The sequence below is a fragment of the Pseudomonas sp. PI1 genome (genome assembly GCF_000812405.1).
Lineage (GTDB): Bacteria > Pseudomonadota > Gammaproteobacteria > Pseudomonadales > Pseudomonadaceae > Pseudomonas > Pseudomonas citronellolis.
On record NZ_JWMC01000004.1, the window covers coordinates 1 to 54,412 of the forward strand.

The 54,412-nt window shown below is 68.1% G+C and carries 49 protein-coding genes; 18 read left to right on the forward strand and 31 right to left on the reverse strand.

Translation table 11 applies throughout. The annotated features are described in order from the left end of the window. Window positions 1–414 precede the first annotated feature (414 nt). The 5 genes from RN02_RS01070 to folM all read right to left on the reverse strand — a co-directional run bounded on the left by RN02_RS01070 (window position 415) and on the right by folM (window position 2,882). Window positions 415–753 carry a HopJ type III effector protein gene (locus RN02_RS01070; RefSeq protein ID WP_009616043.1) on the reverse strand — a complete coding sequence of 113 codons (339 nt, stop codon included), beginning with the start codon at window positions 751–753 and terminating at the stop codon, window positions 415–417. A 13-nt stretch (window positions 754–766) separates the two neighbouring features. Further along, on the reverse strand, window positions 767–1,090 hold the full coding sequence (locus tag RN02_RS01075; protein WP_009616044.1) for a DUF1244 domain-containing protein: 324 nt from the start codon (window positions 1,088–1,090) through the stop codon (window positions 767–769). Between the two features lie 117 nt (window positions 1,091–1,207). Further along, window positions 1,208–1,579 (reverse strand): dihydroneopterin triphosphate 2'-epimerase, encoded by a 372-nt coding sequence (gene folX, locus RN02_RS01080; RefSeq protein WP_009616045.1) that lies wholly within the window; start codon window positions 1,577–1,579, stop codon window positions 1,208–1,210. 2 nt (window positions 1,580–1,581) lie between these two features. Beyond that, a complete protein-coding gene (folE, locus tag RN02_RS01085; RefSeq protein ID WP_009616046.1) occupies window positions 1,582–2,142 on the reverse strand; it encodes a GTP cyclohydrolase I FolE in 561 nt (186 codons plus the stop codon). 29 nt (window positions 2,143–2,171) lie between these two features. Then, window positions 2,172–2,882, reverse strand: a complete 711-nt coding sequence (gene folM, locus RN02_RS01090; protein WP_043273149.1) for a dihydromonapterin reductase — start codon at window positions 2,880–2,882, stop codon at window positions 2,172–2,174. Window positions 2,883–3,030: 148 nt separating this feature from the next. On the opposite strand from folM, the gene RN02_RS01095 reads away from it, so the two are divergent. Beyond that, entirely contained in the window at window positions 3,031–3,483 is a 453-nt protein-coding gene (locus RN02_RS01095) for a flavodoxin (RefSeq protein ID WP_043312620.1), read from the forward strand. 255 nt (window positions 3,484–3,738) lie between these two features. Here the strand turns inward: RN02_RS01095 and RN02_RS01100 are convergent, their stop codons facing one another. Beyond that, window positions 3,739–4,629, reverse strand: a complete 891-nt coding sequence (locus tag RN02_RS01100) for a LysR family transcriptional regulator (protein ID WP_043312623.1) — start codon at window positions 4,627–4,629, stop codon at window positions 3,739–3,741. Between the two features lie 98 nt (window positions 4,630–4,727). Here RN02_RS01100 and RN02_RS01105 point away from each other — a divergent pair, with 98 nt between their 5' ends. The 6 genes from RN02_RS01105 (at window position 4,728) to RN02_RS01130 (ending at window position 9,576) form a co-directional block, all read left to right on the forward strand. Continuing rightward, window positions 4,728–5,105 (forward strand): CidA/LrgA family protein, encoded by a 378-nt coding sequence (locus tag RN02_RS01105; protein ID WP_009616050.1) that lies wholly within the window; start codon window positions 4,728–4,730, stop codon window positions 5,103–5,105. After that, complete coding sequence (locus RN02_RS01110) at window positions 5,092–5,778, forward strand: LrgB family protein (protein ID WP_043312625.1); 687 nt, start codon at window positions 5,092–5,094, stop codon at window positions 5,776–5,778. The genes RN02_RS01105 and RN02_RS01110 overlap by 14 nt, the downstream gene beginning before the upstream one ends. A gap of 209 nt (window positions 5,779–5,987) precedes the next feature. After that, complete coding sequence (locus tag RN02_RS01115; protein WP_043312627.1) at window positions 5,988–6,764, forward strand: class II aldolase/adducin family protein; 777 nt, start codon at window positions 5,988–5,990, stop codon at window positions 6,762–6,764. Then, window positions 6,764–7,660: an alpha/beta fold hydrolase gene (locus RN02_RS01120; RefSeq protein WP_043312629.1), complete on the forward strand. Its 897-nt coding sequence runs from the start codon at window positions 6,764–6,766 to the stop codon at window positions 7,658–7,660. Before RN02_RS01115 ends, RN02_RS01120 begins: the two co-directional genes overlap by 1 nt. A 121-nt stretch (window positions 7,661–7,781) precedes the next feature. After that, on the forward strand, window positions 7,782–8,693 hold the full coding sequence (locus RN02_RS01125; RefSeq protein WP_043312630.1) for an SDR family oxidoreductase: 912 nt from the start codon (window positions 7,782–7,784) through the stop codon (window positions 8,691–8,693). 115 nt (window positions 8,694–8,808) lie between these two features. Beyond that, complete coding sequence (locus tag RN02_RS01130; protein ID WP_043312631.1) at window positions 8,809–9,576, forward strand: crotonase/enoyl-CoA hydratase family protein; 768 nt, start codon at window positions 8,809–8,811, stop codon at window positions 9,574–9,576. Between the two features lie 327 nt (window positions 9,577–9,903). Here RN02_RS01130 and RN02_RS01135 read toward each other — a convergent pair whose 3' ends face one another. The 3 genes from RN02_RS01135 to RN02_RS01145 form a co-directional block, all read right to left on the reverse strand. Further along, window positions 9,904–10,248 (reverse strand): cupin domain-containing protein, encoded by a 345-nt coding sequence (locus RN02_RS01135; RefSeq protein ID WP_009616056.1) that lies wholly within the window; start codon window positions 10,246–10,248, stop codon window positions 9,904–9,906. 43 nt (window positions 10,249–10,291) lie between these two features. Then, window positions 10,292–11,713: an NAD(P)/FAD-dependent oxidoreductase gene (locus tag RN02_RS01140; RefSeq protein ID WP_043312633.1), complete on the reverse strand. Its 1,422-nt coding sequence runs from the start codon at window positions 11,711–11,713 to the stop codon at window positions 10,292–10,294. 299 nt (window positions 11,714–12,012) lie between these two features. Then, a complete protein-coding gene (locus RN02_RS01145) occupies window positions 12,013–12,819 on the reverse strand; it encodes an AraC family transcriptional regulator (RefSeq protein ID WP_043273144.1) in 807 nt (268 codons plus the stop codon). Window positions 12,820–13,047: 228 nt separating this feature from the next. On the opposite strand from RN02_RS01145, the gene RN02_RS01150 reads away from it, so the two are divergent. From RN02_RS01150 to RN02_RS01160, 3 genes are all read left to right on the forward strand, one after another. Then, window positions 13,048–14,805 carry a DUF1302 domain-containing protein gene (locus tag RN02_RS01150; protein WP_043312634.1) on the forward strand — a complete coding sequence of 586 codons (1,758 nt, stop codon included), beginning with the start codon at window positions 13,048–13,050 and terminating at the stop codon, window positions 14,803–14,805. Between the two features lie 23 nt (window positions 14,806–14,828). Then, window positions 14,829–16,199, forward strand: coding sequence for a DUF1329 domain-containing protein (locus tag RN02_RS01155; RefSeq protein WP_009616060.1), 1,371 nt, complete (start codon window positions 14,829–14,831; stop codon window positions 16,197–16,199). 155 nt (window positions 16,200–16,354) lie between these two features. Next, the gene (locus RN02_RS01160; protein ID WP_043312635.1) at window positions 16,355–18,874 is read left to right on the forward strand and encodes a LuxR C-terminal-related transcriptional regulator; all 2,520 of its coding nucleotides are present in this window, start codon (window positions 16,355–16,357) and stop codon (window positions 18,872–18,874) included. A 162-nt stretch (window positions 18,875–19,036) separates the two neighbouring features. Here RN02_RS01160 and RN02_RS01165 read toward each other — a convergent pair whose 3' ends face one another. Further along, window positions 19,037–19,846, reverse strand: coding sequence for a SirB1 family protein (locus RN02_RS01165; RefSeq protein ID WP_043312637.1), 810 nt, complete (start codon window positions 19,844–19,846; stop codon window positions 19,037–19,039). Between the two features lie 173 nt (window positions 19,847–20,019). Here RN02_RS01165 and RN02_RS01170 point away from each other — a divergent pair, with 173 nt between their 5' ends. Then, window positions 20,020–21,048: a Glu/Leu/Phe/Val dehydrogenase family protein gene (locus RN02_RS01170; protein ID WP_043273133.1), complete on the forward strand. Its 1,029-nt coding sequence runs from the start codon at window positions 20,020–20,022 to the stop codon at window positions 21,046–21,048. 375 nt (window positions 21,049–21,423) lie between these two features. On the opposite strand, the gene RN02_RS01175 is transcribed toward RN02_RS01170, so the two are convergent. After that, complete coding sequence (locus tag RN02_RS01175; RefSeq protein ID WP_009616064.1) at window positions 21,424–21,681, reverse strand: YebG family protein; 258 nt, start codon at window positions 21,679–21,681, stop codon at window positions 21,424–21,426. A gap of 239 nt (window positions 21,682–21,920) precedes the next feature. Continuing rightward, window positions 21,921–22,199 carry a DUF3509 domain-containing protein gene (locus RN02_RS01180; protein WP_024128466.1) on the reverse strand — a complete coding sequence of 93 codons (279 nt, stop codon included), beginning with the start codon at window positions 22,197–22,199 and terminating at the stop codon, window positions 21,921–21,923. 168 nt (window positions 22,200–22,367) lie between these two features. Here RN02_RS01180 and RN02_RS01185 point away from each other — a divergent pair, with 168 nt between their 5' ends. From RN02_RS01185 to RN02_RS01200, 4 genes are all read left to right on the forward strand, one after another. Next, on the forward strand, window positions 22,368–22,841 hold the full coding sequence (locus RN02_RS01185; RefSeq protein WP_009616066.1) for a phosphate-starvation-inducible protein PsiE: 474 nt from the start codon (window positions 22,368–22,370) through the stop codon (window positions 22,839–22,841). 86 nt (window positions 22,842–22,927) lie between these two features. Then, entirely contained in the window at window positions 22,928–23,899 is a 972-nt protein-coding gene (locus tag RN02_RS01190; RefSeq protein ID WP_043312639.1) for an HlyD family secretion protein, read from the forward strand. Then, entirely contained in the window at window positions 23,881–25,053 is a 1,173-nt protein-coding gene (locus tag RN02_RS01195) for an ABC transporter permease (RefSeq protein WP_043312641.1), read from the forward strand. The genes RN02_RS01190 and RN02_RS01195 overlap by 19 nt, the downstream gene beginning before the upstream one ends. Window positions 25,054–25,062: 9 nt before the next feature. Next, on the forward strand, window positions 25,063–26,196 hold the full coding sequence (locus RN02_RS01200) for an ABC transporter permease (RefSeq protein ID WP_043312643.1): 1,134 nt from the start codon (window positions 25,063–25,065) through the stop codon (window positions 26,194–26,196). Between the two features lie 279 nt (window positions 26,197–26,475). Here the strand turns inward: RN02_RS01200 and RN02_RS01205 are convergent, their stop codons facing one another. From RN02_RS01205 to RN02_RS01230, 6 genes are all read right to left on the reverse strand, one after another. Further along, a complete protein-coding gene (locus RN02_RS01205) occupies window positions 26,476–26,724 on the reverse strand; it encodes a hypothetical protein (RefSeq protein ID WP_009616070.1) in 249 nt (82 codons plus the stop codon). A gap of 31 nt (window positions 26,725–26,755) precedes the next feature. Continuing rightward, complete coding sequence (locus tag RN02_RS01210) at window positions 26,756–27,643, reverse strand: TIGR01459 family HAD-type hydrolase (protein ID WP_052267620.1); 888 nt, start codon at window positions 27,641–27,643, stop codon at window positions 26,756–26,758. A 62-nt stretch (window positions 27,644–27,705) separates the two neighbouring features. Beyond that, window positions 27,706–28,377: a tyrosine-protein phosphatase gene (locus RN02_RS01215; RefSeq protein WP_043312645.1), complete on the reverse strand. Its 672-nt coding sequence runs from the start codon at window positions 28,375–28,377 to the stop codon at window positions 27,706–27,708. Between the two features lie 97 nt (window positions 28,378–28,474). Further along, window positions 28,475–28,852 carry a hypothetical protein gene (locus RN02_RS01220; protein ID WP_009616073.1) on the reverse strand — a complete coding sequence of 126 codons (378 nt, stop codon included), beginning with the start codon at window positions 28,850–28,852 and terminating at the stop codon, window positions 28,475–28,477. A gap of 2 nt (window positions 28,853–28,854) precedes the next feature. After that, window positions 28,855–29,685: an SDR family oxidoreductase gene (locus RN02_RS01225; protein ID WP_043312647.1), complete on the reverse strand. Its 831-nt coding sequence runs from the start codon at window positions 29,683–29,685 to the stop codon at window positions 28,855–28,857. 71 nt (window positions 29,686–29,756) lie between these two features. Further along, on the reverse strand, window positions 29,757–30,221 hold the full coding sequence (locus tag RN02_RS01230) for a hypothetical protein (protein WP_043312648.1): 465 nt from the start codon (window positions 30,219–30,221) through the stop codon (window positions 29,757–29,759). Between the two features lie 315 nt (window positions 30,222–30,536). Between RN02_RS01230 and codB the strand changes: the two genes are divergently transcribed. Both codB and codA read left to right on the forward strand, forming a co-directional pair. After that, window positions 30,537–31,796, forward strand: a complete 1,260-nt coding sequence (gene codB / locus RN02_RS01235; RefSeq protein WP_009616076.1) for a cytosine permease — start codon at window positions 30,537–30,539, stop codon at window positions 31,794–31,796. A 61-nt stretch (window positions 31,797–31,857) separates the two neighbouring features. Then, window positions 31,858–33,099: a cytosine deaminase gene (codA, locus tag RN02_RS01240; RefSeq protein WP_009616077.1), complete on the forward strand. Its 1,242-nt coding sequence runs from the start codon at window positions 31,858–31,860 to the stop codon at window positions 33,097–33,099. Between the two features lie 592 nt (window positions 33,100–33,691). Here codA and RN02_RS01245 read toward each other — a convergent pair. The 13 genes from RN02_RS01245 to yaaA all read right to left on the reverse strand — a co-directional run bounded on the left by RN02_RS01245 (window position 33,692) and on the right by yaaA (window position 52,448). Continuing rightward, window positions 33,692–35,137 carry a mannose-1-phosphate guanylyltransferase/mannose-6-phosphate isomerase gene (locus RN02_RS01245; protein WP_043312650.1) on the reverse strand — a complete coding sequence of 482 codons (1,446 nt, stop codon included), beginning with the start codon at window positions 35,135–35,137 and terminating at the stop codon, window positions 33,692–33,694. Between the two features lie 474 nt (window positions 35,138–35,611). Beyond that, window positions 35,612–36,259, reverse strand: a complete 648-nt coding sequence (gene algF / locus RN02_RS01250) for an alginate O-acetyltransferase AlgF (protein WP_009616079.1) — start codon at window positions 36,257–36,259, stop codon at window positions 35,612–35,614. A 58-nt stretch (window positions 36,260–36,317) separates the two neighbouring features. After that, window positions 36,318–37,493: an alginate O-acetyltransferase gene (locus RN02_RS01255; protein WP_043312651.1), complete on the reverse strand. Its 1,176-nt coding sequence runs from the start codon at window positions 37,491–37,493 to the stop codon at window positions 36,318–36,320. 13 nt (window positions 37,494–37,506) lie between these two features. Next, window positions 37,507–39,069 (reverse strand): MBOAT family O-acyltransferase, encoded by a 1,563-nt coding sequence (locus RN02_RS01260; RefSeq protein WP_043312653.1) that lies wholly within the window; start codon window positions 39,067–39,069, stop codon window positions 37,507–37,509. Window positions 39,070–39,397: 328 nt separating this feature from the next. Next, a complete protein-coding gene (locus tag RN02_RS01265) occupies window positions 39,398–40,471 on the reverse strand; it encodes a mannuronate-specific alginate lyase (protein WP_152623708.1) in 1,074 nt (357 codons plus the stop codon). A gap of 57 nt (window positions 40,472–40,528) precedes the next feature. Beyond that, window positions 40,529–41,962 (reverse strand): alginate O-acetyltransferase, encoded by a 1,434-nt coding sequence (locus RN02_RS01270; protein WP_043312655.1) that lies wholly within the window; start codon window positions 41,960–41,962, stop codon window positions 40,529–40,531. A gap of 11 nt (window positions 41,963–41,973) precedes the next feature. Beyond that, window positions 41,974–43,584 (reverse strand): mannuronan 5-epimerase AlgG, encoded by a 1,611-nt coding sequence (gene algG, locus RN02_RS01275; protein WP_043312656.1) that lies wholly within the window; start codon window positions 43,582–43,584, stop codon window positions 41,974–41,976. A 185-nt stretch (window positions 43,585–43,769) separates the two neighbouring features. Next, window positions 43,770–45,203, reverse strand: a complete 1,434-nt coding sequence (locus tag RN02_RS01280) for an alginate export family protein (RefSeq protein ID WP_043312662.1) — start codon at window positions 45,201–45,203, stop codon at window positions 43,770–43,772. 83 nt (window positions 45,204–45,286) lie between these two features. Then, on the reverse strand, window positions 45,287–46,690 hold the full coding sequence (gene algK, locus RN02_RS01285) for an alginate biosynthesis TPR repeat lipoprotein AlgK (RefSeq protein ID WP_052267621.1): 1,404 nt from the start codon (window positions 46,688–46,690) through the stop codon (window positions 45,287–45,289). A 10-nt stretch (window positions 46,691–46,700) separates the two neighbouring features. Then, a complete protein-coding gene (locus RN02_RS01290) occupies window positions 46,701–47,870 on the reverse strand; it encodes an alginate biosynthesis protein Alg44 (RefSeq protein ID WP_009616087.1) in 1,170 nt (389 codons plus the stop codon). Window positions 47,871–47,928: 58 nt separating this feature from the next. Further along, window positions 47,929–49,410, reverse strand: a complete 1,482-nt coding sequence (gene alg8, locus RN02_RS01295) for a mannuronan synthase (RefSeq protein ID WP_043312657.1) — start codon at window positions 49,408–49,410, stop codon at window positions 47,929–47,931. Window positions 49,411–49,503: 93 nt separating this feature from the next. Next, window positions 49,504–50,814 carry a GDP-mannose 6-dehydrogenase gene (gene algD / locus RN02_RS01300; RefSeq protein ID WP_043312658.1) on the reverse strand — a complete coding sequence of 437 codons (1,311 nt, stop codon included), beginning with the start codon at window positions 50,812–50,814 and terminating at the stop codon, window positions 49,504–49,506. Between the two features lie 854 nt (window positions 50,815–51,668). Then, on the reverse strand, window positions 51,669–52,448 hold the full coding sequence (yaaA, locus tag RN02_RS01305; protein ID WP_043312659.1) for a peroxide stress protein YaaA: 780 nt from the start codon (window positions 52,446–52,448) through the stop codon (window positions 51,669–51,671). A 407-nt stretch (window positions 52,449–52,855) separates the two neighbouring features. On the opposite strand from yaaA, the gene RN02_RS01310 reads away from it, so the two are divergent. Continuing rightward, entirely contained in the window at window positions 52,856–54,247 is a 1,392-nt protein-coding gene (locus tag RN02_RS01310; RefSeq protein WP_009616091.1) for a PhoH family protein, read from the forward strand. The last annotated feature ends 165 nt before the right edge of the window (window positions 54,248–54,412 follow it).

A 54,412-nucleotide genomic window follows, 5' to 3' on the forward strand; every position in this document is an offset into this window, starting at 1 on the left:
CCACGGAGGCCCGCCCCGAGGGTACGTCCCTGTAGCCCATCGGGGCTCTCGCGACATCCATGTCGCATGACCTCCTGAGCGCCGGTTTCGCTCGGCCTGCTGAAGGGGCGTTTCGGAGTGCGCGGATGTTTCTCTGGAAGTCTCAAGAGCAAAAGCCAGAGCGAATGCGCTTTGGCTTTTCGTAGGAGCGAGCTTGCTCGCGAACCCAGGGCTCGCGTTCTCGGGAATGACGAGAAGAGGTAGGCGTTCCGGGATGACGCCGAACTCCCCGCACGCTCCGAATAGCCCCCTCTCCCTTTGGGAGAGGGCTGGGGTGAGGGAGCGAAGCCAGGCTGGCGCACCTTCGTTGAACACCACATATCGCTTAAGTGAACAGCATTACCGCATCAGCGGGGCTTTCTGTATCCGGGGGCCTCAACCGCGCCGCGACAACGGCTGACGCTCGAATCGCACGCCGGCCAGGCCGGTATTCTGCAGCGCCCGGATATTGGCGTGATCAGTACCCTCGGGCGTATCACGCACCGCGCGGTAATGCTCACCGAAGGCCAGCAGGGTTTCCTCCAGGCTCAGGCCCTCGAGGATGGCGAAACCGAGCGTCTTGCAGGACCCCTCGTTCTGCCCGGCCGGGTTTTCCACCGGGCCGTTGCTGAAGGCGCTGGGGCTGTAGCTGTAGTGCTCGGCGATGAACGCCAGGGTATCGGTGAACAGGTGCTGCTCGCTGCGCAGGCGCGCGCGGAAATCGGTGAGGGTCATCAAGGCGGGCTCGTCAGTGTTTCTTGGCAGTGTCGAAGGCGGCCTGCTGCTCGGGCGAGGCCTCCTTCTGGTATTTCGCCTTCCATTCGGCGTAAGGCATGCCGTAGATCTCCTCGCGGGCCTGTTCCGGGCTCAGTTCCAGGCCCATGTCGTCGGCCGCGGCCTTGTACCACTTGGACAGGCAGTTGCGGCAGAAGCCGGCGAGGTTCATCAGGTCGATGTTCTGCACGTCCTTGCGGTTGCGCAGGTGCTGCACCAGGGTGCGGAACGCCGCGGCTTCCAGTTCCGTGCGTTGTTCCTGGCTGAGGTCGAGGATGCTGTGTTCGGGCTTGCTCATGGGTCGGGCTCTCGCTTGGCGCGTCGTCGTGGGACGTCGGGGCTCTTCGGGGCTGGGCAGATGATAAGAGCGGGGGCGGGCGCCAGCAATGGCCGTTGGCCAGGCGGCGCGCGCGGCTCAGCGCTGCGCGGCGAGGGCGATCGACACCGACTCGGCGAAGCGCAGGGCGTGGGGCTTGTCCACTTCCACCTCGGCGTAGCGCACCGCCGGGTGGGCCATGACCAGGTCGAGGATTTCCTGGGTCAGGCGCTCCAGCAGGGCGAAGCGGTTCTCCTCGACGTGGGCGATGATCGCCTTGGTGATGGTGCGGTAGTTCAGCGCGTGCTCGATGTCGTTGACCTGCACCGCCTCCTGCGAGGGGTAGAGGATGGTCAGGTTGATCAGCACGTCCTGCTTGTTGAGGATTTCCTCTTCCTTGATGCCGATGTAGGTGCGCACGCGCAGATCCTTCACGCGGATCCGCGCCATGCCCGGCTGCAGTTGCGTCATTGTCACTTGCTCCGTCCGATCAGTTGCAGGAATTCCTGGCGGGTGTTGCTGGAGTCGCGGAAGGCGCCGAGCATCACCGAGGTGAACATCTGCGAGTTCTGCTTCTCCACCCCGCGCATCATCATGCACATGTGCTGGGCCTCGATCACCACCGCCACGCCTGCAGCGCCGGTGATGCGCTCCACCGCCTCGGCGATCTGCCGCGTCAGGTTCTCCTGGATCTGCAGGCGGCGGGCGAACATGTCGACGATGCGCGCCACCTTCGACAGGCCCAGCACCCGTCCGGTGGGAATGTACGCCACATGGGCCTTGCCGATGAAGGGCAGCAGGTGGTGTTCGCACAGCGAATACAGCTCGATGTCGCGAACGATCACCATCTCGTCGTTATCCGAGGCGAACAGCGCGCCGTTGACCACCTCTTCCAGGCTCAGCTCGTAGCCGTGGCACAGGTAGCGCATGGCCTTGGCGGCGCGCTTGGGGGTGTCGAGCAGGCCCTCGCGCTCGGGGTTCTCGCCCAGGCCCAGGAGTATCTCGCGGTAGTTCGCGGACAGGGAATCGGTCATTGCAGGGTTCCTCGCGCCACGCCGGGCGGTCATTTGAGGTGCCGGCCGCCGTTGACGGTCAAGGTGGTGCCGGTGACGTAGGGGGTGTCCAGCAGGTAGCGGATGGCCTGGTAGACGACGTCCGGCCCGGGCTCGATGCCCAGGGCGGATTTCGCCAGGGTGCGCGCGCGGTAGTCGGCGTCGTCCCCGGCGTTGAACATGACCAGCGCCGGGGCGATGGTGTTGACCTTGATCTTCGGCGCCAGGCGCGCGGCGAAGGACAGCGTCAGGCTGTCCAGCCCGGCCTTGCTGGCGCAGTAGGCGACGTGCTTGGCGCTGCCCTTGCGCACCACGTCGTCGCTGACGTGGATGATGTCGGCCGGCTGCGAGCGTTCCAGCAGCGGCGCGCAGTGCAGGTTGATCAGGTAGGGGGCGAGCATGTGCACGCTGAACAGCGCGCGGAAGGCCTCGGCCTCGTGGCCGGGCGTTTCGGCGAGCCATGCCGAGGCGTTGTGGACGATGGCGCGCAGGCTGTCGGTGTGCGCCTTGAGTTCGTCGATGAAGGCGAGGATGCCGGCCTCGTCGGCGAAGTCGCCGTACAGGCAGGTCGCGCCGCGCTCGCGCAGTTGCTGCAGCCCGGGCTTGTCGCTGCGGTAGCTGACGATCACCGGCTGGCCCGCGTCGAGCAGGCGCAGCGCGCAGTGCAGGCCGACGCGCTGGCTGGCGCCGGTGATCAGGATGGGGGCCGGGGATGCGCTCATGCGAGCCTCGTGGCTGGTGGAAAACCGCCGGCGGAGGCATATCCGAGCGGCGCGGTGGGAAAAAACTATACCAGCCCGGCGGCGCCGGCGAACACCCGTGGCCGGCTTGCGGCATAATGGGCGTTTGTCGCATGAACCGGGAGTTTCCATGAAAGTCGCCATTCTGTCCGGGTCGGTCTACGGCACCGCCGAAGAGGTCGCGCGCCATGCCAGGCGCCTGCTGGAGGCCGCGGGCCTGGAGACCTGGTTCGAGCCGCGCGCCACCCTGGACGCGCTGATCGAAGCCGCGCCCGACGCCTTCCTGACGGTCACCTCGACCACCGGCCTGGGCGAGCTGCCGGACAACATCCAGCCGCTGTACTACGCCCTGCGCGACCGCCTGCCGAACTGGCGCGGCCTGCCCGGCGCGGTGATCGGCCTGGGCGACTCCAGCTACGGCGACACCTACTGCGGCGGCGGCGAGCAGGTGCGCGAGCTGTACGCCGAACTGGGCCTGCGCGAGGTGCTGCCGATGCTGCGCCTGGATGCCAGCGAGACGGTCACCCCGGAGACCGATGCCGAGCCCTGGATCGCCGAGTTCATCGCTGCGTTGAGGGGTTGATGCACGACCTGCAGCGGGCCCCACCTGTAGGAGCGCGCCCTGCGCGCGAATCGCAGGCAGGGCCTGCTCCTGCGAGAAGCTGTGCTCGCCTGCAACGTAGGAGCGACTGTCTTGCGCCGAGGTGCTCTTCGTAGGATGGGTTGAGCTTGCGAAACCCATGCGGTTGCGCTGATGGGTATCGCTTCGCTCAACGCCATCCTACGAAAAGCCGTGCTTCCTGGAACCGTAGGAGCGAACTCCGTCCGCGATGCCCGCTCAGCCCATGGGATGCAGCGGAAACTCCTCCAGCAGCGCCAGCCACGCCTTGGCCGCATGGGACAGGTAGGCGTCGCGGCGCCAGATGAAGCAGATGTCCCAGCGCAGGTCCGGCTCGCTCAGCAGCACCCGCGCCACCCCCGGCCGTTCCACTTCTTGCGCCACCGCCCGCGGCAGCAGCACCACGCCTTGCCCGGCGGCCACCAGCGCGCCGAGGAAGTCGGCCTGGCCGCTGCGCCCGCCCTCGCGGGGTTCGAAGCCGGCCTCGCGGCAGGCGCGCAGCAGGCGGTCGTTGAGGGTGAAGCTCTGCTGGTAGAGCAGGAAGGGCGTGTCGGCCAGTTCGGCCAGGGCGATGCTTTCGCGCCCGGCCAGCGGGTGTTCGGCCGGCAGCAGGGCGTCCAGCGGTTCGTTGCAGAACGGCTGCCAGTCGAAGGCCGGGTCGTTCGGCGTGAGCGCGCCGGCCAGTTCCAGTTCGCCGGCGTGCAGCGCCAACTCCAGGCTCTTGCTGCCGCCTTCCACCAGGTGCACCTGGATGTGCGGGTAGCGTTTGCGGTATTCGGCGAAGCGCCAGGCGAACAGGGCGTCGGCGCCCAGCAGCGGCAGGCCCAGGCGCAGTTCGCCGCGGCGCATCTGGCTGAGGTCGTCCAGTTCGATCAGCAATTCGCGGCGCAGGCGCAGCATGTCCTCGGCGCGGCGCAGCACCACTTCGCCGGCGGCGGTCAGGCGCACGTGGGGGCCGCTGCGTTCCAGTAGCTGCACGTGCAGGCTCTGCTCCAGTTGGGCCACCTGCTTGCTGATCGCCGACTGGCTGGCGTGCAGGCGCTGCGCGGCCTGGGTGAAGCTGCCCTGGCGCACCACTTCGACGAAGCTGCGCAGTTGCTTGAATTCCATTTTGGAATGGCCTCGATTCGAACAATTCGCTTTGGCGATAGTAGCCCCGGGCTTAACCTGAGCGCCATCCACAGCACACCGCCACGCAGGCACCCGAAATGATCCGCCGCATCGCCCGACTGGGCTTCGAACTCGCCGTCCTCATCGCCTTCTGGTGGTTCGGCGGCTGGCTGGCGCAAGCCACCGGCCTGCCGCTGCCCGGCGGGGTGGTGGGGCTCGGCCTGCTGCTGGCGCTGTTCGCCAGCGGGGCGATCCGCCCGGCCCTGCTGCAGGGCGGCGCCGGGCTGCTGCTGGCGGAGATGCTGCTGTTCTTCATCCCCGCGCTGATGAGCCTGCTGGACTATGGCCCGCTGCTGCGCAGCGAGGGCTGGAAGATATTGCTGGTGATCATGTGCAGCACGCTGCTGGTGATGCTGGTCACCGCGCTGTCGGTAGAGGGCATGTACCGCTGGAGGTCGCGCCATGAGTCTCGATAAGCAAGCCCTGTTCTGGCTGGCCCTGACCCTCGGCGGCTACCTGTTCAGCCGCCAGTTGTACAAGCGCGTGCGCTGGTACGGCTTCGCGCCCATCGTGTTCGTCCCGGCGCTGCTGTTCGCCGTGGCCATTCCGCTGCACGCCCATTACGCCGACTACTCGCGCGACACCAACTGGCTGGTGGCGCTGCTCGGTCCGGCCACCGTGGCCTTCGCCGTGCCCATCTGGCAGCAGCGCGCGCTGTTGGCGCGGCACTGGCCGGCGCTGCTGGTGGGCATGGGCGCCGGCTCCGCGGTGGCCATCGGCAGTTCCTGGATGCTGGCCAACGCCCTGGCGCTGGACGGCCAGGTGGCGCTGTCGCTGGTGCCGCGTTCGATCACCACGCCGCTGGCCATGGAGATGTCCCACGACCTGGGCGGCGTGCCGGAGCTGACCGCAGCCTTCGTGATGATCACCGGGGTGTTCGGCGCCCTGGCCGGCGGCCTGCTGATGAAGCTGCTGCCGCTGCGCTCGACCCTCGCCCGCGGCGCGCTGCTAGGCGTCGGCGCCCACGGCGCGGGTACCAGCCGGGCCTACGAGTTCGGCGGCGAGGAGGGCTCCACGGCGGGGCTGCTGATGGTCCTCACCGGGCTGTTCAACCTGATGCTGGCGCCCGCCGTCGCGCTGGTCCTGTAGGAGCGAGCCGCGCCGAGGTGCCTTTCGTAGGATGGGTTGAGCTTGCGAAACCCATGCGGTCGCGGTGATGGGTATCGCTTCGCTCAACCCATCCTACGGGGTGTCGTCATTTGCCGCGTAGGATAGGACTGTCAGACCCCCGACAGTCCCGCGGCCTTCGCCTGACTAGACTGGCCCCATCGAACAACAACAACGATGAGGACCGCCCCATGAACGCCGCCGCTCCCGCACCCTCCGTGAAAGACCAGGTCTCCGAGGCCGAATGGCAGACCCGCGTCGACCTCGCCGCCTGCTACCGGCTGATCGCCCTGTACGGCTGGGACGACCTGATCTTCACCCACATCTCGGCCAAGGTCCCGGGCACCGAGGACTTCCTCATCAACCCCTACGGCATGATGTTCCACGAGATCACCGCCTCCAGCCTGGTGAAGGTGGACCTGGCCGGCAAGAAGCTGATGGACAGCCCCTACGACATCAACCCCGCCGGCTACACCATCCACAGCGCCGTGCACGAGGTGCGCCACGACGTCGGTTGCGTGCTGCACATCCACACCCCCGCCGGCATCGCCGTGTCGGCGCAGAAGAACGGCCTGCTGCCGTTGTCGCAGCAGTCGCTGTTCGTGCTCTCCAGCCTGGCCTACCACGGCTACGAGGGCGTGGCCCTGAACCATGACGAGAAGGCCCGCCTGCAGGCCGACCTGGGCGACAAGCACTTCATGATCCTGCCCAACCACGGCCTGCTCACCGCCTTCGGCACCGTGGCCGACGCCTTCCTCGGCATGTTCACCCTGCAGCGCGCCTGCGAGGCGCAGATCATGGCGCAGAGCGGCGGTGGCGAGTTGATCCGCATCCCGCAGCAGATCCTCGACGGCGCCCGGGCGATGGTCGCCGGGGTGATGAAGACCTCCCAGGGCATGGGCGGGAGCCTGGCCTGGCCGGCGCTGCTGCGCAAGCTCGACCTGCAGAACCCCGGCTACCGCGACTGATGGCCGGCATCGCCATCCCCCTGCGCGACTGGCGCGCGCAGGGGCGCACCTTCGACTTCAACGGCCACGCCATCCGCTACTGGGAGGCCGGCGCGGGCGAGCCGCTGTTGCTGATCCACGGCTTCCCCAGCGCCTCCTGGGACTGGAACAAGCTGTGGCAGCCGCTGGCCGGGCGCTACCGGGTGATCGCCGGCGACATGCTCGGCTTCGGCGACTCGGCCAAGCCGCGCAACCACGCCTATCGCATCCATGAACAGGCCGACCTGCAACAGGCGCTGCTGGCCCATCTGGACGTGCGCGAGCCCGTGCACCTGCTGGTCCACGACTATGGCAACAGCGTCGGCCAGGAACTGCTGGCGCGGCACCTGGAAGGGCGCATCCAACTGGCCTCGCTGGTGTTCCTCAATGGCGGGCTGTTCCCCGAGACGCACCGCCCGGTGCTCTCGCAGAAGCTGCTGCTCAGCCCGCTGGGCGGCTTCTTCGGGCGCCTCTTCGACCGTGGCAAGCTGGCCGCCAACTTCGCCAAGGTGTTCGGCCCGCGCACCCGGCCGAGCGAGGAGGAGCTGGACGCTTTCTGGAGCCTGATCGCCTGCAACGACGGGCCGAAGGTGATGCACCGGCTGATCCACTACATCCTCGACCGCCGCGAACACCGCGAGCGCTGGGTGGGCGCCATGCAGCGCACGTCCGTGCCGCTGCGGCTGATCGACGGGCCCGTGGACCCGATCTCCGGCGCGCACATGGTCGAGCGCTACCGCCAGCTGATCCCGCGGCCGGACACGGTGATGCTCGACGGCATCGGCCACTATCCGCAGACCGAGGCGCCGGAGCAGGTGCTGGCGCACTACCTGGCGTTCCGCACGCGCCTGGCGGGGCAGGTGCAGCCGGCGGCCTGAAGGGGCCGCCGGCATCATCCCCGGACCTTATCGCGGCATATTCAGGCCCGGCGTCTTGGTTGTGACCGTCAAACGTCTGTTTGACACTCCGTAGCCATCAACCTGCCTGGGAGTACCAACCATGAGTGATGCCGTTCGTTTCGACGACAAGGTCGTGATCGTCACCGGCGCCGGCGGCGGCCTTGGCCGTGCCCACGCCCTGCTGTTCGCCAAGCATGGCGCCAAGGTGGTGGTGAATGACCTGGGCGGCAGCACCCATGGCGAAGGCGCCAACGCTTCGGCCGCCGACCGCGTGGTGGCGGAGATCCGCGCCGCCGGCGGCACCGCCATCGCCAACCACGATTCGGTGACCGACGGCGAGAACATCGTGCGCGAGGCCGTGGAAGCCTTCGGCCGCGTCGACGTGGTGGTGAACAACGCCGGCATCCTGCGCGACAAGACCTTCCACAAGATGGAAGACGCCGACTGGGACCTGGTCTACAAGGTCCACGTCGAGGGCGCCTACAAGGTGACCCGCGCCGCCTGGCCGCTGATGCGCGAGCAGGGCTACGGGCGGGTGATCTTCACCGCCTCCACCTCGGGCATCTACGGCAACTTCGGGCAGAGCAACTACGGCATGGCCAAGCTCGGCCTCTACGGCCTGACCCGCACCCTGGCCCTGGAAGGCCGCAAGAGCAATATCCTGGTCAACGCCATCGCCCCCACCGGCGGCACCCGCATGACCGAGGGGCTGATCCCGCCGCAGGTGTTCGAGCAGCTCAAGCCCGAGTTGGTCAGCCCGCTGGTGGTCTACCTGGGCAGCGAGGCCTGCCAGGACACCTCCGGCCTGTATGAAGTGGGCGGCGGCTGGATGGGCAAGGTACGCTGGGAGCGCAGCCTGGGCTTCGGCTTCGACCCGCGCGCGGGCTTCGACGCCGAGGACGTGGCGGCGCACTGGCAGCAGATCAGTAGCTTCGAGAACGCCGTGCACCCGGCGGACAACGTCGAGGCCCTGCGCGAGATGATGGCCAACCTGCAGAAATACGTCGGCTGATCGCGACAGGCAGACGGGCGGAACGGCCAGGGTGCTGCTCCGCGCGCCGTGACGCAGTAAGGTGGAAGGCCGGCGCAAGCCGGCCTTCGTCCTTTCCGTCAGCCTGGAGTCCAGCATGAGCGTGATCGTCGAGCACAACGGCCCGGTAACTACCCTGATCATCGACCGCCCCGCGGCGCGCAACGCGGTCGACCGGCCCACTGCCGACGCCCTGGCCGAGGCCCTGCGCGCCTTCGAGGCCGACGAGCAGGCGAAGGTGGCGGTGCTCACCGGCGCCGGCGGCACCTTCTGCGCCGGCGCGGACCTCGCCGCGGTGGCCGAGGGCAGCGAGCGGCGCAACCGCCTGGAAATGGAAGGCGACGCACCCATGGGGCCCAGCCGCATGCAGCTGAACAAGCCGCTGATCGCCGCCATCGAGGGCTACGCCGTGGCCGGCGGCCTGGAGCTGGCGCTGCTGGCCGACCTGCGGGTGATGGCCGAGGACGCGGTGTGCGGGGTGTTCTGCCGGCGCTTCGGCGTGCCGCTGATCGACGGCGGCACCGTGCGCCTGCCGCGCATCATCGGCCAGGGCCGGGCGCTGGACCTGATCCTCACCGGCCGCCCGGTCGCCGCCCAGGAAGCCCTGGGCATGGGCCTGGCCAACCGCGTGGTGGCCAAGGGCGAGGCCCGCGCCGCCGCCGAGGACCTGGCCCGGCAGATCGCCGACTTCCCCCAGGCCTGCATGCTGGCCGACCGCGACAGCGTCTATGCGCAGTGGAACCAGTCGTTCGACGTGGCCATGGCGAATGAATTCCAGGGTGGGCTGATGGTGATTCTCAGCGGCGAGACCCAGGCCGGGGCGCAACGCTTCGCGCGGGGGGAGGGGCGGCATGGGAAGTTCTGAGGGGCAGGGTTGCTTTTCGTAGGAGCGAGCTTGCTCGCGAATGGAGTTTCCCTGGGGCGCCGTTGCATGAGGGAAGCGCCTTTCCCTCTCCCTAACCCTCTCCCTGAAGGGAGAGGGGACTGTCCTCTGCCTGCTGCGTGTTCGGCGTAATCCTGTGAGCATGGCGTATCAGGAGTAGGCCTGACTTCCAACTAGCTCCGAACGGCTCCCTCTCCCTTCAGGGAGAGGGCTGGGGAGAGGGGGCGGAGTCAACCCGAAACACCGTAGTCACCGGGAGGCGCCATTCGCGAGCAAGCTCGCTCCTACGAAGAGCGGCGGCGCTACGCCTCAGCGCTTGATGATCACGTAAGTCTTGCGCACCGTCTCCTGGATGTCCCACACCCCCAGGCTGTTCTGCGGCAGCAGGAAGGCGTCGCCGGCCTGGAAGGCGATGGGCTCGCCGTCGTCCGGGGTGAAGGTGCCGCGGCCGCTGATGAAGTGGCAGAACTCCTGCTCGACGATCTGCCGGCGCCAGCGGCCCGGGGTGCATTCCCAGATGCCGGTGTCGACCTGGTCGGGGCGTTCCACTTCGGCCACGCGGGTGTGCGAGACCGGCTCGCCCAGCGGCACGCCGACCGGGCTGGCTTCGCCCAGGGGCGCGTTGGGGGTGTCCTTGAGGTGGGTGATCTTCATCGGGGCTCCAGTGGGTTGTCGGTGCAAAGGGGGGCGGCCGGCTTCAGCCGACCTTCCAGGTCATCAGGCCTTCCATGCCGGCGGCGAGTCTTTCCGCCAGTTGCCGGCGCCAGGCCGGGGTGTTGGGGTTGGCCAGCACCTCGTCCTCGTGGACGAAGCTGCGGATGATCGCGTTGTAGCCCAGCCAGCGGCACGGCTCGGGTTCCCAGGCGCGCAGGGCGTCGGTCATGGCGCGGTCGTGGATCACCCAGTTCTGCCGGGTCTCCAGGCTGTCGTTACCGAGGATCAGGTCGGCCAGGGTGCGCCCGCCCAGGTTGGTGGCGCCCACGCCCTCGCCGCCGTAGCCGCCGGACAGGGCGATGCCGTTGCGGCGGTCGATCAGCATGTGCGGGTGGAAGCGCCGCGACATGCCCAGGTTGCCGCCCCAGGTGTGGGTGATCTTCACGTCCTTGAGCTGCGGGAACAGCTCGCCGAACAGGTAGCGGCGCAGGCCGACCTCGTCGTCATCGAGGCTGAAATCGCTGCGCAGCTTGCCGCCGAAGCGGTATCCGCCGCGGGCGCCGAAGGCCAGGCGGTTGTCCCGGGTGCGCTGGCCGTAGGTGACCTGGCGGCTGAATTCGCTGAAGGCCTGGCCGTGCTCCAGGCCGATCTCCGCCCACACCGACTCGGGCAGCGGCTCGGTGGCCACCAGCAGGCTCTGCACCGGCAGCTGGTAGTTGCCCAGGGGCGGCAGGGCGGCGGCGTAGCCTTCCACCGCCGGCACTATCCAGTGGGCCTTCACGCTGCCCTTGTCGGTGCGCAGCAGGCCGGGCTGCCAGTGGCTGACGCGGCTCTTCTCGAACACCTGCACGCCCAGGCGTTCCACCGCTGTGGCCAGGCCGCGGGCCAGCTTGGCCGGGTCGATGGTGGCGCAGTGCGGGGTGTAGAGCGCGCCCAGGGCGCTGGGGATGCGCAACTGGCCGTCCAGTTCGGCCTTCGACAGCCAGCGGTAATCGTCCTCGCCCAGGCCCTCGTGGCGCAGGTCGGCCAGGTACTGGCGCAGGCGGCGTTCCTGTTCCGGGTAGCGCGCCGCGCAATAGAGCACGCCGCCCTTGCGGTAGTCGCAGTCGATGCCTTCGCGTTCCAGCACCCTGGCCACCTCGTCGGGGATGCCGTGCAGCAGGTCCCAGGTCTCGCGGCGGCGCGGCTCGGGCATGCGGCCCACCAGGCGGTCCTCGCCCAGCAGCGCGCCCATCAGCCAGCCGCCGTTGCGCCCGGAGGCGCCGAAGCCGGCGGTCTCGGCCTCGAGGATGGCGACCTTCAATTGCGGCGCGCGGGTCTTCAGGTAATAGGCCGTCCACAGCCCGGTGTAGCCGGCGCCGACGATGGCCACGTCGACCTCCAGGGCGCCTTCCAGGGCCGGGCGGGCGATGAAGTCGTCGTCCAGTTGGTTCATCCACAGGCTGATATGGCGCCATGCCGACATAGGGGCGACTCCGGGCAGAAGGGTGATGGGGAATGTGCGCAAGCCTAGAAGCGCCCGGCATTCCTGTCGTGCGCGCGGGTACGCGGGGAAAAGCCGGCTGACGGCACCGGCTGACGGCAATTGTAGGAGCGGATCTCATCCGCGAAACGCGCCGATATGTTCGGCTATCGCGGACAAGGTCCGCTCCTACGAGGTGCAGCAGAAACGCCGTCGTAGGATGGGTTGAGCGAAGCGATACCCATCACCGCGACCGCATGGGTTTCGCAAGCTCAACCCATCCTACGAAGAGCGCCTCGGCGTTACGGGTTTTCCATCCGCTTGAGGTATTCCCGCGGCGACAGCCCGGTCTGCTGGCGGAAGCAGCGGTAGAAGGCCGACAGCGAGTTGAAGCCGGCGGAGAAGGCCAGCTCGTCGATGCGCGCCGAGGTGGCCGGGCGCAACTGTTCCAGCAGGTGCTGCAGGCGCTTCTGGTTGACGTACTGGTAGAAGCTCAGGCCCATCACCTGGTTGAGCAGGTAGGAAATCTGGTTGCGCGTGTAGCCGGTGGCGCCGGCCACCTGCGACAGGTCCAGGTCCGGCGCCAGGTACGGCTGGGCCTTGTGGAAGTATTCCTCCAGGTCCGCGGCCAACTGGCTGAGCTGGCGCGGCGACAGGCCCAGGCGGCTGGCCGGCGGGCGGCTGTCGCCGGAGGCGCGTGCGGCGCCCGGGGCGTCCTCGCGGACCAGGGTGGCGTATTCGTTGATGCGCCAGATCAGCCCGTCGCGCACGCTGATGGCTTCGCTGGAGTGGAACACCGCCAGGCGCCCGCTGAGGGTGATGGCGGTGCGGTACTGGATGAAGGCCGTGTCGCCGTCGACGCGGATGCGGTCGATGTGGTCGAGGAATTCGTCCGGGCGGCTGGGCATGGTCTGGGTGACGTACTCGCGCAGGTCCGCCAGGCCCATGCGGCGGTTCTGGAAGTAGTCGTTGTATTCCACCTCGGGATGGTAGAGCGCCAGCGCCGCGTCCAGGTCGCGGCGCTTCCAGCTGTCGTGGTAGCGCTGCACCACGTCGCGGGTGCTCGGGGTGAGGTGGCTGTCGGCCGGGGTCGGGTGGGTCGCTTGCATGGCGCACAGGATGCCGCAGAGCGGCGCGCTCGGGTAGGGGGGAGGCCCCGCTATCATCCAGGCACTGCATGATGGGCCATGCCCGGCGTCAATGGTGGCCGCCCGGGGCCGTCGCAGAGGGGGGATTCACTCTTTCGGCTGACAGTGCAAATACCTCCTTGGTGCGCTTGGTCGCGACCGGGCCGGCTGAGTAGCGTGTAGCCGCCTAGACACCGTCAGGAGTGCCGAATGACAACAAAAACAAGGCGCGTATCGTTCCAACCGAAACTGCTGGCCGCTGCTGTAGCCCTGGGTTGCGCCACCCAGGCCGGGGCCGTCTCGTTCAACATCGGGGAAATCGAGGGGCAGCTGGATTCGACGCTGTCCGTGGGGGCCAGCTGGGGGCTGCGCGACGCCGATTCGGAATACGTGGGGGCTCGCAACGGCGGAACGGCATCGTCGCAGACCTCCGACGACGGCCGCCTGAACTTCAAGAAGGGCGAGACCTTCTCGAAGATCTTCAAGGGCATCCACGACCTGGAGCTGAAGTACGGCGACACCGGCGTCTTCGTCCGCGGCAAGTACTGGTACGACTTCGAGCTGAAGGACGAGCACCGCGAGCTGTACGACATCAGCGACCAGGGCCGCAGCATGGGCGCGCGCTCCTCCGGCGCCGAACTGCTGGACGCCTTCATCTACCACAAGTACAGCATCGGCGACCTGCCCGGCACCGTGCGCCTGGGCAAGCAGGTGGTGAGCTGGGGCGAAAGCACCTTCATCCAGAACTCCATCAACAGCATCAACCCGGTCGACGTCGCCGCCTTCCGCCGCCCCGGCGCGGAGATCAAGGAAGGCCTGATCCCGGTGAGCATGTTCTACATGTCCCAGGGCCTGACCGACAGCCTCACCGCCGAGGGCTTCTACCAGCTGAAGTGGGAGAAGACCGTGGTCGACAACTGCGGCACCTTCTTCTCCACCACCGACGTGGCGGCCAACGGCTGCAACCGCCTGGTCTTCGCCGGCAGCGACTTCGACACCGACCCGGCCAGCGGCTACCGCTACCTGGCGCGTTCCGGCGACAACACCGCCCGCGACGGCGGCCAGTGGGGCCTGGCCCTGCGCTGGTACGCGGCGGAGCTGAACGACACCGAGTTCGGCGCCTACGTGATGAACTACCACAGCCGCAACCCGGTCTTCAGCACCATCGCCGGACAAGGCCTGGCCACCGCCAACGCCGCCACCGGCGAGGCCAGCGCGCAGTACCTGATCGAGTACCCGGAGGACATCCGCCTCTACGGCCTGAGCTTCCAGACCAACATCGGCGGCACCTCGGTGGCCGGCGAGGTCAGCTACCGGCCGAACATGCCGCTGCAGCTCAACAGCACCGACCTGACCGTGGCCGCGCTCTACCCGACCACCCTGTTCGGCAACCCCATCTACTCCAGCGGCTTCGCCACGCCCAGCGCCGGCGAGGTGATCCACGGCTACGTACGCAAGCCGGTGACCCAGGCCCAGGTGACGGTGACGCAGTTCTTCGACCAGGTGCTGGCCGCCGAACGCCTGACCGTGGTCGGCGAGGTGGGCTACAACCACATCAGCGGCATCGACGACAGCGAGCTGCGCTTCGGCCGCGACTCCATCTGGGGCATCGGCGAGCTGCCCAACAACTCCCTGTGCCAGGGCCTGCTGAACACCGCCAACCCCGGCGAGTGCAACAATAAGGGCTTCTACACCAGCAGCAGCTGGGGCTACCGCGTGCGCGGCATCCTCGACTACCCCAACGTCATCGCCGGCATCAACTTCAAGCCGAACCTGGCCTGGTCCCACGACGTGCACGGCTACGGCCCGAACTTCAGCGAAGGCGCCAAGGCGGTCAGCGTCGGCCTGGATGCGGACTACCAGAACACCTATACCGCCAGCATCAGCTATACCGATTTCTTCGGTGGCGATTACAACCCGATCAACGATCGCGACTTCATCGCCGTCAGCTTCGGTGTGAACTTCTGATCGGTCAGTCAAGGACAGGAAAGATGAACAAGATACGAATCCTGCAATGCGGCGCCCTGGCCCTGAGCCTGCTCTCCGGCGCCGTGATGGCGGCGGTGTCCGCGGACGAGGCGGCCAAGCTCGGCACCAGCCTCACGCCCATGGGCGCGCAGAAGGAAGGCAACGCCGACGGCAGCATCCCGGCCTGGACCGGCGGCATCGACAAGAGCGCCGGCAGCGAGGACGCCCGCGGCTTCCTCAGCGACCCCTTCGCCGGCGAGAAGCCGCTGTTCACCATCACCGCGCAGAACGTCGACCAGTACCGGGACAAGCTCACCGACGGCCAGGTGGCGCTGTTCAAGCGCTACCCGGACACCTACCGCATCCCGGTGTACAAGACCCACCGCACCTTCTCGCAGCCGGCGGAGATCTACCAGGCGGTCAAGACCAGCGCGGTGAACGTGCAGCCGATCAACGACGGCAACGGCCTGGCCAACTTCGACAAGAGCCGCTACTACGCCTTCCCGCTGCCGAAGAACGGCGTCGAGGTGCTGTGGAACCACATCACCCGCTACCGCGGCGGCAACCTGGCGCGCACCGTGGTCCAGGTCACCCCGCAGACCAACGGCAGCTACACGCCGATCCGCTTCGAGGAGACCGTGGCCTTCCCGCAGAACATGGGCGACGTGGACCTCGCCAAGGTCAGTAACATCCTGCTGTACTTCAAGCAGTCGGTAACGGCGCCGGCGCGCCTGGCCGGTAACGTGCTGCTGGTGCACGAGACCCTCGACCAGGTCAGGGAGCCGCGCCTGGCGTGGATCTACAACGCCGGCCAACGCCGCGTGCGGCGCGCCCCGCAGGTGGCCTACGACGGCCCCGGCACCGCCGCCGACGGCCTGCGCACCTCGGACAACTTCGACATGTTCTCCGGCGCGCCGGACCGTTACGACTGGAAACTGGTGGGCAAGAAGGAGCTGTACATCCCCTACAACAGCTACAAGCTGGGCCTGCCGACCTACAAGTACGACGACATCGTCAAGGCCGGCCACCTCAACCAGGACCTGACGCGCTACGAGCTGCACCGCGTGTGGGAAGTGGTGGGCACCGTGAAGCCGGGCGAGCGGCACATCTACGCCAAGCGCCACATGTACATAGACGAAGACAGCTGGCAGATCGCCGAAGTCGACCACTACGACGGCCGCGGCCAGCTGTGGCGCGTTTCCGAAGGCCACCAGATGTTCAACTACGTGCACCAGGCCGGCGGCTACGTGCCGGAGGTGATCTACGACGTGATCGCCGGCCGCTACCTGGCCCTGGGCCTGTTCAACGAAGAGAAGAGCGGCTACCGCTTCGGCATCAAGGCCAGCATGGCCGACTACACCCCGGCGGCGCTGCGCAACGAAGGCGTGCGCTGAGCCGGGCCATGGCCGGCGGCGGGGGTTGCCGCCGGCCATGTACCTTCCTGTAATGCCAAAGGGTGATATGTCGCTACATACATCCGGCTGATAGCCCTTCCCTGGGGCCCGACTGCTGACTAGTCTCGAACGTCAGAATCGGTCGGACCCCGCCCATGATCGACGCTGTCGCCACCCTCGCTTCGCTGCCTCGCCTGCCACCGCAGCATCTGCCGCGCGCACGCCTGCGCCAGGCCCTGCTGCACGAGGAACACCGCCTGCGCCTGCTGCTCGCGCCCCTGGGGCACGGCAAGACCGTGCTGCTGGGCGAGTGCGCGCGCGCCGCCCCGGCGGGCACCCGCATCGCCTGGCTGGCGCTGGGCGGCGAGGCCCTCTACGCCGCGGCCCTGTGCCGGCGCCTGGGCGAGGCCCTGGGCCTGGGGCCGGTCGGCGAGGTCGAAGTGCTCGGCCGCCTGCGCGACTGCCGCGAGCCGCTGTGGATCATGCTCGACGACTACCCCCGCGAACCCGATGCCGCGCTGGACGCCTGCCTCGATCGCCTGCTGGCCCAGGCTTCGCCCTGGGTGTCCTGGTGGCTGGCCAGCCGGCGGCGCCCGGCGTGCAACCTGGCGCGCCTGCTGCTGGAGGGCGAACTGCTGGAGCTGGGCGCGGCGGAACTGGGCTTCGACGCCGCCGAGTTGGAAGCCTTCCTGCTGCGCAACGGCCGCGACTGGCCGGAGGAACTGCGCCTGGCGCTGCTGGAGCAGACCGACGGCTGGTGCGCCGGCATCCGCCTGCGCCTGCTCGGCTGGCCGGCCGAGGCGGGCACGCCTTCGCCTGGGCAACTGGCCGAGGCCGGCCGGCCGCTGCTGCGCGAATACCTGCAGCGGGAAATCCTCGACGCCCTGCCGGCGCCGCTGGCGGAGGTGCTCTGCGACCTGGCGCGGCTCACCCGCTGCTGCACCTCCCTGGCCGAGTACCTCTTCGAAGAACAGGAGGGCGTCCTCGACGCCCTGCTCGAGCGCGGCGTCGGCCTGCAGCGCGAGGAGGGCGCCGGCGCCTGGTACCGCCTGCCGCCGCTGCTGGCCGACGAACTCGCCGACATGGGCCACGGCTCGCCCTACAGCCTGCACCGCCGGGCCTGCCAGTGGTACAGCCAGCAGGGCGACATCCACGCCGCCTTCGAACACTCGCTGCGCGCCGAGCAGCCCGACGTCGCCGCCAGCCTGCTGCAGCGCCTGACCGAAGAGCAACTGCTGCAAGGCCACAATGTGGCGCGGGTGCTGCGCTTGCGCGAGGAACTGCCGCAAGAGCTGCTGGCGAGCACGCCGCGGCTGTTGATCCTCAATGCCTGGGCACTGCTCTTCGGCGGGCGCCTGGACGAAGTCGAGGCGCAGCTGGCGGCCTTCTCGCGCTTCCTGCCGCTGCCCGGCGAGGCGCGCCAGCGGGCGCTGGTGGCACAGTGGCTGGGCCTGGCCGGCATGCTCGCCCACGCCCGTGGCCGCCGCGAGGCCGCGCCGCTGTTGCAGGCCGCCCTGGACGACCTGCCGGACGAAGCCTGGGCGCAGCGCCTGATCAGCCTGTCCGCGCTCAGCCAACTGGCGCTGATCGACGGCCGCCTGGACGAGGCTCGCCTGCTCAACCGCGACGCCCTGAAGCTGGCCCGCGCCCGCGGCAGCGCCATCTTCGAGGCCTACCTGGAGATCGACCACGCCTACCTGCTGGCCCAGCGCGGCGAGCTGCCGCGCGCCGAAGCCCTGCTGCGGCGCATGCTCGACACCCTGGCCGAACGGCACCAGAGCGGCTGCCCGGTGGCCTGCCGCGCGCAGTTGCGCCTGGGCTGGGCGTGCTACCACCAGGGCCGCCCGGCCGAGGCGCGCCAGCTGATGCAGGACGGCCTGCGCGGCGCGCAGCGCAACCTCGACCCCTGCGCCCTGTACGGCTACATCGGCCTGGCGATGCTGGATGCGCGCCAGGGCCAGTTCGACGTGGCGTTCAACCGCCTGCTCGAAGCCGAGCGGCAGATGCAACTGCAGCACATCCCCGAAGCGGTCTACCGCGGCCCGCTGCTGCTGGCCGGCGGCACCCTCGGCCTGCGCCAGGGGCGGACCGCCCAGGCCCGGGAAATCTTCACCCGGGTGCTCGGCCGCTACCGCGAGGAAGGCCGCAGCGCGCCGGCCTCGGCGGTCGACCTGCTGCTGCGGGTGGAATGCCAGCTGGCCATGGCGGATATCCAGGACGGCCAGGCGCAACGGGCGCTGGAGCGCTTGTCGAACCTGCTGGCGGAAATGCAGCGGCAGGGGCGCATGGCCCTGGTCTGCGAGGTCCTGCTGGGGCTGGCGCTGGCCCATGCCGCCGCCGGCGCCGACGAACAGGCCCGCGACTGTTGGCAGGAAGGCCTGGAACTGGCCCGCCGCCACGGCCTGGAAGCGATACTGGAAGACGCCCGCCAGCGCCTGCCGGAACGCTTGGCCGAACAGGCCGGCGAACGCCCGGCGCCGCTGCTCAGCCTGCGCGAACTGTCGGTGCTGGAACTGATCGCCCGCGGCTGCTCCAACCTGGAGATCGGCGAGCGCCTGTTCATCTCCCTGCACACCGTGAAAACCCATGCCCGGCGTATCAACGGCAAGCTCGGCGTCGAACGCCGCACCCAGGCCGTGGCCCGGGCCAAGGAGCTGGGGCTGCTCAAAGCCTGATGCCCCACGAGCAAACTCCATACCTCACAGCAAATTGTAGGAGCGGGCCCTGCCCGCGATTCGCGCGCAGGGCGCGCTCCTACAGGTGGGTGCCGAAGCGCTTTTCGTAGGATGGCGTTGAGCGAAGCGATACCCATCGCGCTTACACGCCTAAGCCCCCGTTCAGTGCAACGCCTTCTTCTGCACCGCGATCGCCTCGATGCGCTGGCCCAGGCGCAGTTGCTCGGCCGGGTCGTCGCTCAGCAGCAGGGCGCGCTCCAGGTCGTAGCGTTCGGCCTGGGGGCATTCCAGCTGGTGGTAGAGGTCGGCGCGGGCCAGGTGGTCGGCGGCGTTGGCGGCGCCCAGTTCCAGTACGCGCTGGGCGTCCTTCAGGGCTGCCAGGTGGTCGCCGGCGGCCTGGTGCAACTGGCGCAGGTTGCGCGACAGGCGCTGGAGCATCTCGCGTGGCTCGGCGTTGCGCAGGAAGGCGGCGCTCAGTTCCACGTTCGGGCCCAGGTGGCGGGCCAGCAGGTCGCGGCAGTCGCGGGGGTAGAGGCGGCGGCCGGTGGCGGGGTCGAGCAGGTGGTCGGCGCCGGGCACGCGCAGCAGGAAGCGCGCAGGGAAATTCACCCCCTGCAGGGCGATGCCCTGGCGGCGCGCCAGCTCCAGGGCGATCAGCGCCAGCGACAACGGTTGCCCGCGGCGGCGCTGCAGCACCTGGGGCAGCAGGGCGGCGCGGGCCAGCAGGGGCACGTCGTCGTCCTCGGCGAAGCCCAGCTCGTTCAGCCGGCGCAGCAGCAGCTGGGCCCGTTCGATGTCGCCGGCGGCCACGGGCAGCGTCGCCTGCAGTTGCCGCTGCAGGTCGTCGAGCACGCGCAGGGCCTGCTCGGGCGGCAGGTGCGGCTCGTGCTCGGCGGCTATCCACAGGGCCGCCTCGAACAGCGCTGGTGGCTCCTGGGCTAGGCAGGCGAGGCAGGCTTGGCGCGGGTCCATGGCGTTCTCCGGCTGATACTGCGTTTTACCCGCAGCGCCGGGGCGCCGTCCAGAGCCGCCGCGGCTGGTCGTCGGCGCCGCCGCTGGCCCGCGGCGCCTCTGCCTATACTGAAGGGGCCGGCCGCGGCAGGCGCCGCCGGCCGACCCTCACGCGCCAGCAAGGGAGCGCCGCCATGTTCGACATGATGGAAGCCACCCGGCTAGAGAAACTGCACCTCGCCTACGACCCGGCCACCGGGCTGCGGGCCGTCATCGCCATCCACAGCACCCGCCTGGGCCCGGCCCTGGGCGGCTGCCGCTACCTGCCTTATCCCAACGACGAGGCGGCCCTGCGCGACGCTGCGCGCCTGGCCCAGGGCATGAGCTACAAGGCCGCCCTGGCCGGCCTGCGCCAGGGCGGCGGCAAGGCGGTGATCCTGCGCGCGCCCCATGTGGACAACCGCGGCGCGCTGTTCGAGGCCTTCGGCCGCTTCATCGAAAGCCTCGGCGGGGCCTACGTCACCGCGGTGGACAGCGGCACCTCCAGCGCCGACATGGACTGCATCGCCCAGCACACCGACCACGTCACCAGCACCACCCGCGGCGGCGACCCCTCGCCGCATACCGCGCTGGGCGTGTTCGCCGGCATCCGCGCCAGCGCCCAGGCGCGCCTGGGCAGCGACGACCTGGAAGACCTGCGCATCGCCGTGCAGGGGCTGGGCCACGTGGGCTACGCCCTGTGCGAACACCTGCACGCCGCCGGCGCCGAACTGCTGGTCAGCGACCTGGACCCGGGCAAGGTGCAACTGGCCGTCGACCAGTTCGGCGCCCAGCCCATCGCCAACGAGGCGCTGCTGACCACGCCCTGCGACATCCTCGCGCCCTGCGGCCTGGGCGGGGTGCTCAGCTCGCCGGTGGTGGCGCAGTTGCGCTGCGCGGTGGTGGCCGGCGCGGCGAACAACCAGCTGGCGCACCCGGACGTGGCCGACGAGCTGGAAGCCCGCGGCATCCTCTATGCGCCGGACTACGTGATCAATTCCGGCGGGCTGATCTACGTCGCCCTGCAGCACCAGGGCCAGGAGCTGCCGGCGATCACCGCGCACCTGGCGCAGATCGGCAACCGCCTCACCGAGGTGTTCGCCCACGCCCAGGCCGACCACCGCTCGCCGGCGCGGGTGGCCGACATGCTTGCAGAGCGGATTCTCTATGGACATGGGGGATGACAGGCTGCAGCGGGGGCTATTGGGTCGCGAATGGAGTTTCCCTGGGACGCTGCTGCATGAGGGAAGCGCCTTTCCCTCTCCCTAACCCTCTCCCTGAAGGGAGAGGGGACCGTTGGGCAGATGTTGATGTTTCGGCGTTAGCCGGCTAGCACAGAAATTACCGGCTGAAACCATTCCTCCTCTCGGCACGGACAAGCCCCCTCTCCCTTCAGGGAGAGGGCTGGGGAGAGGGTGCGGAGTCACCTCGAAACACCATAGCTGCCGGAAGGCGCCATTCCTCTGTAGGAGCGCACCTTGCGCGCGATTTCGCGAGCAGGGCGCGCTCTTACAGGTAGCCGGGAAGCACGGGACCTGTCCCGCAGAGCCCCCCGGTGCTTATTCCCCTTCCGCGAACAACTCGCCAAGGGCGTCGGGCTGGTTCTTGAAGGCGCGGGCGAAGGTGTCGCGGTGGCGGGCCATGAAGATGCCCACTTCCTCCACCTGCTCCTCGTTCAGCGAGGGCACCGCCTTGTGCAGGACGGCGGCGAGGTTCTCCGCCAGTTCGAGCATCTTGTCGTGCCGGTCGGCTTCTGCCTTATCCATGAACAGGCGCTCCGGATCGCGGCTGCTGCGGTACACCACTTCGACGGCCATTCATCACCTCGTATGCCTTCTTGCTGTCTGGGGGAGTAAATACTGTTTATTTATACAGTTAAGCATAAGGCAATCGCCCGGCCCCTGGGAAGAGGGAAATCGCAGAAGGCCAGTATGGCCGGCGAACCGCTTCGGGGCACGCGGGGCCATGGCAGGGCATGCGACAAGTTGGCGCGGGGCTGGTGGATGGCGCGCGGCGGCGGCGCCCGGCAGACTGGCCGGGCGCGCGGGGGGAAGGCTCAGGAGGCGATGCGCAGGGCGCGGCCGGCGGTCATGTCCGCCAGCAGGCGCGGGGCGCTGTCGCCCTGCTCGATGGCGATGCCGAAGCGGATGCTCTGGATCAGGCGTTGCAGCTGTTCGGCGTCCTGCAGCTGGGCGTTGCGGATGAGCCGCTTGGCCGCCACGCCGGCTTCGGTGGAAAGCGTCAGCACGATGCTGCCGTCCGGCCGTTCGAGGCTGAAATTGACCCGGAACTGGGCCTGGAATGCATCGGTGAGTACCTGGAAGGGGCTTTCCATCTTCGATCCTGCCTGCGTGGTGGCGTGACCCTTCATGGACTGGAAGGCGTCAGCAAAGTTCGCATTCATATTGCCGCAGCCTCGGCAGGCTATTGCTGCCCAGGGTCAATGGCGTGTGTCTTGCACGTACCAAGCCAACAATCGCTTTATCGAACCGGGAGTCGACGGATGAAACTGCAATGGGCCGAACGCATGCGCCAACAGATGCACGGAATGGCCGAGTCGCTGGGCAACCTGCTGGTGGAGGGCTTCCACTACCTGGCGCTGTTCGCCATCGGCGGCACCGTGTTCTGGTCGGCGGCGGTGGCCTTCGTCGAGATGTTCGAGAAGGGCCACGCGAGCATCGACGACATCCTGCTGCTGTTCATCTACCTCGAACTGGGCGCCATGGTCGGCATCTACTTCAAGACCAACCACATGCCGGTGCGCTTCCTGATCTACGTGGCGATGACCGCGCTGACGCGCCTGATGATCGCCGACATCCAGCACAACCACGTGCCCGACGACGGCATCATCCTGGTCTCGGTGGCCCTGTTGCTGCTGGCCCTGGCGATCCTGGTGGTACGCTACGCCTCCTCGCGCTTCCCCTCGGCGCCGTCGGGCAAGGGCGAGCAGGCGCTGCTGCAGGACGACGAGCGCTGACGGCGCTTCGAGCAGCAATGGCCCCCTTGGCGGCCGCGATGCACTAAGATCGGAATAATTCGCGCCGCCGAGGGAAGACCCGCACGATGAAGGGCTGGAAGCTGTTCGCACCCCTGCTGCTCCTGGTAATCATCTCCATCACCCTGTACCTGCGTCTGCACACCCAGCCCTTGCTGCTGCAAGGCGAGGCGGACGCCACCGAAGTCATAGTCGCCTCCAAGGCCAAGGGCCGCGTCGAGACGTTGCATGTGCGGCGTGGCGACGACGTGCAGAAGGGCCAGCTGTTGATAAGCCTGAGTAGCCCGGAGCTGCAGGCCCAGCTGGACTCCCTGCGCGCCGGGCGCAGCCAGGCCCAGGCGCAGCTCGACGAATCCCTGCACGGCACCCGCGAGGAAACCCTGCGCGCCCTCCAGGCCAGCCTGCAGCAGGCCCAGGCCGAGCTGCGCAACGCCGAGCTGGACTTCCAGCGCAACGAGGAACTGGCCGGCCGCGGCTTCGTCTCCCAGGCCCAGCTCGACACCACCCGGCGCGCCCGCGACGTGGCGCGCAACCAGGTGGCCGAGGCCCAGGCCAACCTCGACCAGGGCCAGCGCGGCGACCGCGAGGAAGTGCGCCAGGCGCTGCAGGCCGCGGTGCGCCGCGCCGACGCGCAGATCGCCGAACTGCAGGCGCAGACCGACGACCTGGCCGTGCTCGCCCCGGTGGACGGCGAGGTCGGGCCGATCCCGGCGGAGGAGGGCGAGCTGATCAACGCCTACAGCCCGCTGCTGACCCTGGTGCGGCTGTCCGACAGCTACCTGGTGTTCAACCTGCGCGAGGACATCCTCGCCAAGGTGCGCAAGGGCGACAAGGTGAAGCTGCGCATCCCGGCGCTGGGAGACGCCGAGGTGGAGGCCGAGGTGCGCTACATCGCCCCGCTGGGCGACTTCGCCACCAAGCGCGCCACCCGCGCCACCGGCGACTTCGACCTGAAGACCTTCGAGGTCCGCCTGTACCCGCTGCAAGCGGTGCAGGGCCTGCGTCCGGGGATGAGCGCGCTGTGGCAATGGCAGCAATAAGGCGCAACCTGCAGCGCTTCGCCCAGGCGTTCAACACCGAGACGCGCATCGCCGTGCGCAGCTGGACCATCCACTGGCTCGGCTGGCTATGGCCGCTGCTGCTGTTCACCCTGATCAGCGGCATCTACCAGGCCGGCACCCTGCTGGACATGCCGGTGGCCGTGGTCGACGCCGACCACAGCCACCTGTCGCGGCGCGTGGTGCGCGAACTGGACGCCGGTTCCCACGCCCAGGTCGAGGTGCTCGGCGGCGGCCTGCAGGAAGGCCTGCGGCGCCTGCGCGCGGCCGACGACTACGCGCTGCTGTACATCCCCCGCGACTTCGAGGCCGACGCCCTGGCCGGGCGCCAGCCGCGCGCGGTGCTCTACTACAACTCGCTGTTCTATTCCGCCGGCTTCTATTCCACCCAGGACTTCAGCGGCCTGGTCGCCGGCGTCAACCAGGACCTGCGCCCCTACCTGGCCGCCGGCGCGGGCGCCCCGCTGCCGAAGCTGGCGAGCATCAGCGTGGCCTACGAGAGCCTGTTCAACGCCAGCGGCAACTACATCTACTACCAGCAGTTCGCCGCCATCGTGCACCTGCTGCAGCTGTTCGTGATAGTCGCCACCGTCCACGTGCTGGCCCGCGAGGCCCCGGAACTGCGCGCCTCCTCGCCGCACATCCTGCGCGCCCGGGCGCTGGGCGTGCGCCTGCTGGGCAAGCTGGCGCCCTACACCCTACTGTTCAGCGCGCTGCTGATGCTGGAGCTGTTCCTGCTGGTGACGCTCAACGGCGCGAAGATCAACGGCAGCCCGCTGTGGATGCTGGCGATCACCGTGTGCTACGTGATGGCCGCGCAGAGCGTCGGCCTGGTGTTGTTCATCTTCACCGCCAACCGCTTCAGCGCCTACTCGCTGATCGGCCTGCTGATCGGCGTGGCGCAGACCTATTCCGGGGTGCTGCTGCCGGACCTGGCGATGCCCGAGATCGCCCGCTTCATCAGCCTGGCCGAGCCGCTGACGCACACCCTGCACGGCCTGTTCGACCAGTTCCTGCGCCAGGCCCCGCCGGAGTCCGGGCTGTACGCCTGCTGCCGGCTGCTGGTCTACCCGCTGCTGGCCTACATGATCGCCAAGCTGCGCCTGCGCCGGCGCCTCGACCTGAGCCCGGCCTGAGGAGGCGCCATGGAGAACTTCTGGAGCGTCCTCAGGCAGACCCTGAAGAACATGCTGGGCAAGCCGCTGTGGCTGCTGACCGTGCTGTCGGTGGCGCTGACCACCTTGCCCTACGCCCACCGCACCATGGACGACCTGCCGGTGGCGGTGATCGACATGGACCACAGCGCCGCCTCCCGCGAGCTGATCCGCCTGCTCGACGCCGCGCCCAAGATCGCCGTGCGCAGCTACAGCGAGCTGCCCACGGCGCAGCACGACCTGGCCTGGCGCCGGCTGTTCGGCATCGTCATCCTCCCGGTGGACTTCGAAAAGCGCGTGCTGCGCGGCGAGGCGGTGAGCGTGCCGATCTTCGGCGACGCCACCAACCGCATGGCCAACGGGCAGATCCAGCAGGACATCAGCGCCACCTACAACGAGCTGACGCTGCGCTACAACGCCCACCTGCTGCTGCACAACGGCTTCAGCGCGAGCCAGGCCGAGGTGCTGCTGAGCCCGGTGGTGGGCCAGCTGACCGACCTGTTCAACCCCGGCACCAGCTTCGCCGCCATCGTCCTGCCGGGGCTGGTGACGCTGATCCTGCAGCACAGCCTGCTGCTGTCCTGCACCCGGGTGAACCTCAACCTGCGCGGCGGCACCCCGCGCTCGCTGCGCCAGCCGCCGTCCACGCGCTTCGGCCGCTACGCCGCGCAGCTGCTGATCTGGACGGTGCTGGCCATGCTCTTCTACGTGATCTGGCCGTGGATCATGGGCTACCGGCAGACCGCCTCGTTCTTCATGCTCATGGGCCTGGTGCTGCCCTTCCTGCTGGCGGTGATCGCCCTGAGCGAATTCCTCGCCGAGCTGCTGCCCTCGGAAGAGGCGGTGTACCTGACCATGACCTTCATCACCCTGCCGCTGTTCTACATGGCCGGCTTCACCTGGCCGCCCCAGGCCATGCCGCAGTGGGTGCAGTGGCTGGCCAACGGCATCCCCTCCACCTGGGCGATCCGCGCGGTGGTGGAGATGAACCAGATGAACCTGCCGCTCTCGGCGGTTTCCGACCGCATCCTGGTGCTGCTCGGCATGGCCGCCGCCTACGGCCTGCTGGGCACGCTGATCTACCAGTTCCGCAACTGGCGCTGGGACCAGCTCAAGGGTTGGTGAGCCCCGAAGCGCTCTTGCTCGCTCCTACGAGAAGCCGTGCCTGCCCGCGGGAGCGGATCTCGCTGTGGCCATGGCGATGGGTATCGCTTCGCTCGACCCATCCTACGGGGCTCCGATCCTGACCGTGGAGCCGGGCATGGGCTTGGGTGTATCGGCGGATAACCGCGAACGGTTATTCGCCCTACGCCATGGCTGGGTGTTGCGTAGGGCGCATAACGCCTACGGCGTTATCCGCCGTTTGACCTTGGCCCCCGGCCGCTGCGGATTCGAACCCGGAGCTCAGGCATCGCGCCCCTTGCGCCGGTTCTTGTAGCTGCCGCGAATATTCATCGCCGCCAGGCACAGTTGCAGCAGCACCAGGGCGTAGGCCTTGGCCGGCAGGCCCCAGGCTATCCACAGGGCGTTGCTGGCCAGGAAGGTCCAGAAGCCGAGCTTGCGCCGCCGGCGCTCGCGGGAGCCGACCAGCCAGGCGGCCAGTACCGTGACCAGCATCGCCGGCCATTGCAGCAGGTCGAGGAGTTCGTGCATGGGGCGGTTTCCCGCGGCTGTCGTCCTGACTTCAGACCAACCCGGGCGCCGCGAAGTGCGGTCGGACTGCGTAGCCGTCGAGCAGCGCCTGCACCTTGTCGGCGTCCAGCTCGCCGTTGAAGGGCACGCCCAGGGCCTGGCGGTGGATGCCGGTGGCGGCCAGCCAGAGGGTGTCGATGCGCGCGGCCAGGGCGCCGGGCACGTCGGTCACCAGGGAGTCGCCGACGAACAGGATGTTCTGCGCCCCGCGCGCCTGCAGCTGCCGCTCGGCGATGCGGAAGGCCGCCGGGTCCGGCTTGCCGAACCAGCGCACCTGGCCGCCTTCCTCGGCGAAGGCTTCGGCCAGGCGGCCGGCGCCGAACACCGTGCGCCCGGCGGAGACCACCACGCGGTCCGGGTTGGCGCAGAGGAAGGGCAGGTCCAGCGCGTGGCGCAGCGGTTCGAAACGCGCCTCCAGCTCGTCCTGGGGGAAGCTGCCGACGCCGAGGATCAGCGTGGCCTTGTGGATATCCGTGCCGAAGCGCTCGCGGATGTGCGCAGGCCAGGTGCCCAGGGCGTCGGCCACGCCGGCGATGCAGATGCCGCCGCGCTGCAGCTGGGTGTCGTGCTCGATGGCGTCGATGGCCAGTTGCCCGGAGGTGGTGATGCCCGCGTACAGCTCCCGCGGCACGCCCAGGCTTTCCAGGGTGTCGGCCATTTCCACGACGCTGCGCGAGGCGTTGCTGAGGAACCACACCGGGCGGCCCTCGGCGGCGCGGCGGCGGAGCCAGGCGAGGGCGCCGGGGAACGCCTCGGCGCCGTCGATCAACACGCCCCAGAGGTCGAGGAGGAAGCCGTCGTAGCCGGCGCAGAAGGTATCCAGGCCGGCGTGGTCGATGAGGCGGGTGTGGGTGACGGCGCTGAAGCGTGGGGAGGTCATGGCAAGCCTGTCGCGGGGAAAGGCTCCAGCCTAGCGCACCGCGGGCAGGCGGGTGAATGCTTTCAGCTGGCCGGGCGGGCCTGGGCGACGCTCTCCGGCGCCGGGGCCACCGGCACCTCCACCAGACCGCGCAGGTGGCACAGGCTGAACGGGCTGGGGCTGCAGCGGCCCTCGGCCATGGCCTGGCGGATGGCGTCGACGTCGGCGTTCTGCACGTAGTGGATGGCGTCGGCCATGTCGTCGGCGCTGCCGAAGCCGCCCTCGCGCATTTCCTTGAGCGCGTCTTCCTTGCTCCAGCCCTGGACCACCGTGCGGTACATGGCGGAGAACAGCCCGGTGCGGTCGCTGCCGTGCTTGCAGTGCATCAGCACCGGGCCCTGTTGCTGGGCGGCCTGCAGCAGGTTGAGCACGCGGATGACGTCGGCGTCGTCGACGCGGTCGGCGTGGGTCGGGAAGCTGAGGATCTGCAGCGGTGCGGCGCCGGTCCAGGCCTTGTCGTCGTCCTTGATGAAGCTCAGCACCGTGTGTACGCCGAGCCGTTGCAGCAGCGGCAGGTCCTGGCCGTCGGGCAGGGCGCTGCGGTAGAGGCTGGGCGACATGCGATAGAGGTTGAACGACTTGTCCACCGGCTGCGCCCAGGCGGCGGGGCGCTCGTCGGCATGGGCCGCTGCGGTGACCAGGGCGAGGGCGAGCAGACAATGGCGCAGGACGGAAAAGGGCAGGGCGGGGCGCATGGGGGCCTCCTGGCTGGCGGAGCGCAGACAGTAGGCGGCGGGCGATAAAGCCCGGATGAAAAGATTGTGAAAAAAGCGTGAAGACGCCCCGCGGCGATCAGCGGGGCAGGAAGCGCGCCTGCACCGGCGGGCGGAAGAACCACCAGGCGGCCAGCGGGTAGACCAGGTAATTCACCAGGTACAGCAGCAGCGCGGCGTGGCTCGGCGGGTTGCGCCAGGCGGCCAGGGCCACCAGCGCCAGGTACAGCAGGGCCAGGCCGGCGGCGTAGAAGCCGAGCAGGCGCCAGCGCTCGCCGACGCTGGGCAGGCGCCCCACGCGGCGGGCGAAGAAGAACGCCATGCCGGCGCCGATGGCCAGCGCCACCAGCAGGTTCACCGGCACCAGGCCGTAGCGCAGCAGGGTGCGCAGCAGCACGTTGAGGACCATGGCGACGAGGATGCCGGCGAGGGCGTAGTAGCGGGTGCGGATGGGCATGGCTAGAGGCTCCCGTCCAGGCCGAAGCGTTTCTTCAGGGCCTTGTCCAGCAGGCCGCTGGGCAGCCAGCGGGCCAGCAGCGGCAAGGCGCGGCTGCCGTGGCCGACGCGCAGCAGGCGCGGGCGTGGCTGGCGCTGCACGGCGGCGAGCAACTGGCGGGCCAGTTCGGCGGCCGGGGTGGGTTTGTCCTGGGAGGCGCCGGCGCGGGCGCGGATGAACTCGCGCAGCGGCCACCAGGGCGAGCGGTCGTCCACCAGCGCCTGCCAGGTGCGCCCGGCGTTGGCGCCGAAGCTGGAGGCGATGGCGCCGGGCTGCACCTCCAGCACCCCGATGCCGAAGGGCGCCAGCTCCAGGCGCAGCGCCTCGTTGAGCGCGTGCAGCGCGGCCTTGGAGGCGCAGTAGGCGCCGGCGAAGGGGGTGACCAGCACGCCGGAGACGCTGCCGATGTTCACCACCAGCCCACGGCGTTCGCGCAGCAGCCCGAAGCAGGCACGGGTCAGCTCGACCACGGCGAAGACGTTGGTCTCGAACTGCCGGCGCAGGGCTTCGGCGCCGCCGTCCAGCAGCGGGCCCATGGCGCCGTAGCCGGCGTTGTTGACCAGCACGTCCAGGCCGCCGGCCTCGCGCTGCAGCTGCTCGGCCAGGCGGGCGATGGCGGCGCCGTCGTCGACGTCCAGCCGCACGCCGCGGAAACCGGCCTGGCCCAGGGCGGCCACGTCTTCGTCGCGCCGGGCGGTGGCCCAGACGCTGTAGCCGGCGCCCTGGAAGGCCTCGGCCAGGGCGCGGCCGATGCCGCTGGAGCAGCCGGTGATGAGGGCGACGGGTTGGGGCATGGCGGCTTTCCTTGGCGTGGGCGCGTGGGTGTTCGGCGCCTACCCTAGCCGATTGCGCCGCGCGGGTGAACTCAGTCGCCGAAGCGCCCTTCGATGCGCTCGGCGCGGAACTCCAGGGTGCTGGCGCGGTAGCCCGGGCGCAGCGCCGGCAGCGGCAGGCAGTCGCTCCAGGCATCGCCGCCGAGCAGCGCGCCGGGGCCGCGGTAGCGCGGCGCCTCGTAGAGGTTCTCGGCCAGGTCGGTGGTGTCGCCGGGGCGGTAGGCGGCGACCTTCCAGCGCAGTTCCAGCAGCGGCGCGTCGCTGCCGTTCTTCAGGTCGACGCGCAGCGGTCGGTCGGCCGGGCACAGCGTCGGCGCGTAGCGGATGCGCAGTTCCAGGCGCTCCAGGCGGCGCTGGTCGAGGCTGTCCTGCCAGATCGCCAGGGCCATCACCAGGCCCAGGCCGACCAGGGCCGCGGCCGAGATCGGCAGCGCGCGGGCGGGGTAGCGCAGCAGCAGGATGATCCAGGTAACGATGAGGAGGATGCCGAAGAACATGGATGCGTCCGGGATGGGCCTGGGGCAGCAGCCTAGCAAATCCGTCGCTTCTGGAACGACTTCGACGGATGGCCACGACCTGGGTCAAGATTGTGCTCGAATCTGGTGCGTCGGACGCTGCGCTGCATCTGCGGAATCCGCATAATGCACATTTGAGCAGGCACGCGGCGGCATATTTCCCCTGGGAAGTGTGCATTCTGAACATTCATCGATGTTCGTCATGCTCAAAGGTTTCCGCGTCGTTACCCGTCGGCTTTTCCGGCCCGCTCCTTGCTCCAGGCCGACAGACATCCAACCCACCTCGCGGAGACATCCATGAGTTCCCCCAGTGAATTCCCCCTGAGCGCCACGCCCAGGGAAGGGCGCAAAGGGCTGCTGCCCATTGCCATGGTCCTGTTCAGCTTCACCTTCTTCACCGGCACCATGTTCGCCGGCGGCAAGATCGGCATGGCCTTCGACTTCGTCGACATGCTCTGGGTCGCCGTCGTCGGCAACACGCTGCTGGCCGTCTACGCCGCCGCCCTGGGCCTGATCGCCTCGCGCAGCGGGCTGAACACCGTGCTCATGGGGCGCTTCTGCTTCGGCGAGCGCGGCAGCAAGCTGTCGGACTTCCTCCTCGGCTTCGCCGAGCTGGGCTGGTACGCCTGGGGCACCGCCACCGTGGCCATCGTGCTGGTGAAGATGCTGGCCCTGCCGGGCTGGCTGACCATCCCGCTGATGGTGCTGTTCGGCCTGGGCTTCAGCATCACCGCGATCATCGGCTTCAAGGGCCTGGACCTGCTGTCGCGGGTGTCGGTGCCGCTGATGTTCGTGCTGCTGGTGGCCTCCATGGTCATCGCCACCCGCCAGGCCGGCGGCTGGGCCGGGCTGCTGGCGGTGCAGCCGAGCACCGGCATGACCTTCTCGGCCGCCGTGACCATGGTCTTCGGCACCTTCGCCAGCGGCGCCACCCAGGCCACCAACTGGACGCGCATGGCGCGCAGCGGGCGCATCGCCGTGGCCGCCAGCGTCATCAGCTTCCTCGTCGGCAACGGCCTGATGATCGTCGCCGGGGCCTGGTGCGCCATCGTCTACCAGAACGCCGACATCGTCGAAGTCATGGTCCTGCAGGGCCTGTCGTTCGCCGCGGTGATCATGCTCTGCCTGAACCTGTGGACCATCCAGGGCCCGACCATCTACAACGTCTCCGCCGCCGCCTGCCACCTGGTGCGCAGCGAGCGCCGGCGCAGCATGACGCTGCTCGCCGCGGGCGTGGGCATCGTCCTGGCCATCGGCGGCATGTACGAGTGGCTGATTCCCTTCCTGGTGCTGCTGGGCTCGATCATCCCGCCGCTGGGCGGGGTGATCATGGCCGACTTCTGGCACCGCCACCGCGGCAACTACCCGGCGCTGGTCGGCCCGCACATCCCGGCGTTCAACGTCGCCGGGCTGCTGTCCTATGCCGTGGGCGCGGCGCTGGCCTATGCCTCGCCGTGGATAGCCCCGCTGGTGGGCATCGGCGCCTCGGCGGCCTGCTACATCGTGCTCGGCGAGATCGCCCGCGCCCGCGCCGGCGTGGCCGAGCCGCGCGCCTGAACCCATTCATGGCGCTGCGCATTCGGCATCCGCGCAGCGCCCAGCCTGAGGAGCCAACCCAATGAAGATCGTCAACGCCAAGCTGCGCAAGCAAACCGGCCTGTTCACCATCCGCTGCGCGGGCGAGACCATCGCCGAGGTGCTGCCCCAGGCGGCCAGCGTCGCCGCCACCGGCGATGACCTCGACGCCGCCGGGCAACTGGTGATCGCGCCGCTGGTGGAGCCGCATATCCACCTCGACGCCACCCTCACCGCCGGCGAGCCGCAGTGGAACATGAGCGGCACCCTGTTCGAGGGCATCGAGCGCTGGGCGCAGCGCAAGGAAACCATCACGCACGAAGACACCAAGGCCCGCGCCCACACCACCATCCGCATGCTGGCCGCCCACGGCATCCAGCACGTGCGCACCCACGTGGACGTCACCGATCCCACGCTGGCCGCGCTCAAGGCCATGCTGGAGGTGAAGGAAGAGGCGAAGCACCTGGTGGACCTGCAGATCGTCGCCTTCCCGCAGGAGGGCATCGAGTCCTACGAGGGCGGCCGCGGGCTGATGGAAGAGGCGATCCGCCTGGGCGCGGACGTGGTCGGTGGCATCCCGCATTTCGAGAACACCCGCGAGCAGGGCGTCAGTTCGATCAAGTTCCTCATGGACCTGGCCGAGCGCACTGGCTGTCTGGTGGACGTGCACTGCGACGAGACCGACGATCCCAATTCGCGCTTCCTCGAAGTACTGGCCGAAGAGGCGCGGGTGCGCGGCATGGGGGCGCGCGTCACTGCCAGCCATACCACGGCCATGGGCTCCTACGACAATGCCTATTGCTCGAAGCTGTTCCGCCTGCTCAAGCGTTCGGGCATCAGCTTCGTCTCCTGCCCGACCGAGAGCATCCACCTGCAGGGCCGCTTCGACAGCTTCCCGAAACGCCGCGGCGTGACCCGCGTGGCCGAGATCGACCGCGCCGGGATGAACGTGTGCTTCGGCCAGGATTCGATCAAGGACCCGTGGTACCCGCTGGGCAACGGCAACATCCTGCGCGTGCTCGACGCCGGCCTGCACATCTGCCACATGATGGGCTTCGAGGACCTGCAGCGCAGCCTCGACCTGGTCACCGACAACAGCGCCCGCGCGCTGAACCTGGGCGAGCGTTACGGCATCGCCGCCGGCCGCCCGGCCAACCTGCTGGTGCTGGGCGTGGACAGCGACTACGAGGCGGTGCGCCAGCAGACCAAGGCGCTGTATTCCATCCGCCACGGCCGTGTACTGATGCGCCGCGCGCCGGAGAGCGTGGAACTGCTCGAAGGCTGATACCTGTAGGCGCGGGCCCTGCCCGCGATTCGCGCGCAGGGCGCGCTCCTACAGGGGAATGGCGCGTGTGGGGCGGCGTAGCGGGTCCTGTCCGCGATCCGCGCCGGGACGTCCAGCTATCGCGGACAAGGTCCGCTCCTACGGGGGAGGAGGAATACCGTGCTCCCCGGCAACCTGTAGGAGCGGGCCCTGCCCGCGATTTCGCGCGCAGGGCGCGCTCCTACAGGGGAATGGCGCGGGTGGGGTTGCGTAGCGGATCTCATCCGCGAATCGTGCCGGTATGTCCGGCTATCGCGGACAAGGTCCTACGGTTAGGAATGCCATGTCTCCAGGCAACCTGTAGGAGCGGGCCCTGCCCGCGATTCGCGCGCAGGGCGCGCTCCTACATGGGAATGACGTGGGTGGGGCGGCGTAGCGGATCTTATCCGCGATCCGCGCCGATACGCCCGGCTATCGCGGACAAGGTCCTACGTCCGTGCTTCCCGGGAACCGTTGGCGTTATACCCTCCGGGGGGCCCCGCGCACAAAGAAAAACCCCCAGGCACAAGGCCTGGGGGTGATTGGCATCGATGGGGGAGACGCCGTCCTTCAACTAGCGAGCGGCTACCTGTGCGCGGATGCCGCTCTCTTCGGTTCGACCGTAGACGTCCTCCAGACGTTCGATGTCGTCTTCGCCCAGGTAGCTGCCGGACTGCACTTCGATGATTTCCAGCGGGATCTTGCCGGGGTTGGCCAGGCGGTGCACCGAGGCGATGGGGATGTAGGTGGACTGGTTCTCGGTGAGCAGGAACACCTTGTCGTCGCAGGTCACCTGGGCGGTGCCGCTGACCACGATCCAGTGCTCGGCGCGGTGGTGGTGCATCTGCAGCGAGAGCTGCGCGCCGGGCTTGACGGTGATGTGCTTGACCTGGAAGCGGCCGCCCATGTCCACCGAGTCGTAGCTGCCCCAGGGGCGGTACACGGCGCAGTGGTTCTGGGTTTCGCTGCGGCCGGCGGCGTCCAGTTCGTTGACCACCTTCTTCACGTCCTGCACGCGGTCGCGGTGGGCGATCATCATGGCGTCCTTGGTTTCCACCACGACGATGTCGTCCAGGCCGACCACCGAGACCAGCTTGCCGTTGCCGTGCACCAGGCAGTTGCGGCTGTCGTGCACCAGCACGTCGCCCTTGGTGACGTTGCCGTTGGCGTCCTTGTCGTGCACTTCCCAGATCGACGACCAGCTGCCGACGTCGTTCCAGCCGGCGGCCAGGGGCACCACGCAGGCGCGCTGGGTCTTTTCCATCACCGCGTAGTCGATGGAGTTGTCCGGGCAGCACTCGAAGGTGGCCGGGTCGATGTTGACCACCTCGCCCTCGTGCTGGCTGCGTTCCAGGGCCAGCAGGCAGGTGTCGTAGATGTCGGCATCGTGGCGCTTGAGTTCTTCCAGGAAGCGGCTGGCGCGGAACAGGAACATGCCGCTGTTCCAGTAGTGCCCGCCTTCCTCGACGAACTGGCGGGCGCGGGCCTCGTCGGGTTTCTCGATGAAGCGCTCGACCCGCGAGACGCCGCCGGGCAGCTTGTCGTCGGCGTTGGCGCGGATGTAGCCGTAGCCGGTTTCCGGGCGGCTGGCGGGTACGCCGAAGAGCACCATCTCGCCCTTCTCGGCGGCCACGGTGGCCAGGGCCAGGGCGCGCTGGAAGGCGCGCGGGTCTTCCAGCACGTGGTCGGCCGGCAGCACCAGCAGCAGTTCGTCGCGGCCCTCGGCGACCAGCTTCATGGCGGCGATGGCCACGGCCGGGGCGGTGTTGCGGCCGAAGGGTTCGAGCAGGATGCCCTGGGTCTTGAGTTTCAGTTGTTCGAGCTGTTCCTGGAGGATGAAGCGGTGTTCCTTGTTGCTCACCACCAGCGGCGGCTCCATGCCTTCGAAGGCCAGACGCTCGAGGGTCTGCTGGAACAGCGTGTGCTCGCCGGCCAGGGCCAGGAACTGCTTGGGATACAGCTTGCGGGAAAGGGGCCAGAGTCGCGAGCCGCTACCACCGGAAAGAATGACGGGAATCATGTGGGGTTTCTCCTTAAAGCGTTCATGCGTTCTGTGGGGCGCTGGGCGCCGTTACCGTTTCGGGTGACCTCTCCGTGCGGGCCGTCTTGGCAGCTCGCTGGTTTTTTCTGCCGGTGTGGCCGGTCTTTTTGTGGTGTTCGTTTTGGTGATTGGGTGTGGGGGGTAAGAGCCCCTCTCCCCAGCCCTCTCCCTGAAGGGAGAGGGGGCTATCCGTGCAATCGGCGAGGACTGTGCCAACCGGCTGCTCCTTCACTGCCGGCGAGCGCCAGGGTTGCGCCTGATGCCGAACGGCCCCCTCTCCCTGAAGGGAGAGGGGGCTATCCGTGCGATCGGCGAGGACTGTGCCAACCGGCCGCTCCTTCACTGCCGGCGAGCGCCAGGGTTGCGCTTGATGCCGAACGGTCCCCTCTCCCTTCAGGGAGAGGGTTAGGGAGAGGGGGCGGGCTTCACGTCGGCACGTCATCGCCATCTAACTCAGTCCGCCTTCACCGGCCGCTTGACCCACACCGGCGACAGCTTGCCGCCCTCGCCAGTGACGTACAGGCACACCACCTCGCCGCGTTCCAGGGTGACGGGCTTGAGGTCGCTGACCTTCTTGCCGCCCTCGAACAGCGCCAGGTTCACCTTCACCGGGTTGATCTCGCGGTCGCCGTGGCTTTGCGGGGCGACGTTGCCGACCACTTCGGTCTTGCCGTCGGCGGTCTTCAGGGTCAGCGCCTGGCCGCTGAGGTTCTGCACCCGCACCAGGGCCTTCTGCTTGTTCTTGAAGGGCGGCTCGGGCACCAGCCTGGGCTGGCCGCCGGGCTGGCTGACCAGGGTGTAGTAGGCGTCCGGGTCGAGTTTCACCGGCAGGCTCTGGCTGCCGACCTTGGCGGTGTAGTTGCCCGGCGGGAGGAACTTGAAGTCGCTGGAGCCCAGGGGCGATACGTCGTTGAGCTGGGCGTTGCCGACGCTCACCGAGAGTTCGCTGTTGCCGGCGTTGTAGGCCCGCACGAAGGCCGAACCCTTGGGCGCCTGCGGGCCGTAGAGCGCGGCTTCGCCGGCGTGGGCGCCGAAGGCGGCCAGGCCCAGGGCCAGTGCCAGGGCGGGGGATTTCCAGCCGAGGGTCTTGGAACGAGTCATGGGGTGTACCTCCGTCTTCACTTTTTCATGGGGCGCGCTGGCGCCCTTGGCGTGGCGCTCAGTGCGCCGCGGTCAGGCCCGGCGGGTTGGCCGCCAGGCGTTCGTCACGGTTGCCGGCCGCGCGCAGCTGGGCCAGCCAGTCGGCATCGAACTGGCTGAGGTCGCTGTGCATCGGCAGGTAGCGTTCGGGGAATTCCCACACCAGCAGGCGCGGCGGCTTCTGCTGGAAGCCCGGGTCCTTGAGCAGTTCGAGCATGGGTTCGAGGGGGCCCTTGCCTTCCTTGGCGTAGTTGATCAGGTCGGTGGACAGCGCCTGCTTGAGGGCGCCGGCGAAGTTCCAGTGCGGGTTGGCGCTGTAGCTGGTGCCGACCAGGGCCACCTGCGGCTCGGCGCTGTCGCCGAACAGGTCGCCGCCGGCCGCGGCGTTGTCCTCGGCCGGGTGGGTCTGGCGCGCCTGCAACTGGTCCGGCGCCGGCAGCAGGTCGCTGAACAGCGGGTCCAGGGGCAGGAAGGTCAGCAGGTCGCCCTTGTGCGGCGTGGCCTTGCTGGCGTCGGTGATGAAGGTCTGCTGCGGCAGGTCGAGGTTCTGCCCCTCGCGGATGCTCTGGGCCAGGCGCTGGGCCACGGCCTCGGCGCCCAGCGGCGTCCAGTGGGTGTCGGTGCGCAGGAACACCTGGCCGTTGTCCTTGGCCTGCTCCAGGGTGTCCAGCAGCTTGGGCGCGGCCATGCCGGCCTGGCGCGCGCGCTGCAGGAACTCGTCGTAGAGGCCGACGTGCAACTGGGCCGGCTGTTCCTTGCCGATGTACTCGGGGTAGATGCGCGCCTTGGCCGGGATGATCGCCAGCACCAGCTTCACGCCGCGGCGCTCCAGCTCCTGCTGCACGCCGCGCACCAGGGCCCAGTTGTCGTCCAGCTGGGTCTGGCTGGGCGCCGGCTTGAATTCTTCGTCGGTGTACAGCCAGCCGTCCTTGCCGATCACCACGCCCGGGCGGCCTTCGTCGAACAGGGCGTAGTCCAGCGCGGCCCAGAGGTTGGTGCCCAGACGCTTGATGGGGAACTGGTCGTCGTAGTGGCCTTCGAAGGCGTGGGCCAGCTTGCCGTTGAGCACCGTGGTGCCCTCGGCGGCGGCGAAGCTGGGGAAGGCCTTCAGCGACCAGCCGGCCAGGCCCAGCAGTATCCCGCCGAAGGCGGCGACGTAGGCGTATTGCATGGATTTAGAGAGTGTCGGTTGCATGGTCCTGCCTCGCTCAGAACTGGAAGTAGAGGAAGGGCGAGTAGCTCTGCGCCGAGAGCTTCAGCACCGAGGCGGCGAACAGCGCCAGCAGGGCCGCGCGGGTGGCCAGCACGGGCAGCTGGGTGAGCCAGTGCGGGCGGTACACCGCCGCGCCGCTGCGCGAGTAGGCGATGGCCGCCGGGTCGTTCTCGGCGTCCTGCGGGCTGCGCGGCTGGGCGCTGGCCGGGCCGTCGGCGGCGACTTCGTCGGTCTTGGCCGCGGCCTTGGGCGCCTTGCTCTGCAACGGCTGGTTGTAGAACTGGCGCAGGCCGAAGACGGCCAGCACCACGTAGGCCACCACCAGGGTGCCCACCTGCAGGCCGGTGAGGCTGGCGCGGCTCTGCTCGGACAGGCTCCAGTCGCCGAAGCTGAACATGGCTTCGTACATGCGCCAGGCCACGTGCAGGTTCTCGGCGCGGAAGATCACCCAGCCGACGATCACCAGCAGGAAAGTGAAGGCCCATTTCAGCGGGTTGAGCACCCGCGGCGCGGCGTTCGCGCCCAGGGCGCGCTCGATGGCCAGCCATACGCCGTGCCAGGCGCCCCAGATGATGTAGGTGACGTTGGCGCCGTGCCACAGGCCGCCCAGGAGCATAGTCAGGATCAGGTTGCGGTAGGTCTGGAAGGTGCTGCCGCGGTTGCCGCCCAGGCTGATGTACAGGTAGTCGCGCAGCCAGGTGGACAGGCTGATGTGCCAGCGCCGCCAGAACTCGGTGATCGACTGGCTGATGTAGGGCTGGTTGAAGTTCTCCATGAAGCGGAAGCCCATCATCAGGCCCAGGCCGATGGCCATGTCGCTGTAGCCGGAGAAGTCGAAGTACAGCTGCGCGGTGTAGGCCAGGGCGCCCAGCCAGGCGTCGCCGGTGGTCGGGTCCTGCAGGGCGAAGCAGTGGTCGGCCAGGGCCGCCAGGGTGTCGGCGATGAACACCTTCTTGACGAAGCCCTGCATGAAGCGGGTGCAGCCTTCGGCGAACTTGTCCAGGGTGTGGGTGCGGTGGTTGAACTGGTCCACCAGGTCGCGGAAGCGCAGCACGGGGCCGGCGATCAGGTGCGGGAAGATCGCCACGAAGGCCGCGAAGTCGATGAGGTTGCGCGTGGCCGGGGTGTCGCCGCGGTACACGTCGATGATGTAGCTGATCGACTCGAAGGTGTAGAAGCTGATGCCGATGGGCAGCAGGATGTGCGTCAGCACGAAGGGCTGCATGCCGAACGAGGTGATGATCTGGTTGAGGCTGTCGACGCCGAAGTTGGCGTACTTGAAGTAGCCCAGCACGGCCAGGTCGACCACCACGCCGAGGATCAGCCAGCGTTTGGCCGCCAGGGTGCGCACGCCGGCGGCGCCGATGCGCAGGCCGATCCAGTAGTTGAACAGGGTCACGCCGGCGAACAGGGCGAGGAAGTCCACCCGCCACCAGGCGTAGAAGACGTAGCTGGCCACCAGCAACAGCAGGTTGCGGTAGCGGTTCCCGCTCAGGTAGTACAGGCCGAGGAAGATCGGCAGGAACAGGAACAGGAACACGTTGGAAGAAAAGACCATTGCCCGTCTCGCTCTGGAGCTTCGTACCCAGGGTGGCTCCAGCCCTTCCGGCGCCGCGTGGCGCGCAAGGAAAAGGCCGGTGTCACCCGCCAGTTCCTCCCCGTTTTGTCGCTAAGGTGGTGCGCCCGCCCGGCGTCTTGTGCGCTTGGGTCGGGGGTGGCTGGGCCCGTCTTCGTTGCGGGGTTCAGCCGGGTGTTTCGGTCTTGCGGGGAGGTTCTTGCCCTCTCCCTAACCCTCTCCCTGAAGGGAGAGGGGACTGTTCGGTGCAGGTGGAAACCGTTGTGTCAGCCGGCACGTGCCGGCCTGCCCCCCACTCCCATTGAGCGCATCAGCTCCCGCCGTTGCCGCGGTTGAACACCTTGGTCACATCCCCGCCGAGGCGGAAGCTGTTGAACGGCTCCATCTTCCTGCGCCAGTCCTGTGTCTTCGGCGCGCAGCTGTAGAGCGCGCAGTAGGGCTCCAGCCAGGCGAACTTGCTGTTTTCCTTCAGGTCGCTCATGTCCTGGTCGTTGCCGGTCCGGCGGTCGAAGTCCTGCTGGTCGTCCACCCCCTGCATCACCCTTTCGGCCAGGCGCTGCAGGGCACCGTTGTTCTCCTGACGCAGGTCCACGCCGTTGACCTGGGCGAAGGCGGCGATCATCGCCAGCGGCGGCAGGCTGTAGTTGTGGTAGGACAGGGCGCGCTGGCGGCGCTTGAGTTCGTTGGGCAGGTAGCCCTGGGCGTCGACCTGGCTGGCCGCCACCTTGAATTCGCGCACCGACCAGTCGAACAGGTCGCGGCGGTTGGTCACCACGGCGGTGGACATCACCGACCAGGCCGCCCAGTAGCTGTGGTTGTTGATCTTCTTCAGCGGCAGGTTGCTCCAGTCGCTGACCACCTGGGTGCCGAGCTTGCCGAACCACTGTTCGATCTGCGCCGCCTGCTGCGGGTAGGCCGCCAGCGGGCGGCTGCTGGAGAACTTCAGGCGCAGGTAGGACGAGGACAGGCTGCCCAGGGCCCATTTGCGCATGGACTTGCCGGTGTGGTTGAAGTCGGCGCTTTCCAGGGCGTCGGCCCGGGCCCAGGTGGTCAGCCAGTTCAGCGCGCAGTCCAGGTCGCCCTTGTGGCCGCTGCGCATGTATTGGGTGATCAGCTTGGTGGTGCCGCGCTCCATGTCGGTGATGTCCTTGATCTGCGCGCGGAACTTGCCTTCGGCGGCCACGTTGAGGGTGGCGCGCGCCGAGTCGGAGCCCTCGTACTTGCTGGTGAACTGCAGCGAGCCGGTGTAGGGCGTGGGCACTGCCGGGCAGCTGTCGGCGTCGCCCTTGCGCTCGCCGACCGCGGCGAAGTAGCCCGGCGGCGGCACCAGGTCGGCGGCCTGGCTGCTCTGCCCGTAGAGGGCTGCGAGGCTGCTCAGGGCCATGGCCGGCCACAGCAGGCGCAGGCCCTTGTTGCGGGAAAGTCGCTGGATGGACATGGATTACCTCCCGGCCACGGTACTGGCGGTGGCCTTGATCTGCGGGGTCTGGCACAGCTTCGCCTCGACCTCGAGGCCGGCCGGCATGTCGTCCGGCGCCTCGATCTCCAGGGAGAGGAACTGCTGGTCCGGCCAGTCCTCGTCGTTGCGCAGTTCGAAGACGTAGCGCCCGCCGGTGTCGACGGCCTTGGACTGCTCGATCTTCAGCTGCTCGCGGCGGCCGTTCATGTACCAGACGGTGTTCTTCAGCTCGTGGATGCCCGGGTCGCTGTAGGTGACGTCGGCGGTGTAGCTGCCGCTGCGGATCGGCAGCGCCGCGCTGTTGAGCAGCACCTCGTTGCGCCCGGCGTGCAGCTTGACCTTGCGGCTGAGCACGGCCTTCTGGTCGGCGCAGCCGTTGGCCACCAGGGGCATGGCCTGGCGGTAGAAGCTCTTCTGCGCCATGTCGTAGTGGGTGGCGAATTCCCAGACCAGGATCTTCGGCGGCTTGTCGTGGAATTCCTTGCTGGTCAGGTAGGCCAGCAGCGAGCTGTCGAAGCCGCCGCCGGAGACGGCGTTGTTGAGGATGTCGACCTTGCCGTACTGCTCCAGGAAGCCGACGAAGTTGTACGCCGGGCCGCTGTTGGAGGTGCCGACCACCGCCACCTGCGGGTCGCCGCCGTCGCCGAACAGGTCGCCGCCGCCGCTGTCGCCCACCGGCTCGGTCTCGAAGCGGTCGACGTACTGCGGCGCGTAGCTGCTGCCGCACAGTTGCGCGGCGGCCTTGTGGAAGGTGCCGAGCTTGGACAGCAGGCCGACGCGCTTGCTTTCGAATTCCTTCTTCGGGATGTCCGCATAGGCGGGCATCTGCTTCAGCGTCTCGGCGGCGATCTTCGCGCTGCGCATGGCGCCGTAGGGCGTCCAGTGGTGGTCGCCCTTGAAGTAGTAGGGGTGGGCTTCCTTCTCGTCGAACAGCGGCGAGAAGTCCGGGGTGTAGATGCCGGCCTCGCGGAACTTGGCGATGGTCGCCAGGTAGTTCTTCTTCGCCAGTTCGTAGTCGAACGAGGCCTTCTCCTCGGGGCTGAGCTTCTCGCGGTTGATCAGCCCGCGGGTGGGCTGGTAGACCACCATCAGCTCGACGCCGCGGCGCTCCAGTGCCTCACGCAGCGCCTTGAGTTCGCGCCAGCCCTCGGGCGTGGTGCCGAAGTCGGTGCGCAGGTCGTAGGTGGTGCGGAACAGCCAGTCTTCCTGGGCCGGCACCAGGTGGGTGAAGAAGCCCAGGTACTTGGTGTTGTAGGCCTTGTCGTCGGCCGCGGCCGGGCACAGGCCGGCGGCGGGCAGGGCGCTGTAGGTCGGCGCGCCGGCGTCGGCGGCGCCCGCAGCAAGAATACCGTGGGCCAGCAGCAGGCCGGCGGCGAGGCTCGACAGGCGCAGCAGACGATGGGGGCGGATGGTCATGGTACGGGTCCTCAATTCTGCAGTTCGGCCTGGCTTTCCACGGGGTCGATCAGCACGGCGCGCTGCTGGCGCACGAGCAGGTCGAGGATCTGGTCCTGCTTCTCGCCGAGCACGCCGTTGAAGCTGATGCCGGAGGATTTGGTCGGGCCGAGCATGGCCACCTTGTAGAGTTCCAGCGACAGCGGCGAATCCACCGACAAGGGACCTGAGCCGTTGCCCACCAGCTTGCCGCCGACCACGATGAGCGACACCTTGGTGTCGAAGGGGTCGAGGTCGATGTTGCGGTCGGTGTTGGACAGGTCCTTGATGTGCCCGTACACGCCGATCAGCTTGTTGCCGGCGGCGAGGTTCTCGTACAGGCGGATGTTCACGCTGTTGCGGATGCGGATGCCGTGGCGCCGGTTGCCCAGCACCTGGTTGCCGTAGATCAGGTTGTCGCCGCTCTCGTACAGGGTGATGCCGTCGGAGTGGTTGCGGTACACCTCGTTGTAGGCCACCAGGTTGCGTTCGGAGTTACGGTCCAGGACGATCCCGGAGAGGTGGTTGTCGTAGGTCTTGTTGCGGAAGATCCAGCTGTCGTTGACCTCGCGCGAGACGATGATGCCGTGCTTCTTCTTCGTCCCGTACACGGTGTTCTCGGCGATGATCAGGCGGTGCGAGCGGTCGTGGGGGTCGATGCCGTAGATGACGTTGTCGCGGTAGGTGTTGCCGCGCACCACCAGGTCGTCGGCCTCGTAGCAGTAGAAGCCGTACCAGTTGTCGACGAAGGTCGAGCCGATCACCCAGCCCTTGGGCCGCGGACGCTTCATGGTCTTGTCCATGCCCGGGCTGTACTGCGAGATGGAGATGCCGTAGGCCTTGGAGGCGTTGTAGCCGAAACTGGTGAAGGTGCTGTCGACCAGGTAGGCCTCGGCGCCGCCCCAGGACACCAGGAACGGGCGGAACTCGTTGGGGCTCTTGAACCAGGCCGGCTCGCCGCGGGCTTCGTTCCAGGCGGTGACCTTGGTATCGCGCACGAACAGCTTGCCGTCGTTGACCAGGAAGGCGCCGCGGTCCTGGGACAGGCGCAGTTCCCTGACCTTGCCGTCGATCTCCAGGGTCGCGCCCTGGCTGACCACGATGGGCAGGCGGGCGACGAACACGCCGGGCTCGACCTGCTCCAGCGCCTTGCCGAGCTTGCCGGCCAGCTGCGCGAGGTTGACGTAGCCGCCCTCGATGAAGATGGCCTGGGGCATCTGCCGCTGGCGCTTGACCCACTCGGCCAGGCGGTTCTGCCCGCCGGTGAATTCCTTCAGCGGTTGCTGCTGCACCATGCGTTGCACCACTGCCTTGCCGCCGGGCTTGCGCACGATCTTCTTCGCCACCGCCTCGGCGGTGTAGCCGGAGAGGTCGGGCAGCTTCGGCGGGTCCAGGTGCAGCGGGCCCTCGGGCAGCGCGGTGACCGTGTAGTTGCCGGTTTCCTTGAGGCCCTGGACGTGGCCGGGCTGGTTGGCCGGCGAGGGCTGCTCGCTGGCGTCGGTGTCCTTGGCGTTGGCCGCCGGGGTCGAGGCCCAGGCGGGGCCCGTGGCGACCAGCAGGCCACCGAGCAGCAGGGCGGCCAGGGGTAGCGGATGGCGGTTCATGGTGGGTTCTCCCTGTGGGCGTGGAGCCGGAAGGCGCTGGGCCCCCGCGTGCGCGGGAGTGACGGTCGCCGGGCGGGGGATGCGAACCCCCACGCTCCCCGTGCCCGTTCGCACGCGGGAGGGGTTTTCCGTCATCCCCGCGAATGCGGGGAACCAGTGACTGCCAGCTCGCATCGCCCTGATCCTCAGAAGCGCCAGATGAAATCGACGAAGGCGTGGTGCATCGTCGAGTCGACGTGGCTGCCGTAGGCGTCGCCGGGCTTGAACACGCCGCCGCGGAAGCGCACCAGGGCCGAGGGCTCGTCGATGTACTGGCTCATCGAGGCGGGCAGCAGGCCCTGCTTGAAGTACTTGGTGACCACCAGGTCGACTTCCTGGCCGATGTCCTTGGAGTTGTTCTCCAGGGGCGCGGTGATGCCGCTGTTGCCGATGTCCGAGTCGCCGTCCACGCGCCAGAACTTGTGGTACACCACGCTGGCGTCGTAGTCGTCGCGCAGCTGCCAGGCGCCGAACAGGGTGGCGTCCTGCAGGTTGGAGAGTTCGCCGCGGAAGGCCTCGCCGAAGCGGTGCACGCGGGCGCGGGTGCCGGTGAAGTTGGAGCGGTTGCTCTGCAGGCCGGTCTGCTCGTACTGGTCCTCGCCGTCGTGGCCGCCGCCGCTGCCGCGGGCGTAGCCGACGCCGGCGCGCCACTGCTCGTCGATGTTCCAGCGCAGGCCCAGGTCGACGCCGTAGGCGTTGACGTCGCCGCTCTGCTTGCCGGTGGCCACGCGCTCGCCGTCCACCGCGGCGCTGGTCAGGCGGTCGCGGTTGCCGCTCAGCCAGGTGGCGCTGGCCCAGTAGTTCAGCGGCATCTGCGAGCGGTAGTTGTAGCCATCGCCGTTGGCCTCGATGCCGACCCAGGTGAGGTCGCCGGTGGAGCGCTTGTCCAGCGAGTCGATGGTTTCGCCCGGGTCCGGTAGGCTGCCGCTGTCATCGGCGTGGTGCAGGCGCAGGCCCACCCAGTGGTGCGGCGCCCACTGCGTGGAGATGTCGCCGAAGACGTGGGTGCGGTCCTCGTCTTCCGGCGCCAGGTCGGTGATGTCGGTGCGGTACTCGGAGAAGCGCTGGGCGGCGCCCAGGTGGGCGCGCAGCAGGGTGGTGTCGAAGGTCCAGTTCAGCGCCTCGATGTTGGTGTCCTGCCACATGCCGCTGTCGTCGCGCAGGCGCTGGCGGCCGAAGCGCAGGTGCTCGCCGGGGTACTGGGTGAGGCCGGCGTAGTCCACCCAGAACTCGCGCAGGGCGAGATAGGCGTCGTCCGGCTCGCGCTTGTTGTCGCTGCTGTCGCGGCCGCTGGCGTCGACTTCGTCGGACTGCAGGGTGTCGGTCTGGATGGTGTCGGTGGCGGCCACCGCCTGGCCCATCACGTAGGCGCTCCACTGGCCCCACTGGCCGAAGGCCCAGGGCCGCAGGTCGATGCCGATGCCGTTGAGGTCGCCGCCGTGGGCGGTGCCCAGGTCGCGGTCGTCCTCGGATTCGGCGGTGATCTTGATGTCGATGCCGTAGTTCTTCGGCGGCGTGTCGTCGGCCCAGGCGCCGGCGGCGAACAGGGTGCCGGCCAGGCTCATGCCGGCGCCGAGCATCGCCGGGAACAGCCGGGCGCGGCGGATGGCGCGGGCCAGGCGGATCGGTTGGAACAGCGGGGCGGAGGTCGGGTCGGGGCGCTTCATAGGCTTTCTTGTTCCTGTTCGTTCTGCATGAGGCTGACGGTGGCCTGCCAGTTGGCGCCGCGGGCCTGTTCCTCGCGCTTGAGCAGCTGCTGCGCCTGGCTCAGTTCGGCCGGCTGCAGCTGCGGTTGCAGTTCGCTCATCAGGTCGCCGGCCTGGGGTATCTGCTGGCGCTGCGCCAGGGTGCCGAAGACGTAGGCGTTGACGCGGTTGGGCTGCACGCCGCGGCCTTGCGACCAGAGCTGGGCCAGGGCCATGTCGGCGCTGGCCTGGCCTGCGCGGGCGGCGATCAGCAGGTGGTCGGCGGCCTTCTGCGGGTAGACCTTGCCGAGGAAACCGCGGCGGTAGATCTGCCCCAGGTAGTAGTGCGCCTGGGGTTCGCTGGCGGCGGCCTTGAGCAGGTGCTGCTCGGCCTTCTGCGGGTCCTGGGGCATCCACTTGCCGTCGTAGTACAGGCGCCCGAGCAGCAGCTCGGCGCGCGGCTGGGCGGCGTCCTGGGCCTTCTTCAGGTAGTCGAGCATCTGCTCGACGTCGCCCAGCTCGGGGTAGTCGTACTGCAGCTTGGCCAGGTCGACCCAGGCCGCGGGGTAGGTCGGCGCCAGTTCGTTGAGCAGGGCCTGGGCGGTCTGCGGGTCGGGCTTGCCGAGATCGGCGTCGGCCAATACCTGGGCCACCGATTCCACCCGCTCGGGCGGCACCCGGCCGGCCTTGTGCGCGGCGCGCAGGCGGTCGAGGTGGGCCTTCTGCTTGTCGGCGTTGCCCTGCACCTGATACACGGTGGCCAGCTCCATCCAGCACACGTCCATGCGCGTCAGCCAGCGCTGGCAGACCTGCTCGATCTCGCCCAGGTGCTGGTTGTAGGTGCCCTGGGTGCGGTACAGGATGATCTGCGCCAGGTCCGCCTGGGGCAGGCCCTGGGCGCGCCACTGGTCGATGCGCTGCTGCGGGTTCACGCCCGGCCAGGCCTGCGGGTACTGCAGGTAGAGCACGATCAGCGGCACCAGGGCGCTGTCCTCGCCTTCGTCGAAGGCGCGGTTGAGCAACTGCTCGGCCTCGCGGTGCTCGGCGTCGGTGGCGCCGGGCTTGGCCGCCAGCCACTTGCCCAGGCGCGCGCGGGCCCGCGGCGAGGTCTCGGCGGCGTCGCGGTAGAGCTTCTCTGCCTTGGCCTGGGCCGCGCTGTCGCCGCTGGCGGCCTGCATGTCGGCCAGGCCGATCTGCGCGTCGGTGTAGCCGAGGGTGGCCAGGGCCTGGTAGTTGGCCTGGGCGGTGGCGATGTCGCCGCGGGCCATGGCTTCGTCGGCCAGGCGCTGGTCCGGCAGGCCGGCGCAGCCGGCGGCCAGGCCGATGGCCAGGGCCAGGGCCAGGGCGGCGCCGCGCAGCGGATGGTGGGCGATGGCGTTCATGCTTGGGTCCTCAGCGCGCGGTGGCCATGGCCATGGCCTTGTTCAGCAGGGTGCGGCCGGGCAGGCCGCCGATGCTGACTTCCGCCGGGCGCCCGGCGAGCTGGCTGTCCAGCGGCTGCTCGGGCTGGATCTGCGCGCGGATCTCCGACGACAGGTCGCCGTCCACCGGCGCGGTGCGCAGGATGCGGCCGCTGCGCACTTCGCTGTCGCCGGCGACCTGGAAGTGCACCAGGGTGCCCGGCGAGAGTTCGGCGGCGTTGCGGTAGGCGAAGCGCGCCTCGACGGTGGCGCTGGCGTCGCGCGGGGCCAGGGTGAAGATCACGTCGCCCTTGTTGGCGTACTGGCCGTTGGCGACGCGCTGTTCGATCACCCGGCAGTCGCAGGGGCTGGTGAGGGTGCCCTTGAGCTGGTGGCCGAAGAGCTTCTCGATGTTGCCGGGGTTGAGCTGCTCGTCGGACAGGTTGCCCTTGAGCAGGTCCAGCAGGCTGGTGGAGAAGGTGGCGATGGGCGCGCCCTTGGCCACTTCGGCGTCCATCTGCACCAGGCTGTCGACGGTGCCCTCGCGGGGCATGGTGATCTGCTGGGCGGGGATGTTGACCACGCCGGAGTCGGCATGGGTGACGAAGTACAGGTTGTACAGCTGGTTGAGGATGAAGGCGAAGGCGCCGACACCGACCACGAAGATGGCGGTGCTCAGGGTCACCGCGCGGATGCGCCCGAAGAAGCCCATGCCGCCGCCGGCGCCGCCGTGCTTGCGGGCCTTGGTGAAGTTCTCGCGCTGCAGGGTGTTGAGCATGTCGCCGACGCTGACCACCTCGCCGGCCAGGTACGCGGTGATCAGGTAGCGCAGGGCGGCGACCTCGCGCGGCTTCAGGTGCTGGAACTCGCAGCCGGTGCGGCGGCTGTCCGGGTCGAAGGAGCGCACCTGGAACTCCACTTCCAGGGCGAAGCTGATGCTGTCGATCTGGAACAGCAGCTTGCCCTTGTGGATGTCGCCGACCTGGATCGGCGCGCCGCTGGCGGTGAAGGCGAAGCCGCCGGCGGAAAGGTCCAAGAGCCTTGCGTCGACGCCCTCGCGGTTGGCGCCGATGTAGCGGATGCGCGCGGGCAGCTTGACCCGCGCGTGCTGGCGCTGGGCTTCGGATTCGTGCACGACGTTGACGTTGACGGCGGTATTCATGAAGTCGGTCCTATGTTCGAAACGGGTCGGATCGGCCGCGGGCCGGTTGCTCAAGGGGTCATACGATCGTCAGGAGTACGGCGACGAACACACTGGCGGCAGAGAAGGTCATGGCGCGCGAGGACCAGGTGTTGAACCAGCGCTGGTAGCTGTTCAGGCCGCGGTCGAGCTTGGTGCTCTGGCGCGTCCAGGACTGCTGGTCGAGGCGGAAGAACACGTAGATCTTCACCAGGGCGCCGACGATCTGGTTGTAATAGAGGATCAGCGGGTAGGCCGGGCCGATCGGGTGGCCGGACAGCGACAGCAGCAGGGTGAGGATCAGGCGGGTGATGCCGATCCACAGCAGGTACACCAGCAGGAAGGTGATGCTGTACTTGATGCTGGCGATGATCGCCGCCACCAGGCCCAGCAGGCAGGTCCACATGGACAGGCGCTGGTCGAACAGCACCACCGTGGTGAACCAGCCCAGGCGCCGCGGGCCCAGGGCCAGGGCGCGGGAGTTCTGCCGCAAGTTGTTGCCGTACCAGCGGAACATCAGCTTGCGGCTGGCCTTGATGAAGCTCTTCTCCGGCGGGTGCTCGACGGTGTTGATGGCCGCGTCCGGCACGTAGAAGGTGTCGTAGCCCAGGCGCATCAGGCTGTACCAGCTGGACTTGTCGTCGCCGGTGAGGAACTGGAAGCGCCCCAGGCGCCAGTGGTCCAGGTGGTCGGCCTCGACGTCGGCGATGAAGTCGGGGTCGGTGACCACCGCGGCGCGGAACACCGACATGCGCCCGGTCATGGTCAGCACGCGCTTGGACAGGGCCATGGAGCACATGTTGATGTGGCGCTGGGCGAAGCGCAGCTTGTGCCACTGGCTCATCACGTAGCCGCCCTGCACCTCGCAGAATTCGTTGGTGGTCAGGCCGCCGACCTGGGGGAACAGCTTGAACCAGCGCACCGTGGCTTGGACCACGCCGGGCTCGAGCACGGTGTCGCCGTCGATCACCGCCACCACCGAGCCTTCGTCGGGCATGTGCCGGGAGATGGCGCGGAAGCCGTGGGCCAGGCCGTCGCGCTTGCCGGTGCCGGGGATGCGCACGAAGTCCAGCTTCACGTGGGCGGGCGGGTTGAGCTTCTGCCACTGCTGCTTGATCAGCACCTCGTCGGACATCTCGACGATGGAGCAGACCACGGTGGTCGGGTAGCCGCAGGCGATGGCCTCCTGGATCACCGAGCGGTAGACCATGGAGGTGGTCATGGCGTCGATGCGAAAGCTGGTGACCATCAGGTAGACGTGGGACGGGTCCGCCGCCTTGCCGAGCTTGCGCAGGCGCCGCTTGTAGTGCGGGTAGACGACGTGGAGGAAGAGCATGCCGCGCAGGAAGTGCAGACCGCCCATGGAATAACGCCAGATGCCCACCGCGCCGATGATCAGCAGGAAGTCGCGGGCATTGGGGTCGAACACCGTGGGGGGCACGATCAGCGCCAGGCCCATCAGCAGGCAGAGGAAGGCCAGCCAGCCGGTGGCTTCGCCGAGGGCTCGTTTGTATGCGTCCATGGTCAGGTCCGTCAGTCGCGTCTTGGCTTCGTGGGAACAGGTGGGCTCTTCGCAGGAGCGAGCAAGCTCGCTCCTGCGAAGAGCCGGCGGCGCTTACCAGCAGATGCCTTCGGCGCGCTCGTCGGAGCCGTGGGACATGAAGCCGATCAGGTCGACCACCTTCTTGCCCTGCGGCGCCTGGTTCACCACGTCGACGAACAGCTCGTCGCCGTTGCCCAGTACCAGCACGTCGGAGGTCTTCACCACCTGGTCGAGGTCGGAGACCAGCAGCGAGGAGACGTGGGGGATCTTCGACTCGATGTACTCCTTGTTCGCGCCGTGGACGCGGGCGTACTCGACGTTGCGGTCGAAGATCTGCAGCTCGTAGCCCTTGCCGATGAGCATCTCGGCCAGTTCCACCAGCGGGCTCTCGCGCAGGTCGTCGGTGCCGGACTTGAACGACAGGCCGAGCAGGCCGACCTTGCGGCTGCCGTGGGCGGTGATGATCTCGAAGGCCTTCTGCACCTGGTAGGCGTTGCTGCGCATGATCGAGCCGATCATCGGGTGCTCGACGTCCAACTGGCCGGCGCGGTAGGTGAGGGCGCGCACGTCCTTGGGCAGGCAGGAGCCGCCGAAGGCGAAGCCGGGCTTCATGTAGTAGCGCGACAGGTTCAGCTTGCGGTCCTGGCAGACCACGTCCATCACCTCGCGGCCATCGACGCCGACGGCCTTGGCGATGTTGCCGATCTCGTTGGCGAAGGTGACCTTGGCGGCGTGCCAGACGTTGCAGGTGTACTTGATCATCTCCGCGACCTCGATGGACTTGCGGATGATCGGCGCGTCCAGCTCGCGGTAGATTTCCTCCAGCAGGTCGCCGGTCTGGGCGTCCAGCTCGCCGATGACGGTCATCGGCGGGAAGTCGTAGTCCTTGATCGCGGTGCTCTCGCGCAGGAACTCGGGGTTGGTGCCCACGCCGAAGTCGACGCCGGCCTTCTTGCCCGAGCAGTCCTCGATGATCGGGATCACCACGTTCTTCACGGTGCCCGGCAGCACGGTGCTGCGCACCACCACGGTGTGACGGCCGGCCTTCTCGCGGATGGCGTAGCCGATCTCGCGGCAGACGCTCTCGATGTAGCCCAGGTCCAGGTCGCCGTTCTTCTTGCTCGGGGTGCCGACGCAGATGAAGGAGACGTCGCTGTCCAGCACCGCCTGCTTGAAGTCGGTGGTGCCCGACAGCCGCGAGGTGCGGATGCCCTGTTCCAGCAGGGGCTCCAGCCCCGGTTCGACGATGGGCGACTTGCCGCGGTTGATCAGGTCGATCTTGGTGGTGGAAACGTCCACGCCGATCACTTCGTGACCACGGGCGGACAGGCAACCGGCGCATACTGCACCGACGTAGCCAAGACCAAAGATGCTGATACGCATCGTATTCACCTCTGCTTTGTCGAGCTGTTAAAAGTTGGCCTTCTGGCCAATTCCCTTTTGCTGCGGCGCCCCTATCAGGCGCGCCGCTTCAGGCAGTCCGTGAGTGACTCGAATTTTCTGCACTCAATTCGGGCAGAGTTCCGCGGCATGCACTTTAATGTTTCAGGGTGATTGCAAAGTTAGAACTAATTGCACTCTTCTGATGCACTAAAGTTTGCTTTGGAGTTCTGCATTAATTTCATAACTCATTGAAATTATTCAGGTTGAACGAGTCCCTCGAGCAGCGCTCGATGCGTTTTCGAAAAACCTGGTTATGGGCAACAAACCCATGATGGGCGTTGCGGAAGTAGGATGTTCGAGGCCGCTCGATAGTTCCTGCCACCCATCCTGAGGAGTGGTCGGAATTAAATATCCAATCGCCATCAAATAAGGCGCTTTTGATATCAAGCTGAAACACGACTGTCGTTTTTGGCGGACTTGCAAAATGCAAGGATTGGAAAAAGTTCCGCGGTGATTCAGCCGTTTTACACTTCGTTCAGCTGCCGTTCAGGATGACGGGGAGGGTGTTTCAAGGTATTTCGTGCAACTTGCAATCGTGAATTGCATGTAATGGCGGGGTGCTTTTAATGGCCAATGGATTACATGCGCGATGGCAAAAAAGGCGCTTTTCTGCCGTGGTGATGGCGCGCGGGAGCGAGAAAAATTTTTTCAATGTCTTGGCTGTTGCCGACGAACGGTAGCCTTGACCATTTTCGCCGTGTGGGTAATTCGGCGGCACATGGGGGCTGGAGGGGGATCGACGGTAGCGGGGGAGGGGGCGTGACGGCCGTTTGGCCGCCACTTTCGGGGGCAGGTCAGGCGTCGGGGTGGTCGCGCAGGAACACCAGGCGGTCGGCGGAGGACTCCTCGGCGGCGAAGCGGTAGCCGGCGTAGTCGAAGTCCTTCAGGCCCTCGGGGTCGGTCAGGCGCTCCTTGATCACGTAGCGCGCCATCAGGCCGCGGGCCTTCTTGGCATAGAAGCTGATGATCTTGTACTGGCCGTTCTTCAGGTCCTTGAACTCGGTGTCGATGATGCGGGCGTCCAGCGCCTTGCGCTTCACCGCGCCGAAGTATTCGTTGGAGGCCAGGTTGAGCAGCACGGCGTCGCCCTGCTCGGCGAGGTCTTGATTCAGCCAGGCGCTGATGCGCTCGCCCCAGAACTCATAGAGGTTGGCGCCGCGGGCGTTGGCCAGCCGGGTGCCCATCTCCAGGCGGTAGGGCTGCATCAGGTCCAGCGGCCGCAGCACGCCATAAAGGCCGGAAAGCATGCGCAGGTGGCGCTGGGCGAAGTCGAAGTCGGCGGCGTCGAAGTCCTCGGCGGCAAGGCCGGTATAGACGTCGCCCTTGAAGGCCAGCAGCGCCTGCTTGGCGTTGGCCGGGCTGAAGTCGGGGTGCCAGCTGGCGTAGCGCGCGGCGTTCAGGCCGGCGAGCTTGTCCGACAGGCTCATCAGGCTGCCGATCTGCGCCGGAGTCATCTCGCGCAGCACGCCGATCAGCTCCTGGGCATCGTCCAGGTGCAGCGGCAGGGTGTGGCGGTCGGTGACCGGCGGGGTCTCGTAGTCCAGGGTCTTGGCGGGGGAAATCACCATCAGCATCGTGCGGTCTCCTCGAAGCGTCGGGCGATTGTAGGGAGTTGCCGGGGCCGGCTCCACCCATGGGGACGATAGGCGGGGCCAATGAGGAGGGGCGCGGGGAGACCGTCGGGCGCGGATAAGCCGATGATCGGATTAATAAAATTAGCGCCGTAACGCAGCCGCGCCAAGGTATTTCGTCAGCCGGCGAAAAAAATCCGCCTGATAAGGAAAAAGACTTTCTACCGTCACAATTTTTCCTGTATTTCTGGAGCCGTAGACCGCCGAACCCTGCAGACAGGTGGCGGCCCCGGCCCGTCCCTTGCTTGCACCTCTCTCGAGCCCCGGCATCGAGAGCCGGCGTCTCACCGCACGGCGGAGCGCTGTCACGGCATTCCGTCGTAACGCCCCCAGAATGAGGTGACACGCGTATGGATGACCACGGACGTTCCAGCACCACCCAGCCGATCTTCTACGTCCTCGACACCAACGTTCTGATCCACGATCCCAACGCCCTGCTCAACTTCCAGGAACACCACGTCGCCATCCCGATGACGGTGCTGGAGGAACTCGACAAGCTCAAGACCGGCAAGCACTCCGTCGCCGCCGAATGCCGCCAGGCCATCCGCCTGATCGACCAGGTGCTGGGCGAGGCGAGCCCGGAGCAGGTGGAGGACGGGGTTCCCATCCAGCGTGGCAAGAGCGGCCCCTGCGGCAGCCTGTCGATCCTCATGAGCAAGCGCGCCGAGCCGATCACCTGGCTGCCGGAGCACCTCAACGACAACAAGATCATCAACCAGCTGGTCGAGCTGCAGAGCCGCAACAGCAGCCGCCGGGTGGTGCTGGTCACCAAGGACATCAACATGCGCCTGAAGGCGCGCGCCTGCGGGGTGGCGGCGGAGGACTACCACACCGACCAGCTGATCGACGACGTGGCCCTGCTGCCGCGTGGCTACCACTCGCTGAACGGCTCGTTCTGGGACCGCGTCAGCAAGGTGGAGACGCGCCAGGACCACGGCCGCACCTGGCACCGCGTGCAGCTCACCGACAACCTGCCGGCGGTGCACATCAACGAGTTCATCGTCGACGAGCAGGGCTTCGTCGGCTGGATCAAGGGCATCCAGCAGGACGAACTGCTGATCCTCGACCTGCACCAGGAGCCGCTGCTGCACCAGGAAGCCTGGGGCCTGCGCCCGCGCGACCTGTACCAGTCGCTGGCGCTGTACGCGCTGCTCGACCCGGACATCCACCTGGTCAACCTGTCCGGCGCCGCGGGCTCGGGCAAGACCATCCTGGCGCTGGCCGCGGCCATCGAGCAGACCATGGTCACCAAGCGCTACCGGCGCATCATCGCCACCCGCAGCGTGCAGGGTCTGGACGAGGACATCGGCTTCCTGCCCGGCACCGAGGCCGAGAAGATGGAACCCTGGCTGGGCGCCATCACCGACAACCTCGAAGCCCTGCATTCGGACGACGAATGCACCCACGGCAGCGTCGACTACATCCTCAGCAAGGTGCCGCTGCAGTTCAAATCGCTGAACTACATCCGCGGCCGCAGCTTCCAGCAGAGCCTGATCCTCATCGACGAGTGCCAGAACCTCACCCCGCACCAGATGAAGACCATCATCACCCGCGCGGGCAATGGCTCGAAGGTGATCTGCCTGGGCAACCTGGCGCAGATCGACACCCCCTACCTGTCGGCCACCAGCTCCGGCCTGACCTACCTGACCGAACGCTTCAAGGACTTCCCCCACGGCGTGCACGTGACCCTGCAAGGGGTACCGCGCTCGGTGCTGGCGGAGTTCGCCGAGGCGCATCTGTAAATGCGGAACCGGCCGGGCTCCTGCTGGGCTGGCCGGAGTACGCGAGTCTTCCCCGATGCACGGACAACCCCCTCTCCCTTCAGGGAGAGGGCTGGGGAGAGGGTTACGGACTTCGCCGCTGCTCCAGCGCTCGGCCTGAACTCGCCCCCCACCCTAACCCTCCCC

Excerpts from the sequence above, each read along its gene's own strand:
- RN02_RS01075 (WP_009616044.1), bottom strand. The coding sequence starts at position 1,090 with ATGAGCAAGCCCGAACACAGCATCCTCGACCTCAGCCAGGAACAACGC.
- RN02_RS01105 (WP_009616050.1), top strand. The coding sequence starts at position 4,728 with ATGATCCGCCGCATCGCCCGACTGGGCTTCGAACTCGCCGTCCTCATC.
- RN02_RS01180 (WP_024128466.1), bottom strand. The coding sequence starts at position 22,199 with ATGGAAAGCCCCTTCCAGGTACTCACCGATGCATTCCAGGCCCAGTTC.
- yaaA (WP_043312659.1), bottom strand. The coding sequence starts at position 52,448 with ATGCTGATGGTGATTTCCCCCGCCAAGACCCTGGACTACGAGACCCCG.
- RN02_RS01095 (WP_043312620.1), top strand. The coding sequence starts at position 3,031 with ATGAAAGTCGCCATTCTGTCCGGGTCGGTCTACGGCACCGCCGAAGAG.
- RN02_RS01255 (WP_043312651.1), bottom strand. The coding sequence starts at position 37,493 with ATGCAACCGACACTCTCTAAATCCATGCAATACGCCTACGTCGCCGCC.
- codA (WP_009616077.1), top strand. The coding sequence starts at position 31,858 with ATGAAGATCGTCAACGCCAAGCTGCGCAAGCAAACCGGCCTGTTCACC.
- folM (WP_043273149.1), bottom strand. The coding sequence starts at position 2,882 with ATGAGCGCATCCCCGGCCCCCATCCTGATCACCGGCGCCAGCCAGCGC.
- RN02_RS01135 (WP_009616056.1), bottom strand. The coding sequence starts at position 10,248 with ATGAAGATCACCCACCTCAAGGACACCCCCAACGCGCCCCTGGGCGAA.
- RN02_RS01145 (WP_043273144.1), bottom strand. The coding sequence starts at position 12,819 with ATGCAAGCGACCCACCCGACCCCGGCCGACAGCCACCTCACCCCGAGC.
- RN02_RS01110 (WP_043312625.1), top strand. The coding sequence starts at position 5,092 with ATGAGTCTCGATAAGCAAGCCCTGTTCTGGCTGGCCCTGACCCTCGGC.
- folX (WP_009616045.1), bottom strand. The coding sequence starts at position 1,579 with ATGACGCAACTGCAGCCGGGCATGGCGCGGATCCGCGTGAAGGATCTG.
- algK (WP_052267621.1), bottom strand. The coding sequence starts at position 46,690 with ATGAACGCCATCGCCCACCATCCGCTGCGCGGCGCCGCCCTGGCCCTG.
- RN02_RS01220 (WP_009616073.1), bottom strand. The coding sequence starts at position 28,852 with ATGCCCATCCGCACCCGCTACTACGCCCTCGCCGGCATCCTCGTCGCC.
- RN02_RS01175 (WP_009616064.1), bottom strand. The coding sequence starts at position 21,681 with ATGGCCGTCGAAGTGGTGTACCGCAGCAGCCGCGATCCGGAGCGCCTG.
- RN02_RS01150 (WP_043312634.1), top strand. The coding sequence starts at position 13,048 with ATGACAACAAAAACAAGGCGCGTATCGTTCCAACCGAAACTGCTGGCC.
- RN02_RS01280 (WP_043312662.1), bottom strand. The coding sequence starts at position 45,203 with ATGCTCGGCGCCGGCATGAGCCTGGCCGGCACCCTGTTCGCCGCCGGC.
- RN02_RS01190 (WP_043312639.1), top strand. The coding sequence starts at position 22,928 with ATGAAGGGCTGGAAGCTGTTCGCACCCCTGCTGCTCCTGGTAATCATC.
- algD (WP_043312658.1), bottom strand. The coding sequence starts at position 50,814 with ATGCGTATCAGCATCTTTGGTCTTGGCTACGTCGGTGCAGTATGCGCC.
- RN02_RS01140 (WP_043312633.1), bottom strand. The coding sequence starts at position 11,713 with ATGTCGGCATGGCGCCATATCAGCCTGTGGATGAACCAACTGGACGAC.
- RN02_RS01230 (WP_043312648.1), bottom strand. The coding sequence starts at position 30,221 with ATGTTCTTCGGCATCCTCCTCATCGTTACCTGGATCATCCTGCTGCTG.
- alg8 (WP_043312657.1), bottom strand. The coding sequence starts at position 49,410 with ATGGACGCATACAAACGAGCCCTCGGCGAAGCCACCGGCTGGCTGGCC.
- RN02_RS01120 (WP_043312629.1), top strand. The coding sequence starts at position 6,764 with ATGGCCGGCATCGCCATCCCCCTGCGCGACTGGCGCGCGCAGGGGCGC.
- algG (WP_043312656.1), bottom strand. The coding sequence starts at position 43,584 with ATGAACCGCCATCCGCTACCCCTGGCCGCCCTGCTGCTCGGTGGCCTG.
- RN02_RS01070 (WP_009616043.1), bottom strand. The coding sequence starts at position 753 with ATGACCCTCACCGATTTCCGCGCGCGCCTGCGCAGCGAGCAGCACCTG.
- RN02_RS01225 (WP_043312647.1), bottom strand. The coding sequence starts at position 29,685 with ATGCCCCAACCCGTCGCCCTCATCACCGGCTGCTCCAGCGGCATCGGC.
- RN02_RS01290 (WP_009616087.1), bottom strand. The coding sequence starts at position 47,870 with ATGAATACCGCCGTCAACGTCAACGTCGTGCACGAATCCGAAGCCCAG.
- RN02_RS01215 (WP_043312645.1), bottom strand. The coding sequence starts at position 28,377 with ATGCGCCCCGCCCTGCCCTTTTCCGTCCTGCGCCATTGTCTGCTCGCC.
- RN02_RS01130 (WP_043312631.1), top strand. The coding sequence starts at position 8,809 with ATGAGCGTGATCGTCGAGCACAACGGCCCGGTAACTACCCTGATCATC.
- RN02_RS01125 (WP_043312630.1), top strand. The coding sequence starts at position 7,782 with ATGAGTGATGCCGTTCGTTTCGACGACAAGGTCGTGATCGTCACCGGC.
- RN02_RS01210 (WP_052267620.1), bottom strand. The coding sequence starts at position 27,643 with ATGACCTCCCCACGCTTCAGCGCCGTCACCCACACCCGCCTCATCGAC.
- RN02_RS01245 (WP_043312650.1), bottom strand. The coding sequence starts at position 35,137 with ATGATTCCCGTCATTCTTTCCGGTGGTAGCGGCTCGCGACTCTGGCCC.
- RN02_RS01200 (WP_043312643.1), top strand. The coding sequence starts at position 25,063 with ATGGAGAACTTCTGGAGCGTCCTCAGGCAGACCCTGAAGAACATGCTG.
- RN02_RS01205 (WP_009616070.1), bottom strand. The coding sequence starts at position 26,724 with ATGCACGAACTCCTCGACCTGCTGCAATGGCCGGCGATGCTGGTCACG.
- RN02_RS01310 (WP_009616091.1), top strand. The coding sequence starts at position 52,856 with ATGGATGACCACGGACGTTCCAGCACCACCCAGCCGATCTTCTACGTC.
- RN02_RS01270 (WP_043312655.1), bottom strand. The coding sequence starts at position 41,962 with ATGACCATCCGCCCCCATCGTCTGCTGCGCCTGTCGAGCCTCGCCGCC.
- codB (WP_009616076.1), top strand. The coding sequence starts at position 30,537 with ATGAGTTCCCCCAGTGAATTCCCCCTGAGCGCCACGCCCAGGGAAGGG.
- RN02_RS01155 (WP_009616060.1), top strand. The coding sequence starts at position 14,829 with ATGAACAAGATACGAATCCTGCAATGCGGCGCCCTGGCCCTGAGCCTG.
- RN02_RS01265 (WP_152623708.1), bottom strand. The coding sequence starts at position 40,471 with ATGGCCCTGAGCAGCCTCGCAGCCCTCTACGGGCAGAGCAGCCAGGCC.
- RN02_RS01100 (WP_043312623.1), bottom strand. The coding sequence starts at position 4,629 with ATGGAATTCAAGCAACTGCGCAGCTTCGTCGAAGTGGTGCGCCAGGGC.
- RN02_RS01170 (WP_043273133.1), top strand. The coding sequence starts at position 20,020 with ATGTTCGACATGATGGAAGCCACCCGGCTAGAGAAACTGCACCTCGCC.
- algF (WP_009616079.1), bottom strand. The coding sequence starts at position 36,259 with ATGACTCGTTCCAAGACCCTCGGCTGGAAATCCCCCGCCCTGGCACTG.
- RN02_RS01185 (WP_009616066.1), top strand. The coding sequence starts at position 22,368 with ATGAAACTGCAATGGGCCGAACGCATGCGCCAACAGATGCACGGAATG.
- RN02_RS01160 (WP_043312635.1), top strand. The coding sequence starts at position 16,355 with ATGATCGACGCTGTCGCCACCCTCGCTTCGCTGCCTCGCCTGCCACCG.
- RN02_RS01165 (WP_043312637.1), bottom strand. The coding sequence starts at position 19,846 with ATGGACCCGCGCCAAGCCTGCCTCGCCTGCCTAGCCCAGGAGCCACCA.
- RN02_RS01115 (WP_043312627.1), top strand. The coding sequence starts at position 5,988 with ATGAACGCCGCCGCTCCCGCACCCTCCGTGAAAGACCAGGTCTCCGAG.
- RN02_RS01260 (WP_043312653.1), bottom strand. The coding sequence starts at position 39,069 with ATGGTCTTTTCTTCCAACGTGTTCCTGTTCCTGTTCCTGCCGATCTTC.
- folE (WP_009616046.1), bottom strand. The coding sequence starts at position 2,142 with ATGACCGATTCCCTGTCCGCGAACTACCGCGAGATACTCCTGGGCCTG.